Genomic DNA, 57,671 nt, shown 5'->3' on the forward strand with positions numbered 1-57,671 from the left:
GATGCGGCGTGGCAACCATCGCCAACGGGGAGCCGCTTGCAAACCCGCGGCTGAGTGACGACGCCGTTTCGTGCGCGCGCTTGCCTGATCCTAGCCATGCTTCGGCTGCGCTTTTCTCCTCTTAAGGCCTTCATTGCGCGGGGGTTCCCGCGGGATTCTACCAGACCAGGCAGCGGCTGGGCCTTGTAGCCCCTTTCGATTGTAGCCCCTTGAGATTGTAGCCCCTTGGGATTGTAGCGCCTTGGGATTGCAGCGCCTTGCCGGCGCCAAGGCGATAAATATGAGTTCTCCGCTCTTGTTTTGGTCCGTCCATTCGGATTATAGGACATCCGGGCCGAACAGGCCGTTGATACGCCACGCATCCAACCGAGGACCTCTCCCCGTGATTGCAATGAAGTCTTTTCTGGCCGCAGCGTGCTTTGCGGCCCTGTCGGCATTCCCATTCGATCTTGCTGCGGCGGCTTCGACGCATTATCCGCTGGTGCTTGAGAATTGCGGTAGCAAAGTTCGCTTTGACGCGGCGCCGCAACGGGCGATCGGGCTTGGACAAAACAGCGCCGAGATCCTGCTTCTGCTTGGTCTTGAGGACCGGATGGCAGCCACCGCATTCTGGCCGAGCAAGGTTCTGCCCGAGCTTGCGGATGCCAATGCGAAAGTCAAGCTGCTCACCGTCGAGTTCCCGACCTTTGAATCCCTGCTTGCGCAGGACCCTGATTTTGTTGCCGCAGCCCTGCCTAGCCTGGTGGGTCCGAACAGCAAAGTCGCCAAACGCGAGGATTTCGACAAGGTTGGCGTCCCCAGCTATCTGTCGCCGAGCACCTGTTTGAGCACCATGCAGGTCAAGGATGAATATGGCAGCCGCGATCAGCTATGGACCATGGATCTGCTTTATCAGGAGATTGACGAGCTTTCGCAGATTTTTGATGTGGCCGATCGCGGCCAGACGCTGATCGCTGCTCTCAAATCGCGCGAGAACGCGCTGCGGAACCGTGTTGCAACCGGTGGCAAGAAGCTTGGTTACGTGTTCTGGTTCTCCAGCCAGTCGCCTTCCGCTGACGCCTATCTGGGTGGTGGCAATGGCGCCTCCAGTTACATTGCCGATATTCTGGGTGGTGAAAATGCCATCAAGGCCAAAGCGGAATGGCCAACGCTTGGTTGGGAGAGCATCATTGCCGCCAATCCCGATGTCATCGTCGTCGCCAATCTGGACCGCAATCGCTGGGACCTCGACAAGCCGGAAGCCAAGATCGCATTCTTGAATTCTGATCCGGCGGTCAGGGAAATGCCTGCGGTCAAGAACCGTGCCATTGTGGTCATGGACGGACAGGCGATGAACCCGACCATCCGTACCCTTTATGGCGCGGAGCAGGTCGCCCGCCAGCTCCAAGCGCTTGGTCTGCTTCAGTGATCGCGTGCCGCCGGCCTATCGGGACGGGCGCGATGGGTGCGGCCGTGCTCTTGCTGTCCCTGTTGGCAATTCTACTCGTCGTGGGCATCAGCACGGGAATTGGCGATCTGCCGATCCCGCTGTCCACCACGTTTTTTGCTGTCACCAACCGGCTTGGCTGGAGTGGGGTTGAACTCAATCGCATTCATGAAACCGTCATCTGGGACTATCGCCTGAGCCGTGCGTTGGTCGCAGCGTTGTGCGGTGCAGGGCTCGCCTTGTCGGGTGCGATCATGCAGTCGCTGTTGCGCAATCCCCTGGCCGAACCCTATGTGCTTGGCATTTCGGCGGGGGCCTCCACTGGCGCGGTTGCCGTGGTCATCCTGGGTTTGGGGGCGGGTGCGCTGTCGCTGTCAGCGGGCGCGTTTGCGGGTGCGTTTCTTGCGTTCTTGTTTGTTGCCCTTCTCTCCAATGGAACCCGCGGTGGCGCCGATCGCACCATTCTAGCCGGGGTCGCAGCCTCGCAGCTCTTCAACGCTGCAACCTCCTATATCGTCACCACCTCCGGCAATGCCCAGCAGGCACGCGACGTCATGTTCTGGCTGCTTGGCAGCTTTGGCGGCGTGCGCTGGCCAGAATTCATGCTGGTGGGCGTGGTGATCGGCCTGGGGCTGCTGATCTGTCTTTTTTATGCGCAGGTGCTGGACGCATTTGCCTTTGGCGATGAGGCCGCCGCATCGCTGGGTGTGCATGTTGGCCGCGCGCGCATTGCGTTGTTTGCGCTGACTGCGATGATGACAGCGACCATTGTCAGCATGGTGGGCTCCATTGGCTTTGTCGGACTGGTTGTCCCGCATGCGGCGCGTTTTCTGGTTGGGCCGCTGCATATCCGATTGCTGCCGGCCTGCGCGATCGGTGGCGCGATTTTCATGGTCCTGGCCGACATTGCCTCCCGCGCCCTGGTCCCCCAGCAGGTTCTTCCGATCGGGGTGGTGACTGCCCTGGTGGGCGTGCCGTTCTTTTCGATCATTCTTTACCGGTTTCAGCGCGCATCATGACGATCAAGGCGGACAATATCACCTGGACAATTGGCGGCAAGACCGTGCTGGATGGCGTGTCATTTGCGGCAAAGCCCGGCCAGATGCTCGGGCTTTTGGGACCCAATGGATGCGGCAAGACATCCTTGTTGCGGCTGCTTGCCGGGCTGAAGCGCCCGACACAAGGCCGTGTGCTGTTGGATAAGGCGGATCTCGCCACCGTATCACGGCGCAAGCTCGCGCAGCGCGTGGCCTTTGTCGAGCAACATGCCACCACCAATGCCAATCTGACGGTGCTCGACGTGGTCAGGCTTGGCCGCTTTCCGCACAGATCCATGTTTTCCGGCTGGACGGGCAGCGATGAAAGCGCGGTCGAGGATGCGCTTGAACGCACCGGCATGCAAGCCAAGCGACAGGATCGCTGGCAGAGCCTGTCGGGGGGCGAAAAACAGCGCGCGCATATCGCTCGGGCTTTGGCGCAGATGCCGCAGGAACTTATTCTTGACGAGCCGACCAATCATCTTGATATCCAGCACCAGATGAGCCTCCTGAAACTGATTTCCAGTCTGCCGATCACCAGCATCATCGCCTTGCACGACTTAAACCATGCAGCGATGTTCTGTGATCGGTTGATGGTGATGCAGGCAGGCAAGATCGTGGCCTCTGGCACACCCGATGAGGTCATCCATCAACAGCTTTTAAAAGACGTGTTTCATGTCGATGCGCGGGTGGAGATCTCAGCGCATTCGCTGCGGCCGCATATTCATTTTCTCAAGGATTGAGCGCGACAGCGCAGGCTGCGATCGGATCCATGCGAAGCAGCAAAAGCGAGACGTGATGAGACGCACCGCGCGAAAACTGCTAGGATGGTGTGGTCAATGCCCCAAACCGAAGCCAGGAGACAACAATGAAACTCGCTTTCTTGACGACCGCAGCGCTCGTTTTGTCCGTGACATTTGCAATGGCGGACTGCCCAGGCCATAGCCCGCAATCATCCAAGATGGAAAAGCCGCAGACAACGGCGAGCCTTGAGACCACGGTAGCGACGCAAAAATGAAACGGCAGATGATGCGCCTGCAGCCAGAAAGCACGCTTGTCTTCTGGCTGCATTGCCGGGTGTGGCGATTGTGAACCGCAATTACGATCAAGCCCTGGTGGCGGGAACCGGTTTGATTTGACGACCAGCATCTGAGGCCACCTGGTGCCCGATTTTCATCCGCTTAGAAAAAAGCAGCATGTTACAGCGTGTTATGCCGGGCAGCCTGTTTCGATTGAATTACCGATCGCTCTTGCGCTTTTGATAGTCGTTGTCATGGACCTCCGAGGCCATGCGTCTGAGCGCCCGACCGATAGCGGCATATTCATACTCATTGAGATTGGCCAGGGAAGCGCGTCCTGCCGGCTGCAGGGTGCCGAAGCCGGTTCCCGGCAACAAGACAATGCCGGTTTCATCTGCAATCCGAAACAGCAGTTCCGTCGGCGAGATATTGTTTTTTACCCAGGCCGCGAAATCATCACCATAAAGCCGCTTTGCGATATCTTCGAGGTCGAGCAGCGTATAATAGTCAACCGCGTTCTCATCGGACTGCGGTGGCAGGCCCAACTCACGATAGAGAGCGGCCTCGCGGTTGCGGATGAGTTGCTTCAACTGGGCTTTATAGGCATCTTTCTCATCCATCAGGCCGAAGAGGGAAAACAGCACCATCTGCACCTGCTGTGGTGTTGAGAGCCCAGCGGTGTGGTTGAGCGCGACGGTGCGGCTGTCGGCGACCAGGCGGTCGATGAATTTCAGCGTGGAGACATCAGGAACCAGCGATGCGTAGCGATCGCGCAGTTCCGCCTGCGCATCGGACGGAAGCGCTTTGAGCTGCGCGTCAAGCACATTTTCCTTGTGCATCGCGATCGCCCCCAACCGCCAGCCCGTCGCCCCGAAATATTTGGAGAACGAATAGACAAGCATGGTGTTATGGGGACAGACTGCGAATATCGACTTGAAATCATCGGCGAAGGTCCCGTAAACATCGTCGGTCAAAATGATCAGGTCAGGACGTTTTTCCTTAACGATACGAGCGATCTGTTCAAGTCCGTGCTGATCGACCTTGACCGAAGGCGGATTGCTTGGATTGATGAGGAAGAACACTTTGATGGCCGGATCGAGTAGCTTGTCGAGTTCGGCTTGCGGATATTGCCAACCCTTGTTGGGGTCGGCATTGATATGCACTTCCTTCAAGCGATAAGTGTTGAGCTGTGGAATTTCGATATAGGGCGTGAAAGTCGGCATTCCGATTGCCACCGTGTCGCCTTCCTCGAGAATTCTATTTTGTTTGAGTGTGTCGAAAATATAGGTCATTGCGGCGGTTCCCCCTTCCACCGCAAACAGATCGATCGTTTCAGAGCTCATATAGCCGCCGATCATTTCGCGGACCAGATAGTGTTTCACAATCTCTTCGCTGACTTTGAGCATCCGGGGTGGCACTGGATAATTACAGCCGAGGATCGCTTCGACCATTTCATGCAGGAATTCAGAGGCCGACAAGCCGAGCTGATCGCGCACATAAGACAGGGTGCGCCCGAGGAATTTCACCCCTTCCTGGTCGCTATGTTCGGAAATGAAGCGTTGAAATCTGCCTTCAATGCCTTCAATTTTCGGCAGTCCACCAATGCCGTTTGACAGATAGGAATAGGAAAGCTCCGCTTCGGCGACGGCAAAAAGGCCCAGCCGCAAGAAGGCGCGCCGTGGCACGGTTGCCAGAAAGTTTGGGTTGCCGCGTCCGGCGTTGAGCATGGCGTGGTTTTCCTTACCCGACGCGACCGCGATAAGCGCGTCTTTCAGCTCAAACGGACTGAGTTTGGCAAATTTGCTGTAATCGGTCTTCACCATGTTCTGTTCCTCAAGAAAAAGCCACAACCAGCGGTCCGAGCAATGTCAGGAAGACATTGGCCAGCGCATAGGTGATTGCGAACGGGGTGGTGGGAATGGAATTGCCTGCCTTGTCGAGCACTTCGCCAAAGGCTGGATTTGCACTGCGCGATCCGGAAAGTGCCCCGGCAAATATCGCCACATTGTCGTATTTGAGCACATAGAGCCCAAAAAACAGCGTGATGATCAAGGGGAGAATGGTCACAACCATGCCGACGAGAAAGATCGTCAATCCACTGCTCATGATGGTCTGCACCGCCTGCAGGCCCGATTGCAGGCCGACAACCGCGACAAAGCCGGCAAGACCAAGATCACGGAGCAGGGTCGATGCGCCACTTGGCATATTGCCAATGGTCATATTGCGACTGCGATACCAGCCAAACAGCAATCCCGACAGCAGCGCACCGCCACCACTTCCCAAAGTCAGGGGAATTGAGCCGATGCGAACAACTGCAAGCCCGATCAACAGTCCGAAGGCAATACCAAGGCCATGAAAAACGAAGTCGGTCTTATCGCTTGCGACCAGAACGGGGCCGATGGATCGTGCGGCACGCTGCAGATCCTGTTGTGTGCCATAAAGTGAGACAACGTCGCCGGCCTGTATCACGGTTTCCGGACGGAGCGGCAAAGGCTTGTCCGCGCGTTTAACACCCACGACATAGACGCCGTGGCGCAGATCGGGACTGATCCCTTCCCTGATGGCTGCGACGGTTTTACCAATATAGTCCGTGGAGGTGATCGTCACGTCATGAAGCGCCACGACCACATCCATGCCATCGGAGGATTGTAACTCCGTTCCGATTTTCTCACCGGAGGAAACCACGCCCTTACGACGTCCGACCACCAGGATGACATCGGCCTCTTCAAGGCTGAGATCCGGTGTTACCCCGATGATCTTTCCTGCCCGCTTCACGCGTTCAATCGTAATGGGACTATCGCCCCCGGCGAGTGCCTCGCTCTGGGCAACCGTCTTCCCGGCTGCGGCTGTGACACGGTAGATACGACCAACCAGGTCGGGCGCGGCATCGCTTTCACCCTGTCCCAAAACCCGAAGGCCGGCAAGCAGCGCCGCTTGCGCCTTGATCGCATCATCGCGGATGGTGCGACCCATGATCTTCGGCAGCACGTTCACGCAGATGATAATGGCGCCGAAAGACCCGAAAATGTAAGTCACAGCATAGCCCACGGCAACATTTGCCTGGAGCCGCTGCGCTTCCTCGGCGGCCACCCCCAATTTCGAAATGGCGGCACTCGCGGTGCCAATGATTGCCGACTGGGTAAGGCCGCCGGCAGCAATGCCGGCAGCAATGCCTTTGTCGAGACCGAAGATCCGTGCCATGATGACCACGGTCGCAAGCCCGCTGATTGCCAGCACTGCAGCCATTGCGATTTCGCGGATGGATTGGCGTCCCAGCGAACGAAAAAACTGCGGCCCGCTTTCAAAGCCGACAGCATAAATGAACAATGCGAAGAGAATGGCTTTCACACCATCATCAATCTCCACCCCGACCTGGCTGATGAGCACCGCGACAAGCAATGACCCAGCAACCCCACCAAGCTGGAACTTTCCGAAATTAATCTTGCCGATAGCGTAGCCGCCTGCCAGTGACAGGAAGAGCGCTATTTCCGGAGCCTGCTGAAATATCGAATGAAGCCAATGCATGCCTGCCTCCGAGCCTCGATTTCTACTGAAATTATCTATAGGTTATTTTCTTTTATCAAGGCCATATCGCGTGGTTATTGAAAATATATTCGATAATACTCTTTGACGATTGGAACTATTCTATTTTGAAACTATAAGAAATGCATCTGCGACCGTTGAATGTTCGATATGGTCTGGCCAGCAACCCAAGCAAGCGTTGAAGTTCGGTGGGGATGGCCGCATCGCGAACTGCCCTCAAAGGCGCAGCGCTTAAGATCGGGCAGCGCTTAATGCTGCACAACTGCGCGCGGCGGCGCAAGGTCTGCCTTGGCGCGTGCGGTGGCAGGCTTGCACCCTGCTCTTGGCTATCCCCAGCAATGGGGGTGACCCGGATTTGGGTGGTTCCAGATTTTCCGGGTCCCAATCAATTGGGGTACCGGTCATTTCCGGGACCGGAGACAGCCCGGCTGAGCGCCCCATTACGGATTGTCCGATTTTTGCGCGGGATCGGCCTTGGTGACGGCCTCGCTCAGGCGCTGCACCATGAAATAGATGCCCGGCGTCAGCAGCAGGCCGATGGTGGTTGCGGCGACCATGCCCCCGAAAATCGTGACGCCGACAGCTTGCCGCGCACCAGCACCTGCCCCTGATGACAGAATGAGGGGCAGAATACCCAGGATGAAAGACACCGCTGTCATCATCACCGCACGAAAGCGCTGCTCGGCACCCTGTCGCGCGGCATCGCGGGCACTCAGACCGGCCTCACGCTTTTCCTTGGCAAATTCCACGATCAGGATGGCATTCTTAGCGGCAAGACCGATCAACAACACCAGCGCGATCTGAACATAGAGGCTGTTTTGCAGCCCGAACAGGCTGAGGGCGACAACAGCGCCCAGCAGAGCTGCTCCCAATGACACAATGACCACCAGGGGCAGGCTCCAGCTTTCATATTGCGCCACCAGAAACAGATAGGCGAACAGGAAGGCCAGGGCAAAGACCAAAACCTCCTGGCCACTGCTGCGGTTTTCCTGAAACGACAAGCCGGACCATTCATAGCCGTAACCGTCGGGAAGCGCTGTTGCCGCAGCCGTGGCCATCGCGCTCATCGCTTCGCCACTGCTGGCTGCGGGCGCAGGCACGGCATTGATCTGGGCGGAGACGGAGAGATTGTATCGTGTGATGACAAAGGGGGCCAGCACGGTGGTCAGCGAAACCACGCCGCGCAACGGGACAAGCGTTCCGGTGCGATTTCTGACATGGAGTTTGAGGATATCTTCCACATGGGCACGAAACTCGGAATCCGCCTGCAGATTGACCTGGAACACCCGGCCATTGAGTGTGAAATCATTGACGTAGCGGGAGCCGAAATTGGCACCAATGACAGCATAGATGTCGGACACGCTCAGGCCCAAGGCCTCGGCGCGGGCCCGGTCCACATCGACATAGATTTGTGGCACATTGGCGTTGAAGGTGGTCGCCGCCCCACCGATCTCCGCTTGCCGGTTGATATAGCCGAGCAGAGCGCTTGTGACCTGTGCGATATCTTCGGGTGCCTGGCCTTGCAGGGCCTGCAGGCGGAAGTCCAAACCGCCCACAGAACCGATCCCCGCAATGGCGGGCGGCGCGAACACCGCGACATTGGCGCCCGGGATCTGCATGAACTGGCGACGCAGCCCGTCAATGATGCTGTTGAGCTGGAGAGCCCGGCTCTCGCGATCTTCCCAGGGGGCAAGGGCTGCAACAGCCATGGCGCCATTGGGAGTGCTGGTGGATTGCAGGATGCTGAAGCCTGAGACGGTAATAACGTCTTGAACACCCGCAGTCTCGCTCAGCACACTGCGCACATCCTCCACAATGCGCTTGGTGCGTTCGAGCGAGGCGGCACTGGGCAGCTGAATATCGACGAACAGCGCGCCCTGATCCTCGTCCGGCAAGAACGTTGCCGGCAGATTGGCAAACAGCAGATAGGCGCCGGCAAAGCAGGCGATAATAGCCGCAAGCGGGATATACCAATGTCTGACGGTCAGCCCGACCAGATGACCATAACCGTCGCGGCTGCGTTCCATGAAACGGGTGAACCAGGCGAGCGGACCGCGTTTAAAACTGCTCTGATCGCGTCGGAGCAGCAGCGCCGCCAGTGCAGGACTGAGTGTAAGACCGACAAAGGACGAGATGATCAGGGCCGATGAGATCGTGACCGCAAACTGGCGGTAAAGTTGCCCGCCAATTCCCTCCAGAAAAGCTGTCGGAGTGACGACAGCGAGCAGCACGAGCGTTGTGGAAATAATGGGACCGGTGATCTGGCGCATGGCTGTGCGGGTGGCGTCGACGACGCTGATTTCGGGCGCGTCGTCCAGCACATGTTTGACATTCTCGACCACCAGAATAGCGTCATCCACCACCAGTCCGATCGCCAGGACCAGAGCGAGCAGCGAGATCATGTTGAGCGAGTAGCCGAGCGCCAGAAGCACTGCGATGGCCCCGAGCATGGAAACGGGGATGGCAAGGGCAGAAATCAGCGTGGCGCGCCAATCCTGCAGAAACACGAATGTGACGGCGAGAACAATCAGAAAGGCTTCCAGAAGGGTTCGGGTGGTGAGCGCAATGCTGGCCTTGACGAAGCGGGTTGCATCATAGACCACGTGATAATGCAGGCCTGGTGGAAAGCGCGCCGACAGACGCTCAAGTTCTGCCTCAACGGCCCGAGCGGTGTCGATCGCGTTGGCTCCCGGCGCCTGATTGATCTGGAGCATGGCCGATTGATGGCCGGCAAAACTCGCGGTGGATGCGTAATTGCGGGCGCCCAGTTCCAGCCGCGCGACATCGCGCAGGAAGACTTTCGCCCCGTCCGCGCCGGTGCGGATGACGATGGCGCCGAATTCCTCGGCATCGCGCAGGCGACCTTCAGCGACCAGCGTATATTGCAGTTCGGTCGCCGTGCGCATGGGCGGCGCCCCAGCCTGGCCGAGGGTCGCCTGGATATTCTGGCGTTGAATGGCGGCTGCCACCTCATCGACCGATATGGCGAGTGCCTCCATTCTTTGTGGGTTGAGCCACACCCGCATGGAATATTCGGAAGCCCCCACCACGCTTGCCTCACCGACGCCAGCGACCCGTGAAATCGCATCCACGATGGTTGTGGTGGTGAAATTGGTGATCTCCAGCGCGCTCAGGCTGTCGTCTGGCGAATAGAACGCGATGCCGAGCACAAAATCCGGTGAGCGGGCGCGCACCGACACCCCTTGTTGGGCGACGGCGGCGGGCAGACGCGAGATTGCCAGCTGCGCGCGATTTTGCACATTGATCTGGGCGAGTTCGGGATCGGTGCCCACTTCGAAGGTGACCGAAAGCGCATATTGCCCGGCATTGGAACTGGTCGATGACATATACATCATGTCATCGACCCCATTGATGGCGGTTTCAAGCGGGCCGCCCACCACATCGGCGATGACTTCGGCACTGGCGCCGGGATAGAAGGCGGAGACGGTGACGGTCGGCGGCGATATCTGCGGATATTGCTGGATCGGCAGGGCAAAGATGGCGATTGCACCGGCAATGGAGATCAGGATTGAAATAACGATGGCAAGGCGGCTACGGCGGATGAAGGTCTCGGAAATCATTGGTCCGCCCCTCCGTCCTCGATGGCTTCGCGCGGTGCGACCAGTTGCTGATCGGCAATGCGTTGCAGCCCCTGGGTAACGATCTGTTCGCCTTGCGTGACGCCACTTGTGACGGCCCATCGATTGCCGATGCGGGCACCGGTGACGATTGGGCGTCGCGACACCTTGTTGTCTGTCCCGAGCACGAAGACATATTTACCCTGGCGATCCTGCAACACCGACGACATCGGAACCACGGGCAGCGTACCGATCGCTTCATCGACGAGTTGAACAGCGACCACCTGACCTGGCACGAGAATCTGATCGGGATTGGCAAACAGCGCACGCACGGCTACGGTTCCGGTCTGGGCACTGACTTCATTATCAATGAACTGGAGGGTGCCGCGCTGCGAATAGGTGGTGCCATTGGCGAGAACCAGGTTGAGCGAAAACTGGTGCGGATTGATCGCCTGTCCGGCCGCTTCCTGCTGGCGCAGACTGACCAGTGCGCGGTCGGTGATGGAAAACACCACCCGCACCGGATCGAGCTGCACAATGCGCGCGAGCGGTCCACTGCCTGGGCCGACGAGGTTGCCGAGGGTCACCAGCGAGCGGCCGATGGTTCCATTGATCGGTGACCGGATCTTTGTATAGGAGAGGTTGAGACGGGCGATGTTGAGATTGGCCTCAGCGCCCTGCACATCGGCGCTAGCAATATCGAAGGCGGCCTGTGCGTCATCCAGCGCCGCCTGCGAGGCGGTATTGCGACTGGCGAGGGTTCTGGTTCGCGACAGCGTCTGTCGTGTGGCATTCTGGTTGGCGGTTGCGCGCGCGAGTTGCGCTTGCGCCAGCGTGAGGGCCGCCTGCAAGGCATCGGGTTCAATCTCAAAAAGCAGATCTCCGGCCTTGATGCGCGCGCCCTGCTCAAAAGCCTTGCCTTTAAGAAACCCGGTGATGCGCGCCTGAATATCGACGGCCTCGATTGCTTCGATTTGTCCGTTGAAGCGTTGCGGCGCTGCGGCAGAGGCGACAGCGACGGTCTCGACAACAACTGCGGGCACAGGCGCGGCGGGCGGCTGTTGCGCCTTGCCTGCGCTCGCCGAGGCGATGATGAGAACGGCCAGAAGCAAGGCCCCCTTCAGATTTTGATGAACCAGAGCCCTTGTCACCGCCGTATCTCCCTCAAGATGGTGGGTATTCAGTCACGCATTTCTGGTCGTAAAGGCAATTCCCACATAGGCAATCCCGGCGATCAGCAGGGCAATGCCGGCGATCGATCCCGAAGGCAGCTCACGGATCAGCGGCCATTTGAGAACCAGCGCTGCACTGGCCATCCAGGCGATGATGCCCGACAGGGTAAACCACCACCATCCGCCTTCGGGTCGGATTTTCAACGACATGGCGATCTGCAGAAAGCCATGAACAAAAACCACAATCGCGATCAAAAGGGTGATCGCCAGCGCGCCCTTGAGCGGATTAAGACAGATCATGATCCCCCCGACCAGTTCAACAGCGCCGGACAATTCCTGCCACACAAAACCGGCCCAGCTTTTCACCCATAATGACTGGATGATCTTGATGACGCCAATGCCCACCAGCACCAGTCCAAACACCGTACTGGCAGCGAATTCGGAAAAGACCGGCAATAATAGGCAGAGCACCCCGCCCAGCAACAGCAGCATGCCCAGCAGCAGGAAGCCGCGCCATTTGCGCTGCTCAACGGTCCTTCGTTGCATTTTCAGCAGCTGGGGAACATTCATCCCTCAATCCTCACAGGGTTGAAAACGGACTCTTTGACTGCTTGCTTGTAAGATATGGTGGTCTGCTGATATGAGCACGTTTGTATAGGATAGTACAGAGCCTAATATTGGCAAAGTTAATGCTCGTGCGGCCAGTCACTTTCCTCAAGTTTTACCCAGCTGGTCGAAATTATGCTTGAGCGCAGACTTAACTGGGCAACAAGCGCCTCGACCGCGCCATCCTCTTCTTTACCGGTAAACAGGGTTGCCTCGACTTCCATGTCATCACTGCCTTCCAGGCGATGGCTGCGAATGGCATGGAAGCGCAGTTTTTTTAGATCCAGCGCCTGGATCAGCAGGGCGCGCACCGCGATTTCGCTTTCGGGCGGACAGCGGAAACGCACCCGGTAATAATGTTCGCTCTGCGGCGTGATAAAGGAATAGCGGTCCACCAGCGTGGCGATCTTGGGCAGCGAGAGATTGAGGCAGACAATGAAGAACGCGGTCTCAATGGCCAGAAACCAGAAACCATAGCCGGTGAGCACACCGACGGCCCCAGTACTCCACACGGTTGCGGCGGTGCTCAGGCCCTTGACGCTGGCCCCGTCCTTGATGATGAGGCCGGCGCCCAGAAAGCCGATACCGGTGACCACCTGGGCGCCCATGCGGGGATCGGCCACCATCCCGAGCGCATGGGGGAGAGAGGCATAAGCCGCAGCGCCCAGGGCCACCAGGCCGTGGGTGACAAGGCCGGAATGGCGTTGCCGCAGCTGCCGTTCCAGTCCGATGGCCGATCCGAGCAGCAGTGCCAGACAAAGATTGAGCATGATTGATTGCAGCGCGAGAAGTTCCGTCATCAAAACCCTGCTTCCCTTTGAGCATTGCGCGCCCCTTGAATTGTTCGATGTGTCGTGCGGTGCGAACAAGACAGCAAAGCCATAGGCACGGCTGCGACGGCAGGTGGCCTGCGGCGGGAGAATTCGACGCTTTGCGGCAACCCGCCTGTTTGTAGCAGGCCGACGGTTTGCGGCAGCAAAAAAGGATCCATGGTTGCTCCGACTGCACGAATGGCTGCGATGACTTCAGACGGCACAGTTGATTGTGATTTTTTCGAGCATAACATCGGTATCACAAATATCGTTTCATTATGATGCTTGTATTCTTCAAATTAAAGTTGTTTTATGAAGGAAATTTCGCAGGCATTCTTACCAATATCGACTGAGGGGTCAGATAATATGGGTTTGCTCGGAATATTACTCGGCCTCGTTCTTCTTATGTGGTTTGCCTATCGCGGTTGGAGCGTGCTGATGCTTGCGCCGGCTGCAGCCCTGTTGGCGGCGCTGATTTCCGGTGAGCCGCTGCTGGCCAACTGGACCACCACCTTCATGTCCGGGACGGCGAATTTCGTGGCCCGCTGGTTTCCGTTGTTTTTACTGGGCGGCATTTTTGGCAAGCTGATGGATGACAGCGGATCGATCACCGCGATTGCCCATTCGCTGACCGAGCGGCTTGGTGTGAAGCGGACAATGCTCTCGGTGGTGCTGGCTTCGGCGGTGGTGACCTATGGCGGGGTCAGTGTGTTTGTCGCGTTTTTCGTGTTGGTTCCGATGGCGCGCGAGATGTTCAAGGCGGCCAATATACCGGCGCGGCTGATGCCGGCGGCGATTGGCCTTGGTGCATTCACCTTCACCATGTCGGCGATGCCGGGCACCCCCTCGACCAACAACGCCATCCCGATGCCCTATTTCGGCACCACGACCTTTGCCGCCCCTGGCTTGGGGATCATCGCCTCCATCATCACACTGGCCTTTGGGATGTGGTGGTTGCAGCGCGCGGAGGCGCGGGCGCGACTGGCGGGCGAAAATTATGTCGATGTGCCAGAGGGGGTGGAGATCACCGAGAAGCTCCGGGAGCAATCCACCCTGACCGGGGACTTCGATCCCGCCGAGCTAGATCATGGCGTCCGCGCCACCGACAAGCCATCCTTCTTCGTGGCGTTGCTGCCGCTTCTGGTGGTGATCGTCGTCAATTTCCTGATGGCGCTGATCATTCTCCCCCGGCTGGATTTTTCCTTTCTGAGCCAACCGCCCTGGGGAATTGATGTGTCTTCGACGATCGGGCTCTGGGCGGTGCTGATTGCGCTGGCGGTCGCCATTCTGACGCTGATCGTCGCCAATTTTACCCGCTTGAAGGCCATTCGCGAAAGCCTGGATGCCGGTGCCAATTCCTCGGTCCTGCCGATTCTGACCATCGCCAGTCTCGTTGGCTTCGGGGCAGTGGTTGCGGCCATGCCGGCTTTCATGCTGGTGCGGGATGCGGTGCTGCAGGTCCCTGGCGGCCCACTGGTTTCCCTGGTGGTTGCCATGAACGCGCTGGCAGCTCTGACCGGCACGGCCTCAGGCGGCATGGCGATCGCGCTCAATGCGCTGGGCGAACAATATATGCAACTCGCCAATCAATATGGCATAGACCCCGCATTGATGCATCGCCTCACGGTGATCAGTGCCGGCACGCTGGATGCATTGCCGCATAATGGCACCGTACTGCTGCTTTTGCAGATCAGCAAGCAGACCCATGCCTCGAGCTATTTCGACATGGTGATGACGGTGATTGTCGGGGTGATCATTTCGCTGGCTGCCGTCTTCATCCTGGGATCGATGTTTGGTTCGTTCTAACCTGTGCTCTTTTGTCGAAAGGACGCGACAATGAAAAGATCTTCGATTCCTGCAACTCTTGTGCTCATGGTGACAAGCAGTCCTGCATTTGCGCATTTGAACCCTGCAGAACACGGCTCGTTTGCTGCGGGCTTCACCCATCCGCTGACCGGCGCTGACCATATTCTGGCCATGGTGGCGGTCGGTCTCTGGGCGGCCATGCTGGGTGGACGCGCGCTCTATGCGGTGCCCCTCAGTTTTGTCGGCGTGATGGTTGTGGGCTTTGTGGCAGCGCTTTGGGGATTGCCGTTGCCTTATGTGGAACCGGTCATTCTCGCCTCGGTCATTGTGATCGGACTTCTGGTGGCGCTGGCCTTTCATGCCTCAACGCGCAATGCGGCGCTGATTGTCGGCTTTTTCGCATTTTTTCATGGTTATGCCCATGGCGGCGAAATCGGCAGCGCCAGCTTCCTGTCCTATGCAACCGGCTTCGCGCTTGCCACCGCCCTGCTGCATGTTTCAGGCATTGCGGTCGGTCTCGCTCTTGGCAGTCTTGCGAAGGGGCGGTCCGGGCAACTGGCGGTGCGCGTTGCCGGTTCACTGGCCGCGTTGAGCGGGGTTTATCTGGCAATTGGATAAAGTGCGCCCGATTTCCCCGGCGTTTATGCGGCAGCCGGTCGCCGATACCGGCCTTGAGGCCCGCGCGGGCCCTGAGCGTTTGCGCGCCTCGCCGCTGCATCTGCTGCGGCTTGTAAGCCCCAACCAGCCAGTGGGGGGCTTCTCCTATTCGCGTGGCTTGGAATGGGCTGTTCACGCACAGATCGTCACCGATGCCGCAAGCTGCGCGGACTGGATCATCGGGCTAATCCAACACAGCTATGCGACGCTTGATGGCGCCCTTTTCTGGCGGATGATGCAGGCCTTGCAGCGACAGGACGATGCCGAATTCGAGCGGTTGAATGACTGGCTCAGCGCCAGCCGCGAAAGCCATGAACTGGAACTGGAAGACCGGCGGATGGCGGAATCCTTGATGTCATTGCTGCGCAGTCTGAATGGAGACGGCATGGAGCGGTTCCGCTTCAGTGGCCATGCGAGCTATCCGGCAGTCTTTGCCATTGCCGCGCATCAGTGGGGCATCGCGGCATTTGATGCGTTGCGAGGTCTGATGTGGGCGGTGGTGGAAAGTCAGGTGACGGCTGCGATCCGCCTGGTGCCGCTTGGTCACACGGCGGGTCAGAGGATTCTCATTTCCGCCGTTGATGCTATTGAGACTGCGGCGCAGACGGCCGCAACGCTGAGCGAAGAGGATATTGGCAATATGGCGCCGGCACTGGCGATGGCCAGTGCCTGGCACGAAACCCAATATAGCCGGCTATTCCGCTCCTGAGCGCTCGGTATTGCGCAAGGCTGCGCGATTTTGCTCTGGCGTGGTTGCCGCGGCCGGCAGCACCGGTATCAGCGCCTTGAAGGCATATTGGCCCAACAACATGATCCAGGTGACGATGACGAATGTCGATGTGAGCACCGGCATTCCAATCGGCTTGAGAAAGATTGCAACCGATGCCCACAGCCAGGTGGCGATGACGGCACCGAAGATTGCATAAAGGAAGCTGCTCCAGTTCAGCACGAGAAAGAACCCGCCCAGCGCCATGGCGGTGAGCGCGGCATTATAGCCGAAGAGCCCATCGCGAATGGCGCCTTCCGGTCCGCCGAAGAGAGCGGCCACCACAGCACCGGTGCCGGCGCCCAGCAGGCCCATCATCGCGGAAATGCGGGAATTGACGGCGATGGCGCACAGGATGATGTAGCCGGTAATCCAGTTATCCTGGAAGAAAATCTGCCCGATAGCCGTGCCGATCCCCATATACCAGGTCGGCAGCAGATAGGGGGCCGCGTAGGAGAATTGTTCCGGGGAGACCGGTTTCGCCATCGGACCGGCATCGATGGCGTCAAATTTCAGGATGGCAAACAACAACAGCCAGCCAACCAGCACGAAGGGCATGGTCAGGGGAGCGACCTTATAGGGTGCCATCAGCGTTGCGATGGCTGCAAAGGCCATGGTGGAAAAGGCTGCGCCGCAGACCAGATAGACAGCCATGGCCGGGGACGGCAAGGCGCCAGTTTGAAAATCCGCGCTGGTGAAGGCGACCAGCGCCAGCGCGACCAGACAGCCATTAAAGCCATAGAGCCCGTCGCGCACAAGCGCTCTGTCGGCTTTGAGCAGCAGGGCGGTCAGCGTGCTGGCGACAACGCCTGTCAGGCAGATCACGGCATAGATCCAGGAGTTGAACAGGATTGCGAGCACAATGATCAGGCCTGTCAGCGGATTGTTCTGAAACACAACCTGGGAAATGCCGCGCAAGGTCCAGTCAACAAATCGCAGGGACGGATGGTCGCTCAAACTTGAGGTCGGCATATGGTGATCCCCTCTTTTTCAGCCTGTCCCGCTGTTGTTAGAACAGGAAATAGCGCTGCGCCATCGGCAAGACATCGGCCGGTTCGCAGCTTATGAGTTCCCCGTCCACCCGCACCTGATAGTTTTGCGGGTCGACCTCGAGTTTCGGCGTCAAGCCATTGTGGATCATATCCTTCTTGCGGATTGTGCGAATTCCCTTGACCGCGACCAGCTGCTTTTGCAGCTTGAGCTGTTCCCCAATCCCGTCATTGAGCGCCGCCTGGGACACGAAGGTGACGCCGGTCGAGCCGATTGCCCGACCCATGATCCCATACATGGGTCGGTAGTGAACCGGTTGCGGCGTGGAGATGGAGGCATTGGGATCGCCCATCGGCGCCATTGCAATCATGCCGCCCAGCATCACCAGGCTCGGCTTGACCCCGAAGAATTCGGGTTTCCACAAGACAAGGTCGGCTCTTTTTCCGACCTCCACGGAACCGATTTCATGGGCGAAGCCATGAGTGATGGCCGGGTTGATGGTGTATTTCGCGATATAGCGTTTGGCGCGAAAATTGTCGTTGCGGCTGCTGTCGGGATTGAGAGGGCCGCGCTGGACCTTCATTTTATGGGCGGTCTGCCAGCAGCGCAGGGTGGTTTCGCCAATGCGGCCCATGGCCTGGGAATCCGATGACATCATCGAGAAGACCCCAAGATCATGGAGGATATCTTCGGCGGCGATGGTCTCGCGTCTGATGCGCGATTCCGCAAAGGCCACATCCTCGGGAATTTTGGGACTGAGGTGATGGCAGACCATCAGCATGTCGAGATGTTCGTCAACCGTATTGATTGTGTAGGGGCGGGTTGGATTGGTGGAGGAGGGCAAAATGTTCTCTTCCCCCGCAGCGGTAATGATGTCGGGGGCATGACCGCCACCGGCACCTTCGGTATGAAAACTATGGATGGTGCGGCCTTTCATGGCCGCGAAAGTATCCTTGACAAAGCCGCTCTCATTGAGCGTATCGCTGTGCAGAGCGACCTGGATATCCTCCTCCTCGGCGACGGTGAGACAGGTGTCGATCGCGGCGGGTGTGGTGCCCCAATCCTCATGCAGCTTGAGACCCACCGCGCCGGCCCGGATCTGTTCGCGCAACGGCTCGGGCATGCTCGCATTGCCTTTGCCGAGCAGGCCGACATTGATCGGCAGGGCTTCGATTGCTTCGAGCATGCGGTGGATCGCCCAGGGGCCGGCGGTAACGGTAGTGGCGAGTGTTCCCACGGTGGGACCGGCACCACCTCCCACCAGAGTGGTGGTGCCGCTGGCCAATGCTTCCTCTGCCTGTTGTGGCGCGATGAAATGAATATGGGTGTCGATGGCACCGGCGGTGAGGATCTTGCCTTCACCGGCAATCACATCGGTGCCGGGACCGAGAACAATATCAACACCGGGCTGGATGTCGGGATTGCCGGCCTTGCCGATCCCGGTAATGCGACCGCTCTTGATACCCACATCAGCCTTGATGATCCCCCAATAGTCCAGAATGATCACATTGGTAATGACGAGATCGGCTGTTTGCGCTGCGGGACGCTGTCCCTGGCCCATACCGTCGCGGATGACCTTGCCGCCACCGAACGTGACTTCCTCGCCATAAATGCAGCGGTCTTCCTCAATCTCGATGATCAGCTCGGTATCCGCCAGCCGCAGTCGATCGCCGGTGGTGGGACCATAAAGTTCGGCATAGGCCTGTCTGGAAATGCTTCCCATCTGTCCCTCCTAGAGTTTGCCGTTGATTTTGGCGTTAAAGCCGTAGACCTCGCGCGCACCGTCAAGCGCCACCAGTTCGACCTCGCGATCCTGTCCCGGTTCAAAACGCACGGCGGTCCCAGCGGGGATATTGAGCCGGAATCCGCGTGTGGTTTCACGGTCGAAGATCAGCGCTTCATTGGTTTCATAGAAGTGATAGTGGGAGCCGACCTGGATTGGTCTGTCACCGCTATTCTCAACGATCAGGCTGCGGGTTTCGCGGCCCTCATTGAGCGTAATCGACCCCTCTTCGATGAAATATTCTCCGGGTATCATGCGACCCTCCTAAGGAATGGGGTTATGGACAGTGACGAGTTTGGTTCCATCCGGGAAGGTGGCTTCGACCTGGATGTCGTGGATCATCTCGGCAACGCCCTCCATCACGTCATCGCGGGTGAGAAGCGTCGCGCCGAAAGACATCAGGTCCGCAACGGTTCTGCCGTCTCTGGCCCCCTCCAGGATTTCGGCCGAAATATAGGCCACGACTTCCGGGTAGTTGAGCTTGAGTCCCCTGGCCTTGCGGCGTTCGGCAACCAGTGCTGCGGTGAAGATCAGCAGTTTATCTTTTTCGCGTGGCAGTAGTTCCATCGGCTTACCCTCTCCAAACTGATTTATGTGGCCCAGATTCTCGGTGGGGCCGCCACCTTGCCGAGGCCCGCCTCCCGCAGGACTTCCCATGCCTGTCGCAACATTTGCTTGGCCTCGGACATGCGTCCCCCCAGGTAGCGACAGACGATCACCCGATCGAGCCGGCTGACCGAGAACAGGCTTGCGCAACGCCCCGATTGTGCCGCCCGAATGCGATCAACGGCGTCCTCATTGGCCTCTCCGGCATAGACCATCGTCGCAAGGATGGGTTTGGCGTTGAATGCGAAGGCGGCGTCACGGGCAGCGTCGGAGCCTTTCAGACAGAATTGCTCGAACCAGATCGGCTTGTGATCGCGAAAGATTTCAAGTCGTTGACGGATTTCGCCGCGCTCGAAACGCTCGCCGCAGGCCGGTCGCCCCAGACAGACAATATCCCATCCCAGGTAACGCGCATCGCCTGTCAATGTGACCTTGGTGCTGATCGCGGCGCGGGCGCCGTTGAAGACAATGGTTTCTTGCGGGAGATATTCGCATATGCCGCCCGCCCCGACCGCGATACGGGTGACCTGCGTGCTTTTTTGGAGGTCCGAGCGATAGAACTTGGTGGCGCCTGGCGTCGTCAACACGGTCCTGGAGCGATCGCCAAGATGACAATCGATTGAGAGGATATCGCCGGCTGCGACCCCACCGGGCGGATGCAGGAGATAAACATGCGCGCTGCCGTCGGCCTCCGGGTAGAACGGGCGTTGCACTGCAAGCGGGCCCACATGCCGCCGCCGAACGAGCCGGGTGGAGGAAGTGTTGTGCTCGAACCACAGTTCGAGCTCGGCATGCCACCCTTTGCTCATCAACGACTGCTACTCCCATGGAGCTTAAGAACTTCGATGCGATTGGGATATCCGGCAAGAAAATGCTAAAAAAGCGAAAGTTGAAAGACAATAACTCGACAATTTGTCTTGTACAAGCTTAATTGTAATGGGGTCTGAGCCTGTATCCGGAATCAGGCGAACCTGATTAAGTCTTGTCTTGTTCTCGTAACACTTTGAAGTTAGTGGAGGACCTATGCGCAAAGTGACAGCGATCCGACCCTGTTCCGACGTCAGTCGGGATGAGAGCATGGCGGTAACCGGCAGGCTGTTGCTTGCCCATGATGCGCGGCATCTGCGTCGCAAGGCGGTTGAACTTACGGATGGAACCCGGATTTTCTTTGATCTGCCGCAAGCGGTTGTTCTGAAAAGCGGCGACGCGCTCATTCTCGAGGATGGCGCGATGGTGTTGATCGAGGCTGTGGATGAACCGCTTTATGCGATCACCGCATCCGGTCCGAATGGGCTTGCTGAACTCGCCTGGCACATCGGCAACAGGCACCTGGCGGCAGAGATCTCGCTTTCGCGGATCCTGATCCTGCGCGATCCTGTCATCAAGACCATGCTGGAGGGACTGGGCGCGCAAGTCAGCGAAATTCTGGCACCGTTCAATCCCCTGCGCGGCGCCTATTCCGGCCACGCCAGTCAGCACAGTCACAGGCAAGCTCACAGCCAGGGGCATAGTCATGAGCATGAGCATGAGCATGAGCATGAGCATGAGCATGAGCATGAGCATGACCGACCGCGCTAAGGCTTGTCAATTTGTCGAGGAAGGAGAGCTTTCATGGCTTCGAAAAATGGACCATTGCGCATTGGAATTGGTGGACCGGTTGGCTCTGGCAAGACGACGTTGACCGAACATCTGTGCAAGGCACTGCGTGCGCATTATTCGATCGCGGTGATCACAAACGACATCTACACCAAGGAAGACGCCTTGATTCTGGCAAAACGCCAGGCTTTGTCGGAGGACCGCATTTTAGGCGTGGAAACCGGTGGTTGTCCGCATACGGCCATCAGGGAGGATGCATCGATCAACCTGCAGGCTATTGCCGAGATGAACCGAAAATTTCCCGATCTCGATATGGTGTTTATCGAGTCGGGCGGTGACAATCTTGCAGCCACTTTCTCGCCGGACCTTGCCGATCTCACCCTTTATGTGATTTCGGTCTGCCAAGGCGAGGAAATCCCGAGAAAGGGCGGGCCCGGCATCACACGATCGGATTTTCTCATCATCAACAAGAGCGACCTTGCGCCCTATGTGCATGTGGATCTCGATGTGATGCGCTCTGACGCGGAACGGATGCGCGCCGGCAGACCCTTTGGCTTCACCGATCTCACCCGCGGGGCCGGACTGGATCGGGTCATCGACTTCCTTGTCGAGGATGGCGGCCTGTCGCGCTAACGGTTCTGCAGGCGATCGATGACACGCACGGGCAGATGCAGGGCGAGCGACGCCTGTTCGAAAGCCCCCTGCCCGGCGGCAACGAAACTTTCGTCCAAACCCGCATATTCGTCGGTGATGAGGCGCCGCAGCAAATGGCCCGATCCCAGCAGTTTGATCAGTGTGTTGGAACTGGCAAACAGGCTGTGGCCGCCGCGGTCGACCTGAGAAATGTCGAGCACCTGAATATTCTTGTTTTGCAGGAAGGCGATATCAAAGCCGCTGCCAATGCGCGGCGCGCCACCGGCCAGTCGACGGGATATATCGAGTGCGCGGTCGCGGCGCGACACCACGATGGTGAAGGGTTGCGGCAGGGCATCAATGTCCTCGACCTGGCTGCGAAACAGATCAGGGTCGAGATCGGCTGCCGCCAGCAGCACCCCGTTCATTCGCCGGAGCACGTCATGGCGTTTGCCGATCGCCAATGTCCGCAACGCCTCCATCACCACCACCGCCCCCATTGAGTGCCCGACAATCACGATGCCGCTCGCCTTGGTGCCGGCTGCGATTTCCAGGGTTTCGACCAAGCCGCTGCGCGCGATGATGGCACTGTCGCGGTCATAGAGATAGCGGGTGAAGGAAGCGGCCGAGGCCCAGGCGAAATGGATCGGAACCGAGTTGACGCCGTAATCCTGCACGATCTGGGCGTTGCGGAACAGGCCCTCGGCAAAGTTGTTATTATAGCCGTGTACGAATATGAAGATCTCGCGCTGTGCTGGCGCACGCTCGGACAATTGCTGATTGAGCGCGCGTATCATTGCCGCCCGGTCGGCAACAGGTTGATAATCGGAGGCGCGGAAATGGCGTTGGGGATCGGGACGGACCGAAGAAGTTTCAACATTTCCGGGGCGATGATCGGGGGGAATATGCACGCGGATGGTCGACAGATTGAGCGCCGGTGCCCGTGACCGCGAATAGGCGATCGACGGCCGGTCATCGCGTTGCCGCAGACTTGCCACATTCAGGGCCACCACGGCGGCGCCGTCGCGATGTGGCGGTGCATTATCAAGCCCGGTGACCGCCCGGTTGCCCGCGCATCCGGTGACGATCAGCAGCAACAAGGCAATCAGGCGCTGGTTCAAACGCGCCCCCGTCTTTCAAGCGTTGCGGCTGCGCGCGCGATGCCCTTAAAACGCAATCGCCGCGAAAGGGATCTGCGACCGCCCGGGGGTAAGGGCCAATCAAGCGCAAGCACCCATTGATCCTGCGTCGATGACCGGATCACGCCTTTTTCACACCCTGTCCACCTGCGGCCAAGCAGGTGCATCAGCGGCGCGATCCGAACAGCCGTGAATGGGTGATGCGTCCATCACGCGCCCTGATCGTGATATCATAGCTCCGTCCCAACCGGGTCGCCCGATACAGGAAATGGCTGCCACGACAGTCAAGGGTGCGGACGGTGTGAAACCCGCGCATGCGCAACAGTCTGCTGCCCTGTGAACAACCGATGCGATGACCATTATTGAGGGTGGTTCCGACCTGCACGGAACGGCCCTGAGCGAAGGCCGGTGCGGTGGCGATCACCGCATCCGAGCAAACAAAGACCATCATCAGCAGGGTGATAAAAAAAGCGCGCCACATCATTCTGTCCTTCGTGTGGGAACGGAGATTTTATGCAGCTCGATCAAAGTCCATCCACCAGCGGATTGTCCTCGAGGCTGGCGAAAGACCATGTCAGAGAGGGTTTGGCGGCCTAGCGGCAGCGGGCTTCAAACACGCGGCCGTTATGATCACGATAGCGGCAATACTGCACGCCATTGCGGGTCTGGGCGACACCAACCAATGTTCCGGCAGCAGCGCCGATCGCCGCGCCGGTGAGTGCGCCGCGGGCATTGCCGCCGATCGCGCCGCCGGCCAGTGCGCCGACCGCAGCGCCGCCGACGCCATAGCCGGCCGTTCGCCTTTCATCGGTGGTGCACGCGGTCAAGGAAAGGGCGATGACAGACGTCATCAATGCGCCTAAGATAGCCGTTCTCATCTCGATCTCCTCCAAATGTCGATGCCGAGCCTGCAACAGATAGCATAAAACGTGGCTTTTGACATCCACGGATTTGTGGCTGCGCGATTTGGGTCGGGCTTGCGGGAAGCCATCCCGCATCGCATTGGCCTGCGGCTTGCTTGTGGCGTTTTTCCCGACTTGTCAGAACGGACTTTGGCGCCGCAAGCCGGCTGCGGCGTTGTCGCCGGCACCGCTCTCGATGCTGAGCGGGCAGGATACACGGCCTTTAAAAAGCACGGTGAGGCGATCAGGTCTTGAATAAGGCCTTCAGGGTCGCGGGCTGACTGCGCAGATATTGCGGGGCTGCTGATACCGTTGCACCGAGTGCGGCGGCGGCGTGCCATGGCCATCGTGGATCAAACAGAATGGTTCGGGCCAAACCGATCAGGTCGGCATCGCCGGTGGCAATGATCGCCTCGGCCTGCGCGGGTTCGGTGATCAGTCCAACCGCGACAACCGGCATGTTGACGGCATCTTTTATCCGGCGTGCGAACGGCACCTGGTAACTCGGGGCGAGTGGAATATCCTGCGTGATATGCAGGCCACCGGTGGAAACGTTGAGCGCATCGCAGCCACGCCGTTCGAGCGCTTGAGCGAAGGCAATGGTGTCATCAAGCGTCCAGCCGCCTTGCGTCCAGTCGGTCGCCGACACGCGGACAGAAACGGCCTGCTCCTGCGGAAAAGCCGCGCGCACCGCATCGAAGACTTCCAGCGGAAACCGCATTCGGTTTTCAAGGCTGCCGCCATAATCATCATCGCGACGGTTGGAGAGCGGCGAGAGGAATGAATGCAGCAGATAGCCATGCGCGGCGTGAAGCTGGACCGCGTCGATGCCAAGCCGCGCGGCGCGCAGCGCAGCGTGAACGAAAGCATCGCGGATTTTATCCATCCGCGCGCGGCACAAGGCGGTCGGCGCCGGGTCGTTGGGATTGAAGGCGATGGCGGAAGGGGCCTCTGGCTGCCAGCCATGGGGGTGATCCGCTGCGATTTGCCCGCCGCCCAGCCAGGGAAGATCGGTCGATGCCTTTCGTCCGGCATGGGCGAGCTGGATTGCGATCGGCATTGTCGTCCAGCGGCGAAGCCCGTCCAGGACGCGCTTCATGGCGGCTTCGCTGGCATCGTCATAGAGCCCGACATCGGCATAGCTGATCCGGCCTTCCGGGACCACGGCGGTGGCTTCAATGGTCAGCAGCGCCGCTCCGGACAGGGCCAATTGACCGAGATGAATCAGGTGCCAGTCGGTCATGCAGCCCTCGACGGCCGAATAGGTGCACATGGGCGCGATGGTGATGCGGTTTTCTAGCTCGAGATTGCGGATCCTGAGGGGCTTGAACAGCTGTGATTGCGGCATTTCACTCACTTCTTGACCGGAGAAAAAGGATGGACAGGCGGGGCGTTGCACCCCATGGGCTGAGCGCGCTTGCGTTGAACGCAAGGCGTTGGGTCCTGGGACTGCTATGGCTCAAGCCATCCCTAAGAGGGTCCGAAGGATGCGTCAACACATCGCGATAATGCAACCGCCCCCTCACAGAGAACGCCATGCCGGATTGCGTGCCCGACCGTGGCGCGCTGAAATCGAGCGCGGTTCGGGTTCTTCAGCGCTGGCGGATGCGCGGCGCCAAAGGGCAGCCACCCTTCGGCCACCCTGCCCGACGCGGTCGAGCGCACTTGCGCGTGCTTCGACTTGGCGGTTGCAAAGGCCTCTCGCACCCATCCTGTCAGGACATTGCGGGAAGCGGGATCGATCAGTCAGACCGGGCGGTGCGGTTTCTCGGACTGTCGAAGGAACCTAGCGGCGTCGCCTGCATTGTTAGGGAATGCTGCAAAGGAGCTGTTGATGCCATTCATTCAAACCGCCGATCAGACCAATCTTCATGTCAAGGATATCGGACATGGCAGAGCCGTGGTCCTCATTCACGGCTGGCCGCTGACCGGCGACATGTTCGAGTTTCAGACAATGGCGCTGCTTGAGGCAGGCTATCGGGTGATTACCTATGACCGTCGCGGCTTCGGGCAGTCGTCGCATCCGGCGGAGGGCTACACTTACGATGTCTTTGCCGACGATCTTGCGGCGGTTCTGGAAAAACTTCAGCTCAACGACGTCATTCTGGTCGGGTTTTCGATGGGCGGCGGTGAGATTGCCCGTTACCTTTCAAGACATGGCAGCGAGCGGGTGGCCAAGGTGGCGCTTGTCGCCGCCGTCGTTCCCTATCTGTTGAAGGATGACAGCAATCCTGACGGTGTGGCAGCCGATATTTTTGAGGATATGAAAGCTGAGCTCAGAAAGGACCGATTTGCCTTTCTGCAGTCATTCGCGAAAGCCTTTTACGGGGTCGGATTTGTCACCAGCCCGGTCAGCCAGGCGCTGCTGGACTGGAGCTTCGCCCTGGCCATCATGGCGAGCCCGAAAGCCACCCATGACTGTATCGACGCATTTGGCAAAACCGATTTCCGCAACGATCTCGCGGCCTTTACCATGCCGACACTGATCATCCACGGCACCGAGGACAATACGGTTCCGATCGAAGCCTCGGCCAGGGCTGCAGCCCGGGCGATCCCCGGCTCGCGACTGATTGAATATAGCGGCGAGCCCCACGGTTTGTTTGCCACAGCAGCAGAACGTCTCAACAAGGATATTCTTGAATTTATTCAAGAATAAAGGATGCTCCAGCGTAATACTGACATTATACTGACGTAATAAATAAAAATATTTTCCTCCCAATGTCCACAAGTATACATTGGGAGGAATTTCCATATTTTTATTCATCTATATCCATGGGAATGACAATTCGCTACAATGTTCGCACTATGTTCACGCACCGGTACAAGTTTTGATGGATCAGATGAAGCGACATGATCGGAACAGGGAAGCGCTGCGGCTGGCGGCGCTTCAGAGCTATGACATTCTCGACACGCCCCGTGAAAAGGAATTCGATGACATTGCCGCGCTGGCTGCAAGGATCTGCGGCACGCCGATTGGCGTGCTGAATTTTATCGCCCGCGAGCGGCAGTTTTTCAAAGCCGAGGTCGGACTGGGGCTGCGTGAGACACCCTTGGCCAGTTCCTTCTGCGCCAAGGCTATTTTGGAAGAGGATTTCCTGCTGGTTGCCGACGCGACAATCGACGCGCGGTTTCACTGCAATCCGCTGGTCACCGGAGAGCCCTTTATCCGCTTTTATGCCGGCGCGCTGCTGAAAACCGAAGATGGTTATCCGATTGGAACGCTCTGTGTGCTCGGACATCAGCCCAAGACCCTGACCGAAGAGCAGCAATTCGCATTGCAGGTGCTGGCGGGTCAGGCGATCTCCCAGCTCGAGTTGCGACGACGGATTGCGGATCTCAGTTATGATTTGGCGGTGGAACGCCGCCTGGCCTCCAAAAGACAGGTCCGCGTCGCCAGCACCGACGCCAAGCTCGAACAGCTCACGCAAGACGACCAGCGCAACGCGGCCGCGCAGGCCGCGGGTGGCGTGGGGATTTTTGAGGTCGACACAAAGGCCAACAGCATGACGGTTTCAAGCGAATTCTGCCGTATCTATGGCCTCGCCGAAGCCAGGAGCTATCCCGCGTGCGTCTTTGAGGATCTGATCCTGCCTGAAGACCGACATCATGCCTCCACAAGCGAAAGCCGGAAAAGCGCATCGGCTGTTCTTAACGTGGAATATCGGATTCGGCGGGCCTCGGATCAGCGCATTCGATGGATCGCGCGGCGGGCCCAGTTTCTCGAGGACGATCACGGCAGGCCGCTGAAAATGGTGGGGGTGGCGATTGATGTCACCGATGCCAAGCGAAAGGATGCCCGGGTGGCCGCCTTGCTGACACTGGGCGATCGTCTGAGTCTCGCCAGCTCGCTGCACGATATTACAAGGATTGCGTCCGAGATACTGAGTGAGGGTCTGGGGGTGGATCGGGCCGGCTATGCCAGCATGGATCCGGGCGGGCCATCCATCAGAATCGAATATGAGCATGTTCGGGCGGGGATGCCGCGGCAGGTGGAAAGCCACGACAGCGCTGATTACCCGCAAACCATTGCCCGCCTCGGCGAAGGCCGGCTGGTGGCAGTCGCGAACACGCACGGGGAAGCTTTTCTAAAAGGCGAAGCGGCGATCTATCGTGATCTCCATATCCGCTCATTCATCAAGATACCGTTGATCAAGGACAACAGGCTCGCCGGCGTGTTGTTTGCCCATGACGAGCAGCCGCATTTCTGGAGCAAGGCCGAGCTCGATTTCGCGGCTGGTGTTGCGGATCGCACCTATGCGGCGATCGCCAAGTTTCATGCCGAGGCCGAACAGCGCATTCTCAATCATGAACTCAGCCATCGAATGAAGAACACTCTGGCGATTGTGCACGCTCTGATCGGCCAAACCCTGAAAGGCGTCACGCAAAGAGATGCAGTGGAGGCCCTGTCGGGTCGGATTCAGGCGCTGGGCAGCGCCCATGAACTTCTGCTGCAGCAGTCCTGGTCCTGCGCGCAATTGCGTCAGGTCATTGAGCAGGCGATGTATCTACATGCGGACAGACGGCGGGTGTTTTTAAACGGCCCCGCAACCATTCTGGGCCCAAAGGCAGGACTGTCGATCGCCTTGCTGCTGCATGAGCTGGGGACCAATGCCCTCAAATATGGCGCCCTTTCCAACGACCTGGGAGAGGTTCATATCTCCTGGGCTTTGCGGGATCGCGACAAAAGCGATCCGCATCTGGAGCTTGTCTGGGAGGAACGGCTCGGTCCCGCGATCTCCCAACCCGACCAGACCGGATTTGGGTCGCGATTGATCCGGATGGGACTTGTCGGCACCGGCCAGGCGGAGCTCAATTACCGGCCAACCGGGCTGCTGGCAACGTTTCGTGCACCTTTGGCGATGATAATGCATCATCCAACGCAAGCGTAGGAATTTGAGATGAGCACTGACACGCCGAGGCCAAAGACAATTCTGGTCGTTGAAGACGAGCCTGTGCTGCGGCTGGTCGCGGTGGGGGATATTGAGGATGCTGGCATGATCGCGCTTGAAGCGAGCAATGGCAGCCAGGCGCTCGAAATCCTTGCGACGCAACCCTCCATCGATTTCCTGTTTACCGATATCGACATGCCAGGGGCGATTGACGGGGTTACGCTTGCAAGCATCGTCCAGCGCCACTATCCTTGCATCAGGGTCATCCTTGTTTCCGGCCTGTGCACGACGCCGCAATTGATGCTGGAAACGCCCGTTCCCTTTTATGCAAAGCCCTATGATATGGTTCATATTCTGCAGCATATGCAGCTGTCGTCGTAAATGCGCAGCAGAGCGCGCGCCGGCACCGAGCAGGCTTTGGAGGCCGCAACGCAAGCGGGAAAGCAAGCGGGCATGCAACGCCGTGAGCAGTTGAGCGATGTCGGCGGCTTTCGGCTGCGCAGCGTGGTGATTGCCGGCAAAGACCCGAAAGTGACCGTGGTGTTCCTCCATGGTGCCAGTTGCAGCCTGCTTGATCCGCTTTTCACCTTTGCGGCGCTGTGTCCACCAGACATGCAAATGGTTTTCGTCGACCGGCCCGGCCATGGCCAGTCGGAATTTGGTCCCGCCTCAATGCTGCGTCCGGACGCACAGGCTGATGCACTGGCGCTTTTGCTGCAACAGCGCGGGATTGAGCAAGCGATCATTGTCGGCCATTCCTATGGCGGCGCGGTGGCTGCCGCCTTCGCGGTCCGGCATCGGCACCGGATTTGCGGACTGCTCTTGCTGTCGCCTGCGGCCTATCCGTGGGTTGGGGGAGTTTCGTGGTTCAACAGCGTGGCGCGTCTGCCGGTTGTGGGGGCCTTGTTCAGTTTTTTCATCGCCCCGCCCTTTGGCGCCTTGCTGCTTCGCCAGGCCATCCGGTCGGTGTTTGCACCCAATGCGCTGCCGGAAGCCTATCTTCAAAAGAGCAAGGCCTGGCAGGCGCTGCGGCCACGCCATTTCAGGCACAATGCCCGCGAACTGGGCGCGCTGAGCGCCTGGGCTGCAGGCGCGTCGCGGCATTATTGTGAGATCAAGGCGCCGACCATCATCGTCAGCGGTGATGCGGTTGAGATTGTTTCCATCGACGTGCACGCCATTCCCTTGGCCCGCACAATTGATGGTGCGGCGCTTCATGTCATCGCTGGGATGGGGCACAAGTCCGATCATGTGGCCCGCCATCTGGTGATGGCTGCGATTGGCAAACTGTGTGGCAAGCCCGTCGATCTCACAGCATTGGCAAGGAAAATTGAGGCGGAGATCGCGCGGGACACTGCCGACTGATCGCCGGCTATTGCGGGAAAGCCTGGTGTGATAACGCTTGTGTAATGCGCGGCCCGGGTTGCATCGCTGGCCGTTGATTGATGGAAACCGGACCTGGCGCAACCGGTTGCGGATGGATGGCCCCCCTCGCAGCCGCGCCTTCAACGAGACCGAAACGGTGCGGGACTGGCCAAACGCCGAGTGGACCGGCGGAGCGCTACGGCAGCAGGGCCCCTGTTGCATCCAGTGTCTCGATCTGCGCGATCTGATCGAGCGGCACAACCTTGAACTTTGCCGCCGCAAAGATGCGCTTGAGGTCAAATCGGCTGTAATTCAAGGCCTGATAGGTGCGCACATAGAACGCATCATTGCCGAGATCGGCCAGCACAGTCCATGAGGTATATTCGGTCTTGTAGGCTTGGCCGGGCGCTGCGGAAATTCCTTCAATATCAAGGCCACCCGACTGGGGCGGGTCAATGGTGATGCCACGCGGACGATCGAAATTATTCATGACATGGGCGAGACTGCGAATAGCCTGCGCCGGCTCGGTCTTTTCCGCAAATGTTGCATAATAGGCTGCGCGTACGAAGCGACCGACCGAGGTATTGGAGGCAGGCAGGCCTGCGGTCGCAATGCCGGAATCGGGCTGGGTCACGGTCAGCGCACCAAATTTTCCGGTCGACTGATCGCGATTGCTCAGAAAGGTGTAATTGTTGAGATTGGTGAGATGCCAGGGGAATGCAGGGCCATTGGTCATCACACCAACCGGATTGTCGTAGACATTCTGCTGGTGATCGGAGAATTCGATGACCAGCGATTGTCCGGCGCGATCATGCACGACAAAATGAAACGGCGTTGTCGCCCCGTGCAGCGGTGCCAGTGCGGTCAGCAGGACCGTGTTCTCGGCAAGTTTCGTCTTGACCTCCCCTGTCGTGGCGCATTGTCCGAGCACAAAGGCACCCAGATCGATTGCCGCCAACAGGGCTTTGGTCTTTTCGGCATTGTCTGCGGGACCTGAGGCACCGGCATAGGCGAGCACACTGAAGCTCAATCCCTGCTCATTGACGCCTTCGACGATCTTGAGATCATCCACACTGCCATTGGGCACAGCGATCGCGAAGATCGCGTAATCGGTCGCAAAGCGCAGGGGTTGGTGATCATCGGCGGTTGAGGCGAAGGCGTGGCCCTTGGGAATGGAGGCAATCACATAGGGGAGTTCCATCGACAGTTCCATCGTCCGACCGGCATAGGCACCGGCATTGGCATCGCGCAGCAAAAGAGCGGTGCATGCCACAACGAGATCATGCGGCGCCTGCAGAGGCGAGAGGTCGGAAACCAATGGTAGAAGACTTGACAGCAAAGACATTTTTCATCCCCTTTGAAACATCAGACGCGTCACAGCATGGCCATTGGCTCAACAGGTATCAGCTGATCACAACCTGTTCAAGAGAGCCGAATCCCTGTTTTGTGTCGGATACTTAAGCCATTACTGAAACGAAACTGGTGGCTTGCGGCGCGACCCGGCATTGCGTAATCATGGTCTTGGGCAGGAAGCTGTCGCGCATGGTGCGCGCAGCAGGGACAATGGAGACCTCAATCAGTGTCAGGTCCGTCATTTTCTTTATTCGGGGCTTATTTCCCATCCTGGATGATGTGTCTTGCGATCGCGATTATCGTCACGGTGGTGCTGCGGGCGATTTTCATCCGCACCGGCCTTGACGACATTCTGGTCTTTCGCCTGATCACCTATACGGGAATGGTGATTGCGATCGCCTGTGGTCTCGCTCTTTTTGTCTATGGTCGGTGAGTATGGAAACCAACGCTTACAGTCAGAAGCCCCTAAGCCTTGCCGGTTTTGTGATCCTGATCGTCATTGTGATCATCGCCGCTGTGATGGCCTGGCTCTATCTGCGCAAGGCCCATGACAATCCGCTCTCCAATGATGCGGTGATCGGCGCGACAATTGTCAATATTGCTGCAAGCGTGCCGGGTCGGATTCTATCGATCGATGTTGCCGAGAACCAGGCGGTCAAACAGGGGGCGTTGCTGTTCACCCTTGATCCTGAACCCTTGCGCCTGCTGGTGGAGCAGACGACCGCTGATCTCGAAATTGCGCAGGCGGCACTGGAGACGCAGCGCCGCGCCACCAAGGCCGAGGCCCAAAATGCCCTGATCGCCGATCAGCAGGTCAAGCGCGCGCGGACCAATCTTGATCTTGCGGAGGTCACGCTGAAGCGTTTGACGGCGCTCAGCCCCAAGGGCTATGTCACCCGCCAGCAGGTCGATGACGCGACCACGCTGCGCAATGATGCCCAGATCAGCCTGGCCCAAGCCATCAAACAGGCGGAGGCTGCCAATACACTGGTCGGATCACTTGACAGCGCCGAGGCTCTGGTGCGGGCACGGCGCGCTGCCCAGGCACTGGCACAGCATAATCTGGACAATGCAGTGGTGCGTGCGCCGCATGCAGGACGCGTGGTCGGGATCACCAATGGGACGGGACAGATCATCGCGCCGGGCCAGTCGGTATTCACACTGATCGATACCGCCAGCTGGTATGCGACGGCGACATTTCCGGAGACGGAATTGCGCGGCATCAAAGTCGGCGCCTGCGCGCACGTTCGCATTCTCGCCGATAGTGCGGTTGTGATCAAGGGACGGGTGGAAGGCATTGGCTGGGGCGTGACCTCGGAAGAACTAATCAACATTCCGCGCAATCTTCCCTATGTGCCAAAGAATCTGAACTGGGTGCGGATCGCGCAGCGTTTTCCGGTGCGGGTGAAACTGATCGATCCGCCTGCTGATCTGACGCGTGCGGGCGCCTCGGCTGTGGTGACAGTGCATGATGGCAGCACCTGCTAGACGCGGCCTGAGCGCCGCGCTTCTCGAGACAGTGAGTGACCTTGCGCCCTTCCCGGGCCGCATGGCCACGGCCTGGCGGGTGGCTGCGGTCTGTGCGCTCGTCGCGGGGATCGCGATGATGTTCAACATCCCTGAATCGGCGATCAGCTGCTATCTGGTGATTTTTTTGATGAAGGCCGATGGCGCGGAAAACATGGTGGTGGCCATCGCCGCGACCCTTGCCATCACCCTGCTGATCGCTCTTATGATTCCGATCATCCAGTGGACGGTGGAATCGGCCTCACTGCGCATTGTGATTATGATCGCGGTGTCATTTGCCTTCATATTCCTGGGCGCGGCAAGCAAGCTTGGGGAGGGCGGCAGCATTGTGGCGCTGATCATCGCCTTCATTCTGACGCTGGTCAACGAGGTGCCGGTCAATGGCGTGATTTCGATGGCCCTGCGCTATGCCTGGGAGATGGCGATCCTGCCGATGCTGGTGATTGCGGTCTTCAGCCTGTATTTTGGACGCTGGAGTGTCTCGCTGTTGCGCCAGGAATTGCGGGAAAGATTGCTGCTGGCGCGACAAGCCCTGCTGAATGGCCCTGCGCCCCTTGTTGCCGAGAAGCTTGCGGCGGGCAATGACGATGAGAGCAAGCGGGCAATGCTTGTGAGGATCCTGCATCAGACCTCGCAGAAGAATGCCGCGCGGATCAAGGCGGATATTCCCGCCTCCTATCAGTTGTTGTTTGCCGTCAGCGCCCTTCCCGAAGCTGCGAGCGTTGAGAGCCGGCACTCCTATGCCAGCGAGATTGACGCAATGGTGGATGCGCTCGACCGGGGCGCGCCGCCGCCCCCGCCGCCGCTTGCCGAGGACAAGCTGCCTTGCGCACAGGCCAGGGCCATCCGGCAGGCGCTGAACACGCTGGCAGGACAGCAAGAGCCCCGCTATAGAAAGGGGGCGGGCGAGCGCTTCTTCGCCGCCGATGCCTTCACAAACCCCGCTTATCAACGCTTTGCGCTGAAGACCACGCTGGCGGCCATTCTGTGCTATATGTTTTATGCAGCGATCAATTGGCAGGGCATCCACACGGCGATGGTGACCTGCTATGTCGCCTCGTTGGGCACTGCCGGCGACACGCTGCACAAGCTTGTGCTGCGCATTGCCGGCTGTCTGATCGGTGCGGTGATTGGCGTCGCCTCGATCATTCTCCTGATGCCGCAGATGGAAACCGTTGGCAGCTTGATGGTGCTGGTATTCTTCGTCGCCTTGCTGGCGGCCTGGGTTGCCGGGGGAAGCGAAAAACTGTCCTATGCGGGGGTTCAAATCGGCCTCGCCTTCACCCTGACGGTCCTGCAAGGATTTGGTCCCACCACCGATATGGATACCGCGCGTGACCGCATCCTCGGGGTGCTGGTCGGAAATCTTGCGGTCTACCTGGTCTCAACCCTGATCTGGCCGGCACCGGTGGTCACCGTGATACGGCAGCATCTGGCACAGGCCGCGAGAAAAATCGCACAGATTGCCGCCTGCCCTGCCGCTAGCCGCATGGAGATGATCAACACCGCAGCCGAAGTGGAGCTGCTTTTGGGCGAAGTGCGCTATTGTTTTTATCTGCTACCATTCGAGCCGTTGCAATTGCGCCCCTCGGAGGCCCTGGAAAAAACCTTTGAGAGCCTCACCGATCAACTTGCCTCGCTGAACAAGGACGTCTATTTCTGTGAGGGAGTGGCTGATAGCAGTGCCGTACGGCTCGAAGCCCTGGCGCTGCGCATTGAACAGGCGGCTTTCAACGAGATTGGTCTTTTTAATACATCGCAGGCTGCTGAAGGCCTGACGAGGGATCCGGGGGAAAATCAAATCGGCACGCGTCTCGCACGTCTGGAAGCACTGTTGGCGGGTGGACCGGCATGAGAGGCAGCAACAGGCTCTTGTTTGTTGGATGGGCTGTTTGCGCGAGCCTTGCTGTTGCGGGATGCGCTGTGGATGCCCTCAAGCTCGCGCCATCGGCAGCCGATCAGCCCTGGCAGGCCGCAAAGGAGCCGGGCCGGCAAACCGCCGCAGCGCAGTCCTCGGTCGAGCGCAAGGATTTCAGGGTGCCGGCCAATCCCGAGCTGGCACTGATTGCAAGTCCGGTTGCGGTAGACACCCGGCCCTCCTATGATCTCGCGCAGCTGATTGATCTGGCGCAGCGCAGCAATCCTATGACGCGCAACGCCTGGGAAAAGGCACGTCAGGCAGCGCTTGGGGTCGGGATGGCGGAAGCCACGCTGTTGCCTGTTCTCACAGCCAATGTGATTGGTGGCGTCCAGAAGACCACCACGCCAGTCGACGTTCCGCTGATTGGCCGCCGGGATGTGGATACGACGCTGAAAGGGGTTACCCCGGCGCTGGCGCTGCAATGGCTGGTGTTTGATTTTGGTCAGCGCAAAGCGCTGGTCGAGGTCGCCAGGCAGGGCTCGTTCGCGGCCAATGTGACCTTCAATGCGATGCATCAAAAACTTATCTTTGATGTCACACGCACCTATTACGAATATGGCGCGTCGGTGGCCGGTCACCGGATAGCCGAACAGACCTTGCGCAACGCCAAGTCGGTGCTTTCTGCAGTCCAGGCGCGGCTGAATGAAGGACGCGCAACCACGATCGAGCTGGCGCTTGCCCGCCAGCAGGTTGCGCAATCTGAACTGCGACTGGTGAAGGCGCAGGGACAGCAGGATAACACCTATCAGGCGCTGCTGGCTGCGATGGGCGTGAATGCCATGCTGAAAATCAACATCGACGGCTCCACACGCCGGGCACTGCCCTCCACATTTGACGGCGTCACGCAAAGGATGCTGGAAAGCGCTTTGTCACGGCGTCCGGATGTGATTGCGAGCTATGCGGCGTTGCAGGCCAGCAAGGCGGGTATCAAGGCGGCGCAGGCGGAATTCATGCCGAAGGTTTTTGTATCGGCTGCGCTGTCGTCAAGTTCGAACCGCTTTGATGCCGGAAGCCTGCCGTCGATCGGCAATCAGGCATCGGGGGCCGGTATTCTGGTCGGCGCCACCATGCCGCTTTATGACGGCGGCTTGCGGGCAGCGCAGCTCAAACAGGCGCAATCCACGCAGAATGCTGCGGGTGAGACATTTCGCAAGATCCAGCTGGATGCGGTTGCCGAAATCGTGCTGGCTTCCAATGCTCTGAAGACGGCGCTTGCCGCCAACAAGGCGGCGCTGGTGCTGGTTTCGACCTCGGCCACTGCCTTTGATGCGGCGCTGGATTCCTATCGCAACGGGCTTGGGACCATCACGACGGTCAATGAGACCAATAATGGGCTTTTGGATGCACGGCTGGCGCAGACGGATGCGCACACGGCGGCATTGATTGCGGCCGCAAATCTGGCGTTCTTCTCCGGTGCCTTAACGTCGACGCAGAGCCTGCCCGGCATGGCGCAGAGCGAGTAGCCCGGTGTCGCCGCGTTCCCCGCGATAAGCCACCGCTACAACTTTTGCCTGCGGGCTTGCAGGCAAGCTTGCGTACAGCTGCTCAGCTGAGGGCCGGCAGTACGTCGCTCGCAAAGGGCCGCTTGGGCTGCATGGGACAGAGGCCAACAGCCTGGTTGAGCCCACAGGGATGTTTTACAAAGTCAAATACACCCCGCTCATTTGAGGGGGTGGTGTTGCCCTGTTGCTACAGACATTCCTGTGCCGTGCACTATCTTGAAGTGAGTGATTAATTTGGGCTCTTAAGGGAGCTGGGAGATTAGAAATGAATATGAAGTCCATTCTTCTTGCCTCGACCGTTATTCTCGCTGGTGCATTTGGCGCCCAGGCTGCCGATGCCATTCAGTATGAAGAGCCAGTGCCAGTGGTTGCTGCTCCGGTGTTTTCCTGGACCGGCGGTTATCTCGGTGGTCAGATCGGTTATGGCTGGGGTAAGTCGCGCTTCAGCAACGAATTTACCGCGATCAACGTGAAGCCCGATGGTTTCCTCGGCGGCCTTTATGCCGGCTACAATTTTGATCTCGGCAACAGCTTCGTGCTGGGTATCGACGGTGATGTGACCTACAACAACCTCAAGGACAGCTATTCGGAAACTGATTTTGGTGTGACCGACAGCCTTGAGAGCAAGCTGCGCTGGTCGGGTGCCGTTCGCGCCCGTGCCGGTGTTGCAATGGATCGCTTCCTGCCATACATCGCAGGTGGTGTTGCATTTGGTAGCGTGAAGAACACCTTGTCTTCGACCGATGGCATTGACGAAGTCAGCGTGTCGCAGAGCAAGACACTGACCGGCTGGACGGCTGGCGCAGGTGTTGATTACGCGGCAACCGACAATGTCATCGTGCGTCTCGAATATCGTTATACCGACTACGGTCACAAGGATTTCGACTTTGGCGTTCCGGATGCCGGCGTCCGCGACAAGTTCAAGACCAACGAAATTCGTCTTGGTGTTGCCTACAAGTTCTAAGCAGCACGGTGATAGCGTTTGAAGGCCGTCCGGAGCAATCCGGGCGGCTTTTTCTATTCAGGCGACGGGAAATCATCGCGTTGTTTTCGCCACTTGGCTTTATCGCAGCATGATCGATCCCCGACATCTTGCTGCCGTGAGGTTCAGGTCAAATGGTTTGAAGAACGCAATGAATGGCGCATTTCCAGACGGCGATAGGCGGTGGAAAATCCATTGCGGCGCCTGCACTATTTAACATGGGGTGAGAGCGAGGGTCGGTTTCATGGCTTTTTACTGAGGCGCCGCGATGGTGAAATCACGCGGTGATTGTGAGTTGTCACGCATGGCATGCCTCTAAGTTACCCCAATTGTTTGCTTGCTATTTTAGCCTCACACGATAAGCCTGAAGAGCCAGCCTTACATTTTTCTTGGGCGCGCTGGCGGGGATTAATTATCCCGACCCGCAATCTGAAAGGAGGACATTATGTCTTCCACGACACATCGCATCGATTTGCACTCTAGCAACCGCATTCTCAACCAAATGATGGCGAGGGCTGGCTATATTACGTCAAGGCTGAAGCCCCTGCCGGGGCCGCTTTCTCACCCGTCGAAATTGGTTTTGCAGAATTTCATGACGGGTTTGATGCGTGACCATCGCGCTGATATCGCTCCATTCCCGGAACCCACCCAGGCATTGGGTGCGGTTTGAGGCTCTGTCAGCGGTGAGCGCCCTTGCATGGCCTCGCCCGATAAAGTTGCCCGAAATACTGATGTGAATATGTATGGACGTGAATTAATCTCTAAAATCTGGCGTCAATCAAATATAATTTGACAAATTCCAGTTCGTACATTATGTATTGACTATCGATATTTTCTTGTTGAGTTTTGCTTATTGCGCGTTTAGCACCGCGTCTTGAACGAACCCCCCTTTTAAAAATCGTTTTCACCTAGCGTCATCTTGGCGCGTGCTGTTTTTTATATTGCTACGGAAGGGTTCATCATGACCACTGGCACAGTTAAATGGTTTAATTCAACAAAAGGCTTCGGCTTCATTCAGCCTGACAATGGCGGCGCTGACGCCTTTGTTCATATCTCCGCAGTTGAGCGTGCAGGAATGCGCGAAATTGTCGAAGGTCAGAAGATCGGCTACGATCTGGAGCGCGACATGAAATCAGGCAAGATGTCGGCCTGCAATCTGCAAGCTGCTTAAGTAGGTTCTCTTCTTTCCTTTGACCACGGATGTACTGGCACTGCCGAAAGAAGTTTACTTTTAAAGGGTCGAGTGCACGCTCGGCCCTTTTTTTAACCTGCTGATCGAACGCAGTGGATGATTTGAACTGCTGTCATCCTGGGATCGACCACACCATTTACAGTTTTAAAAACTCCGTTGCTGTGGGCGGTTAAGAGCACAGCCCGCTCGCTGCTGGTTTTATTTTCACATGGAGGGTTATGCTGTGAGAAGAGAATACACGAAAGATACGCTTTTCAAGCCGCTTACTATGCGCCCCGAAATGCTGAAGTCACGAACAGATCGCACAGCCAAGGCCATTGTGAATGAAGAAAAGACAGCGGTCTCGGTAAAAACCGATCGTTTAAGAGCGGCCAGGGTCGCTCGAGATTCATTATTGTAAGCCACAACCTAGGAGCTATTGTGCAAGTTCTTGTCCGAGATAACAACATCGATCAGGCCTTACGCGTTCTGAAAAAGAAGCTGCAGCGTGAAGGTGTTTTCCGTGAAATGAAAGCCCGCCGTGCATTTGAAAAGCCTTCCGAAAAACGCATACGCGAAAAGGAAGCTGCTATAGCCCGGGCTCGAAAAGAAGCGAAGAAGAAAGCGCAACGTGAAGGCTTGCTGCCGAAGCCGAAGCGAAAGCCTTTTGCAGGGAACACGCGATCACCGGATCATACTGGTTCTCCAGCTGCCGCTTAAGCTAAATTCACACAGCCTTTCCATTGTTCTTCTGGATGGCCACCCTTGCCTGGCGTCTGACCTGGTCACGCTGTTGAACTGGGTCACATCGGGCCAATGCTTTGTGTATAGCCTGCGATCGCAACCCGATTTCCGGTTTCCATCCCTCGACTATTCCCAGCTGTTTGGCGAAACCTGGTTCTATCGATCATCGGCATCCCTATCGGAGGCTCGACAGGTATCGGTGAATGAATGGGCACCAAAGGGCGGCCCCCGACAGCCCTTTGCGTTATTCATCGAGGGTCGATCTGCGGATCCCCGATCTTCGTCGGGCAAGCCGGCTTAAGTGATCCTTTGGTTCCGTCCCTACCAATAAATGGTGGTATCGCTTTTGCGGCTGTCCTTTTGATCCAGGGCATTCTAGCGGTGTTGGCTCGCTTTTATCACCACCTGCATTCGCATGGCTTTGCGGGTGAGCCGTATGACGGGCCACGCGGCATCGGTCCGGTTTTTGGCGATATCATCGCCAGGAATTCGGCCACATTGTTGCAAATTTTGACAAACTGAAGTCGCGCCGAGGGTTGCAATGGCTGCTGAACTCAAGCAGGCGTCAACGGTCTTGTCTCACCGCCTTCTTGGCGTCTGTACCGTCAAGATAGGTGGAAAGCAGCAAACGGCGGTGTTCGCAAGGCAAGGCTTCGCGTTTTCAGCCTGCTTCAATCAACCACCAGACATCGTTCTGATCTGTTCAGACAGTTTCCTCGATACCAGGATTGTGAATGGTCTGATTTTTTTCCTGGGATTTCCCTTAAGACGGACTTGTCGATAGCGATCACCAGGGCCATGAACGAGCGATCTTCCCCAGAGTAAGGAAATCTATACAATGCTCATCAGATGGTCCGGCTTCGGGATGCTCTCGGTTTTTGTGCTGATTGCAGGCATGCTCGGTGGAACTTTCCTGTTGCGACCGGTCCTTATGCAAAGCATGGCTCTTCATCCCGCCGCCTACAGCGCAAATGGAATAGGGCTTATCGTCGGTGCTGGCGCGAATGTGGCACTGGCGTCTGTTTTCAAAAGGATTTCGTATGAGACCCATCACAGCTTTATGGGGATTAGCATGGTGGGCTGGTCAGTGATTGGTGCGGTGGGTGGTGCCGCATTGGCGCTCTATGGCTGGACGATGTAGTCGTTAACCCGCACATGGACCCACTCGATTGTCTTTGCCTGCGGTTGTGAGATCTGAGCGGGCGCGAGGATGATCTGCCAAATACTGCCAAGCGCAAGGTCCCGATCTGATCCCACTTGTCGGGGCTTATCCCGTTGGGAGGCCGAAGCATCTGTTATGATGTCTTTTGGTTGGCGCCAGGAAGACGCACGGCCAGTCCCCTCTGATTCAAAGGGAGAAATATGGAGGCCGCACAAAGCTTTGGGGTCGAGCACGCTGGGCGCTTACATTCTTCACAGTTCATCCAATGACGTGTCGATCATCTCACGCCAAATCCTGCAATTCTGTGCATTTCATCGGCGTGCGATTTTGATGAAATCAGATCTTGAAACTGTAAAACTCATCACTAAATCGATACCGTCATTCCGACACAATGCGTTCGATCAAATGGAGGTTTCGATGAGCGACCGTTTGTTTGACAGTCCTGTCTTCGTGAAGGACGGCCCTTTCCTTATCCGCGAGATTGCCAGCATCGCAGATGCCTTTGATTTTCTGTACGAATGGCCCGAATATGACCGCGACTTCATTTACGAGACAGCTTGGAAAGCGTGCTGCGATGCGCACGACGGGATCAAACCAGTCGAGGCAGCGGAGAGCGCCATTCGTGGTTTCGCCAAGAAGCGCGGGATACTGGAAAAGCCAGAAGTCGCGATCCCCTGGATGAGCGGAAAAAAATCCGGCGGCGGAAGAGTTCAAGCCTAGGAGGGGGGCATGCTCTATTTTCTGTTCATTGAAGGAACAATCATCACGGCTCTGAGCTATGTCGTGACAATGCTCACTTGGAAAGAGATGAAATATCAAAGAAACCACAACAGGGGCCGTCAGTAACCACCACCAATGAAAGCCTCGGGCCGAACGGGGCTTTCATTGGCTGCATCAATGCAACTCTCGTATCGGTGGTAAGCGCAGCAACCTGCCGTTGCCATGCGAAAAACGCTTATTACGCGGGAACGATGGCGTCGCAAACATTTGAAGCTGTTAATAAAGCCTCTGATATGCTGTAAGAAGCTCCTCACGACAAACTGCAGGCGGAGACTGTTGCGATGGATTGGTTCATCATAGTTTTTGTTACGTTCAAGCTCGTCGTTCTAGGGACGGGCATGTTCCTCGCTATCAAGTGGCACCATGATCAGGGCAAGAAGGGGAACTGACGGTCGCGGACGCCTTTATTTGCAATGAGTTGCTCGGGTGCAAAAGGCTGTTTGGCGAGACCTTCACCATAGGTCCGGGACCGCCGCCGTGATTGGGTCGTTCCCCGTCCAGGCTGTGTCATCTTATAATGCGCGTGCTTTACGCATCCTGTAGGATGAAACATATGAGCGACCGTTCATCTTTTCTTGGACCAAGCCTATCTTCGACATCAACCGGGCGCATCGGTGCGCGGTGTTGGGATTGCAGCAACGCGGTGTTGAGGTGCAAAAACCGAGCTGTGACCCTTTCGACATATTGGCTGGTCGCAGGCGCCGATTGTTCCCTTTTGCTCTGCAAGCTCGCAGCGTAGGAATAAGGCGGCGCGACGATGAACGTGAGCACGACCCCCACCGCTGACACGAATAGCACAACAGACTTTCGCATCCAATTCTCCATAAAAGATGAAAGGTCCCCGGACGCACCCTGTTGCATCGCCTCGGCTGTCGCCTGATAGGTGAACGCGGTGAAAAGCTCTATCCAGAGTCATGGCGACCCATTTCTATCTGTTGAGCCCCCCACAACTTGAAGGGGTTTCGATCACGAAAGGAGCATACCCATGCCGCATCATGGTCTCACACAAGAATAAGTGCGGAGGTTTCCGGGTCATGCGGGTGGATACGAGGTCCTTGTGAAACAAAAGAGCATAGTCTGAGCATCGGACGCATTGCCGAGGCCGGAGCGATGTCTGGGGGGCGCCTCCATACTATTGAGGGACAGCCATTGCCCTATGCGGAAATGGATTGGCAGAAACCATGATCAATTTCCAGGGTGGCGTCATGCGGGACATGGTATATTCACCTCAACTGGCCAGACCCGCAGCTTAAGAATCAGCAACGCTGCGGTCTTCAAACTGTTCGCTGTTGCAATGCACAAGCGCGTCCGCGAAATGACAGGTTACCTTTTTTCGTTGAGCGTGGTGGGGTTTTTGCGGTTTATCTCCCCGCCGGCCCTGCAAGCATTTGATCGAGACGCGAGTGGGTTTTCGCCCGTGGGTTTCGCCAGTGGGTTTCGCCAGTGGGTTTCAATGCGACCTTCTCGCGTTTTATCAGCTATTTCAAACAGTCTACTGGAGGCACAGATGAAAAGAATTATGCGGCGATGGGATGACGTCGAAAGATACATTTCAGAAGATTACGTTATTGCATTCCAGGAGGTTCTCAAGACCGCTCTTAAAGACAATGAAATGTCCCAATCCGATCTGGCCGATGTTCTCGGTGTATCGAGATCCCGCGTCAGTCAGCTTTTCATGGAAGGTACAAATCCTTCAATCCGCTATGTCGGTTTGGTGCTGTTTCGGCTGGGATACACAATGGAGTTTAAGAAGCAGCAGAACTGCCCAAGGGACAGGTGAGCATTGCGATAAAAGCATCGGCTTTGAGGATCATTCGACAATTGCAGCCCTATCTGTTGGAGCATCACCAGCAAACCACGCAGTGACGCTGCGACCACTGCTCGACCCACTCGAGGCGACTGACGATGCTCTGACCTTTGCGCGTGACCTCGTCTCATTTGCGGTCACTCTGTGATCCCCCAACAATTAGCGATTTGCACTTAAATTTCTCTAAGTGCAGGTTGCCAACAGCCCAGCATTTCTCCGGAGTTCATCCTGGCTTTTGCGTCTTCCTGGAAAGATGAGTCAGCCATGAACTGCTCGAATGCTGCCTCTTGTGGCGATGCGGAGGCGCATAGGTCCCGGTGCTTAATGGGAGCATCGGGGCCAATTCCGGCCACGCAATCAATCTGCGCAGACCCTGGCGTCTTTCAATCCAAGGCTGCCCCTTAAGCAACAGATGGTTTCGTGCAATCGCAGGCCGCAGTTAGACCTAATATTCCTCCCACACTCTTACGATTGTTGGTTAAGAGTGAATATGGTTTAAGCATTCAACGCTTGCTTTTATTCATTTTGTAAGCGCTGCACTCTGGTGAGCCCTGCCTCCAAGCAATGACAGCTTGCCAGAGTGCCCCCTTTTTTCTTCTCAATCACCAGAACTTCAATCAGCTGCGCAAGCCGCTTGTTTGTTGCTTTCCACCTTCGCGAGCTGCGCGCAAATGATAACTATGCGCGCCGAATTCAGCCCGTCTTACCTTTGCATTTGAACCAGATTAAGCAATGATGCAGCCCAAAGATAGAGAGTGCCAAGGATGCAGCTCGAACCGCCCTTAGAGGTTGAGGGAGCGGCACCCACCGTGATGTTTGTTGAAGCTTACACCGATTTCATGAGCGCGACCTAGATCGCTGATCTTGTCGGTAAATGACACCAACCACCGGGGGGGCGTGGCTCGCGAGACAGTCGTGACCGGCATTGATTCATGGTGCATGAAAAAACCGATCTCAGAGCGAAAGTCGAGCGCGCTGTTGAACCGTACCCGCCCCACCCTGCCCAAACCCGCCCGGGGCACCGGCTGTTTCGTAACGCGACGGCACAATATTTCCGGTGAATGGGATGAGGCTTATATGTCGATAAGCCCTACGTTTGGTAGGAATGCCCCACGACGATTTGTCGTGGAGCAATGTGTCATCGCAGCAGCGCTTAGCTATAGGGTGAGTTGCAGACGGCACGACGACCGACGCTTGGGACATAGGTATTATCGGACGCACGATACGTGCGGTAGCGCGAAGAACACCACTGATAATGACGGTTGTTGTAACCGCGAACCGCTGGCCGCTGATTGTTCAACGCGCCTCCAACGACTGCACCCGCTCCAAAAGCCGCCAGGGGATACCACCAGCCATCGGAATGTCGCTTATAGCCACGACGATGATCGCGATATCCACGATGACCATTGTGCCATCCGTCGCGATGCGAGCGTTTCCAATTGTTACCGCGTTGATCGATAATTCTTTTGTGCTGAACCTGCTGAATCTGTTTAGAATTGAAAGCTGCATCCGAGGTTGGATGAAGGGGCGAGGCGACGACCGGCGTGAATGAGGTTGCCGCAACAGCAAAACTTAAAGCCGCAATCCAGGATTTTTTAAACATCGGAGCTCCTTATGTTGTCTCAATATGGTAACTGAACACGCTCCATATTGTTCCAGAGTGCTCACACCTCCGCCAATGACCATCAAGGTTTGTAAATGGTTTTGAATGCAAGAAAGCTGTGACAGATATGCATTGTCGAGACGATGCAGGCTATTTCAGCGTCAGATCCTCAGACCAAGCTGCTGGCAACAAAAGCTGCGACGATGTAAAACAAACCCTGGAGGGCAGCGCGCGACCCGACCCGGGATCGCGCGATAATGATCTGCGATGCGTGTCGCAGAAGAGCGCTACGGGGAATAGAGGTGACACAGAACGCTCCTGGCGCTTTTGGTAGGACCGAAACTGCACTTAGAAATCGCGACCGATTTTAGCGCCTGTGGTTTTTGCCAGTGGCAATCAGGGCTCTTCAGACAAGGAGATATAAAAGGTTCCGTCGAGCTCTACCGCGAGGAAACGCTTGTTGATCTCAGCCAGGGTCTTGTCCGGATCAATGCCTGCAAAGAGTTCGGGGTGAATCCATTTGGCGAAACACTCGAAAATCACCACATTCAACGCGGAGATCGACATTTGATGGGAGATCCCATAGACGCGCTTTTCCGCGACTGCATTCAGATCCCGCCGGATTGTGGTATCGACAATCGTTTTGAGCGCACTGCGCGCCGCATCTTTTGAGACACCGCCGCCAATTACCAGACTGGCTTGCGACGATATTTGCGGCACGCCGGTCGCTATGTAAACTGCGGGATCCGCTTCCAACACATATTCCGGGTTCAATCTGCCTTCATAGCCGGGAACGGCACTGGCTCCAATGCTGATCCCGCCGGCAAGGGCGATGTTTTGCGTCATGCGATTATCGCGGCCCGGCGTGGAACAGCAGTTCGAACTGGCAAATCCATCCACCAAAACCCTGGGTCGTGTGGTGGCATTTTGTAATGGCCCGGTAATCGCTTCATAGTGATCGCGCACGAATTTTGCGTAGTCCGCCGCCGGAGCATCACGACCAATCGCCTTGCCCAGCAGTTCGATGGAAAACGCTGTGGCGTCCTGTGGTAAGCGTTTGTCATTCACAGGACCATCAAGGAAGATGACGGGAATAGCTGCGGATGTAAGCAGATCGACGATCTCCTGCCAGCCCGGTTGCCACTGATGGATAACCAACAGATCCGGCCTGGCGCTCAGAATGCTCTCGACAGATGTCTGCGCGGGCTGCAGCGCGCCGACCGTCGGGATGGCGTCAATGGCGGGGAACTTTGCGCGAAACGCCGCAAACATGCCTGGGTCGATCCGTTGCGGGTTGGCCCAGCCGGCGATCCGCGAGACGGGATCGGGATCGATCAGCGCCAGTGAGAGCAGCAGCAGGCTTTCATTGGTGACGATGCGTTTTGCCGGGGCTTCCAGCCGCACGTGGCGGCCAGCAGCATCGGTGAGGATTATCTCAGCGAAAGCAGGCCCAGACAGAAGCAAAGCGAAGCTTGCGAAGGCCAGCCCCAGCTTGGTGAAGAGCCGGCGGCATGCCTCCAGGGCACAGAGCGTCTTCACCAGCTATATTTCAGGCTGGCATTGATCGCCCGGCCTGCTCCATAGTTACAGCTTCCACCCGTGTCGTTGAGACAATGGGACACATATTTTCTGTCAAACAGATTGGTGGCGTTTACCCGCAGCGTCATGCCGTCGAGCCCCTGCCTGACGGCGCCAAAATCAACTTCGGCGCCAAGATCGACCAGAGTTTGTCCGGGTATGCGGAGTTTTTCAAGATACTTGCTATCGGTTTGATAGGAAGACCAGCCGCGAATGCCGGCATTAAGCGAGAGGCCGGGAATAAAGACCGGCCTGTAGCGGACCCAGATGCTTGCCTGATGTTCTGGCAGTCGCAGGATTTCGCGCCCTCGTTCGACGGCCAGGTTGGATTCGCGTATTTCGGAATGCGAATAGGCATAGGAACCCAGAAGGTCGATTTGCTGGCTCAGTTCCATCTTCCCTTCAAGTTCCACGCCGCGGACCCGTTGCCGCCCGGACTGGATATAGCCTGTCTGAATCCCGCTCGTCAGATAGGGCGTCAGCGCATTTTTGATATCAAGATTAAACAGCGATATTGACACCATGGCGTTGCGCGCAACCGGTTCATACTTGATCCCCACTTCGAATTGCCCTGCCTGTTGGGCCTTATAGGGCGTTTCGAACGCATCCACTCCCAGTAAAGGCGTGAAGGTGGTGGAATAGCTCAGATAGGGCGCAAGACCATTGTCCAAGAGATAGCTGAGGCCCGCCCGGCCCGAGACCTGGCCTTCCTCATTCTCGACAAAGGCCTGTTCGGGTTTTGCACGCCTGTTATAGGTGGAAATGTCCGACCGATCATAACGCAAGCCCAAAGTGGCAATCAGCCGATCGTAGCGGATCTGATCCTGTAGATACACACCGAGCTGACGCTGCTTCTGCAAGGCAGACGCTGTGTAGGCGGGATAGGCAATGGAAACGCCGCCATAATGCGGATCAAGATAATCGAGCGGCGGTACGCCTGCCGTTGCATTGCCGAAATTGCGATCAGAGCTGGCATTGATATATTCCAAACCGAACAGCAAAGTATGGTCCAGGCGCCCCGTCTCAAACCGAGCCTCCGCCTGTGTATCAACGCTAAATGAGCTGAGTGTATCTTCAGAGGCACCTGAAGCGCGATTGAGCGTGTGACCGTCGGGCTGGTAGGCAAAAGCGGGATTGACGAGCACAAGAAACATGTCCTGGCTCGATCGACTGTAGCGCAGGTTCTGTCGGATGCTCCAGCTGTCGTTGAACTGATGCGAGAATTCATAGCCGAGCGTATAGAAATCGCGGTTGAATTGATTGGCTTCTGGATCACCAAGATAAAGATCGCGAGGGATTTGTCCGTTGGGGTTGTTGAGCAATGTCCCGATCGCTGGGTAAAAGCGAGGATTGAAAATTGCGCGATCACGCTGGTAATAGCCGCTCAGGGTGAGCGAGGTATCGGTTGAAGGGCTCCATGTCAAACTCGGCGCCAGCATGAATGATCGATCCCGTTCCTGATCGATCTGGGTGTGCATGTTGCGCCACTGGCCGACAAAGCGATAAAGAAAGTCGCCGTCTTTGGTGACTGGCCCGGTTGAATCAACCGATGTCTGCACACCGCCAAAGGCTGATGTCCCGATCACGACTTCATTTCTGGCTGTTTGCTGAGGGCGTTTGCTGACATAGTTGACAAGTCCACCGGGCATCGTCCGTCCATATAGAACAGATGCCGGTCCTTTGATAACCTCGATCCGTTCGAGCGCATAGGGATTGACGCTGGGCGTCGCGTAGCTGCTTGGGTCACCCGGAAGCGCCAGCCCATCCATCCAGATGGTGCCATAGGTGCTGAAGCCGCGAATATTGAGCCAGTCGTAGCGGATGTCATAGCCATTGGCTTCCGAAAGGATGCCGGGCGTATAGCGGAGCGCCTGAGGCACGCTGTCCGCGCTCTGTGCATCCATCTGCTGCCGGGTTACGACATTTACAGCTTGCGGTGTTTCCAGCAGAGAGGTGCTGGTTTTCGATGCGGCGCGGCTTTTCTTGGCGACGATTGAATGATCGGGGCCTGTCGGACTGTCGGCTTGCGCGTCAACGGTGATCGTTCCGAGCACCGTCGGAGTTTCCTCCTGATGTTGCGAGAGGGCGGGATGAGTTGCCATCATTGCGACGGCTGTCGAGAGCATCAGAAGCGGCGACAGTCCGGCGCGATGCCATTTCGGGGCCTTTTTGACGGTATGATAGGCAGCAATCCACTGTGTCACGAAAACCTCATCCTGATGCTTGGTCAAGGCCGCACATAGCTCGGTTGAAAACACAACCGATTAAACTTGACCTTTAAAATCATATTAAGCTACGAATAGAGAAAGCACACGGCTGCGCGCAAGTTGCCAAGCTTTGGCAAAGGCAGAAAAACCTTTGTCAGCCGCAAAAAACGTGAGGCTGCGTTCGAACAAGGCGCCGTGGACGGTTACGACAGCGTCAGGCTGGTTGCATCATCGGGTGGGGCAATGGCATTGAAGGGTTTTTTCTGATGACATCGCCGCAACACGCACGTCCGGCACCATCCGTTGACGTCAGCCATAAAAAGCTGCTGGTTCGTGATTTTCTGCAGCGAGATGGCGTGACATTGGAAAGTCCGGACGACCGGCTTTCACCGGAAGACACATTGATCGAGGGAAAATTCATTCACGAAGAATTGCGACCGGGTCTTTTCTTGCATGTGAGCGACGCATCGGAGGAACGGGCATTTACGGCCTCCTCGCATTTGCCGGCCGGTCTGTCCTGCATCTTTTTTCTCGACGGCGCAGTCGATATGAAAATGGGCGAAAGGCCTTTCCATTTTGAAGGAAACGCTCAGGCTCTCAAGGGCACGGCGATCATGAATGCCCGCGCAGAGAGTTTTCAGCGCAGGTCGCCTGGCGGCCAGCGCTTGCGGCATCTGGTGGTTTCGGCAACACCGGAATGGCTCGATATCGACGGATTTCAAACCGCCTCTGAAACCGGGACGCCCGATCTATTGCGTGATCATCTTGCCAGTCATCGCTGGGCAGTAACCCCGCGGACGCTGGAACTGTTGCAGCAGATTGTCATGCCGCCGCAATTCACGCCGGCGCTGCGCAAGCTGTTTTTTGAGAGCCGTGCGGTTGAAATTGTGGCAGAGGCACTTTGCGCGATTACCCGGACTGCACCACAGGTGCCGCCGACAGCTGATTTGAACCGGCTTGACCGGTTACGACTTGTGCGCGCAAAAGACTTCATTGCCGAGAACCTTGCAGAACCGCTCAATCTGCCGGCAATCGCGCGCGCAGCCGGCATCAATTCAAGCGGCCTGCAACGGCTGTTTAAACTTTCCGAGGGTGCAAGCGTTTTCGATTATATCCGCAGCTCTCGGCTCGACAACGCCTATCGTGCTCTTGTGTCAGGAGATATGCCGGTTTCGCGCGCAAGTTTGCTGGCGGGCTATACGCGGCCAGAAAATTTCGCCACAGCGTTTCGCCGCCAATTCGGAATGACCCCCCGCGAGGCGCAAAAGAAGGTTCGCGGGAACTGAGCGTGAAGAGGCGCAGTTTTAAGGCACGATTATGCTCTGCTGCTGACAGATCGGATTATTGAAGGGGCGCCCAATGGGGTGCGCTGCTGCTTCCTTAGCCGTTCGATCAGCTCCGACTTTTTTGCCGCTCGCCCAAACAACCAACCCTGCACAATCAAGTCAGGATTGAGATTTGCCAGCGTGCTTGCCTGTGCTGCGGTTTCCACGCCTTCAACGACCAGTTCGACCCCACTTGCATGAGCAAATATCTGTATTGCGCTGATCGCAGCGGCGGCCGCATGCATTTTAAGAAATGATGCATCAAGTTTACAGCCGTCGACCGACAGGTGGCGCAAGCGCGTCATGCTGGAAAAGCCAGCGCCGAAATCGTCGACATAGACTTGGTAACCCTGGTTCCGCAACTCGGAGAGATGGAACGCGATCTCTTCGAGTGGTGCGGACTGCCTTTCGGTTATTTCAAATGCCAGCGCTTGGGCAGGGATGTTTGAAGCAAGCCGTTTCAATCGATCGCAAAGCGTGCCAGTCACAAGATCCGGTGCAGCGATATTGATACTAATTCGAAAATCACGGTCCACTGTCTGAAAAGACGGCCAGTCATCGGCAACGCGCGCAATCACATAATCGGTGAGCGCCGCAATCATGCCGGTTTCCTCAGCCCGCGCGACGAGCCGTTCAATACCGGTTTGGCAGCCTGGCCAGCGCAGCAAAGCCTCTGCGCCCATGATTCTGTGATCACGCAACCTTACAAATGGCTGGTAATGGACTTCAAGTTCACGGTTCTTCAGCGCCGCCGACAATTTGCGTCTGAATGAAACATCATCCGCAAACCACAGCCACGCTGCAGCTGCGCAGGAGAGGGGCAGAATACCCGAAACGATTGCGATTTCCCCGCGCGGTAGCCCTGCCGCAAACAGTAACCCCACCTGCGCCGACACAGTCAAAGCAAGCCCTGTCCCAATGATGATCAGTGTTTTTCTGAACCGGTTCACAAATATGATCCTCAAAAAGGCGTCTCCTTCGCATTTTGCGCGAAGGAGACGATCCCTGCATCCCTTGCGGGGGCGCTGCTGAATGCAGGAATAGGTGGATTTACCACTTCATCTTCAGACCGACACGACCGGCCAGACTGTCGTTCTTGACCCCGTTATGTCCAAGGCTGTGGCTGTAATCGCCGCTGGCAAACAGTGAGACTGTTTCGGTCAATTGACCGGAGAAACCGAGTCCGAATTGCCCCCAGCTGCCTTGCGCATCACTTGCGAGCGAGACGCGGTTTTCAGCTTGGAGATTGGAGAAACTGGTCTTCGCCTCCCCACCCATGGTGTGCCAGAGATTTACCCGTGCCCATGCCGCATAGCGACGCCCGCTTTCGGCCTGCCATTGGCGGCCAATCTTCGCTCCGACCCGGCCATAGACCGTGTCGGTGTCGGAAAATGCGATCCTTCCAAACCGGTCTGAGGTGTTGTCGAGCGAGAGGTGCTGATAAATCAGTTGCGCCTGCGGTTCGACCGTCCAGCCATTGCCCAGCCCATGACGATAGCCGCCTTCGAGCGAAGATATGAAGCCCCAGCCTGCTGTGCGCATGGCAATCTGGTCGGCAGAACTGCTTTCAATCCGGTCATAGCGGGTACCCTGGATGACGGCATCCGTATAAAAACCTGCCTGGTCGAGATGCGTCCAGTAACCACCAAAGCTATAGCCGTTCATCGTCAGTTGACCGGCATTGCCGCCATAGACCCGATCGACATTGGCTTCAGCCCGTCCCGCCCCGATAAACAGGCCCGCCAGATCGCGCGATCCGTTTTCCTGTTCACGGCGAAAAAGGTCAATTCCCGCCTGAAACCCACCCAGGGTGAAGTCATAGGACGGCCCATCCCTATAAAAATCATTGAGATAGCCCTGCGCATTACCGGAGGCTGATCCCGCGTGACCGTGTTCGCCAAAACCGCGCAACCAGAAGGCTGAAAGCTTGGGATCAAGCGTGTCACGCCTGTCGTGATAGGTGCCGAGCATCGCCAGTCCAAAACGGTTCGCCAGAACAGGTGCAACCATATCGAGCGGAACTTCAGGCCGATAATTGGGCAATTCAGGCTCCGGCTTGGGATCGGGGCCAGGATTTGGGTCTGGTTCCGGGTTTGGATCTGGGTCTGGATCCGGATTTGGACCGGGATTGTAGCTCGAGCGAAGATACCATTTACCGTCAAAGTTGCCGGAGCGGTCCTCGGCAAAAAGCGTGTAATCATAAGCGCCGGCTGCGATGCGCCCCTGCTGGACAAAGGCGTCATTGCTGGCCTTTGCGGCATCCACAATCATGATGCCATCGCCGACGGTCAGCGCTCCAAGGCCTCCGGCATTGTTGACACTGACGGAACTTGTGCCGCTGACATTGCCTTCAAAGATCAGCCGATCGGTTTCCGAGCCATCATCGCCAAGCTTGCTGTTGAGCACAAACAGGCTGTCAGTCGAGGTGAAGTCACCCTTGACAGTCAGGGTCTTGAAACCTGCCGAACCGGGGGCGGCAAATGAAATCGTGCCAGCACTTTCGAGATCGTTCAAGGTCGAGGCGCCGGTGATCTCCCAACCACTGGTGCCGTCAATCACCAAACTATCAAGAATACCACCGGTGTCGCTCACCCGTGCTGCGCCTTTGAGCAGGCTCTTATCGCGCAGATTGAAATCGACGATTCCGCTGCCGGCGACAATATCGCCTTCCAGCAACGAGCCTTGCGCATTCACGCTTGCGGTACCGACCGGCATTGGAATGACATTGGTGCCATCATCATAGATATAATCCGCACTCGAAAACAGCAGCGCCTCGTCGCCTGTGCCGCGCACGTGACTGTTATGGAGATTAAACGTGCTTGTGGCACCACCACCCACCCGCAAGGCCGGCCCTTTCGCCGCTGTGATTGCGGAGCCTGCGACGTTCACGCGATTGACGTGCTTGGTGACCGGCGTGACATTTTCAGGTGTGTTGTAACCGACGAGATAGATACCGGCCGCATTCTGACCTGTTGTCTCAATGGTGGTGTCAGAGATATCCATCTGCGAGCCGAAAGTGACAGCAGCGCCATGGGCATAGTCACCTGTGGTCGTTATCGTGGTGCCTTGAGAAAGGGCCACCATGCCCGTACCATGGCTGCGGGCTCCGATCGCACTTTCGCCACTGGTCGAAATGATCAATCCGCGCCCGTCAATTGTCGATTTGGTGGTCGCGACAAGGCCGTAGGCGCTCTCACCTTCGGTGGTAATTCTCGTGCCGGTGAGTGTGACATGCGCAGGTGCCCAAGCGGCAACGCCGCCATTGCTCGAACCCACACCATGACCACCCAGTCCATAGGTGTGGATAGATCCGCCATTGACGACAGAGCGAACATGGATGTTCTCGATCCCGGTCGCGTTGATGCCATGGGTAATGATATCAACATTATCCACCTGCAATCTGACCTGACTTGTATCACTTGAGTCATTGGCTGCAAAGATGCCGTTGCCGTAATCGCCAAAGGTTTCGATCCGACCGTTGTTTAAGATAACATTGCTGTTTGAATTGGCGTTGATTCCATAGGCGCCACGACTGGTGGTCGTTGCGTTGGTGAGCGGGTTGAAGCCTGTGCGTATATCGAAATGATTGGCGATAAGCTGTCCACTCATGGCAGAAATTCCGGCACCATTAAAGCTGGTGATGCTGGTGTTCTCCACCGACGTCGACGCAGCGGTCGACCCGTATTTTCCCTGCATCGAAATGCCGATATCATCTGCAACAATGCTGCTGCCGATCAGCGAAAGCTGGCTTTCGCCCATCGTCAGAATGCCACGGCGGCCAGCACCGGTTCCAATGATTTCGACATTCTCGAGATAAAGCGACGAGCGATCGCCGGACAGATTGATGACATTGCCTGCAAGGCCGGTTGACACCAGCCGTGCGGTCTTGCCGGACGCGCCAACGATCCGCACGACGCTGGGCGCAGAAGAACTGTAGCTTTCCACCCGCAAGGCTTCCGCCGCACGACCTTCACTGAGGAAATCGACATCGGAATTGGTGATGGTGAGTGTTCCATTGGTGACCCAGACCGCTGCGGCATCAAGCTGACCCGCGGCACCGGTTGTATGCGCTCGGGCTTCCCCGTTGTCGATCACGCTTTCCTGACCGGATTCAACTCGGATCTGCTGGGCATTGGCCGGCGCCAGAACGAGGCCTATCGCCAGTGATGAAACGCCCAACAGGCATGCCAGCCGGTGGCGGTTTAAACCGGAAAATTCAATGCAATGCTTTAGAGACAACATAAGGGCCATCCTTGGTGGAAAGCCGCCGTCGCCCACAGAACCTGCCTCAAACACGGCATGTCTGCGATCATGCAGAAGACCAAACAAGACCGCACTCGCTTACAATCAATTGCAGGCGGGCCCCAGTCCTGTCAGATCATTGGCATAAAAAGCGATGCGTGCGGCAATCTGCTTTTTGATTTCTGCCGCTATGTATTCAATCTGGATGCAGGAGAATTGCGTAAAACTTCAGTGGTTTTTATAAAAGACCGCGAATTGAGCAAACATTCTCATTGCGGCAAAATATTAGTGTGACGATCTTTCCAGAGGATAAAGTCCACCCAATGTTTGAACGAAATGGGGAGGATGAATGCTCTGTCTGAATAGATTTGCAACTGCGCCTGACGAGGCGCCGGGCGTGAGAGCCTGACAGCGCAGCAAATGAGAAAATTCCGAAATGGAAAGGCCGCTGAGCGGCCTTCCTGGTTCAGGCAACGCTGCGCCGGAACGAAGCGGGTGTGGTGCCTGCGATCCGCTTGAAAAGCGTCGCGAAATGCGCCTGGTCCGAAAAACCGCAGGCGAAGCCTATTTCAGCAAGCGGCAGGACTGAACTGCCGAGCATCTCTTTGGCTTTTTGAACCCGCACGCGCATGAGGTATTGATGCGGAGTGATATGCATCGCCGCCTTGAAACGTTGATGAAAGCTCGTCCGTCCCATGCCGGACAGCGATGCCAGCTCGCCGATGTGAATATCGCGGCTGAGATGTTCGGTGATATAGTCATCGATCCGCCGCAGCTGTCTTGACGTGAGGCCGCCATATTGCTCGGGCTTGATTGCTGCGGGCGAGACAATCGAATATTTCGCCAGCAGGTCGGCACAGAGCGCACGTGCAAGATAGTCTATCTTCAATTGGGAAAGATTAGCCGGCTCCGCCAGTGATTGCTTGATGGCGCGCAACAACCAGCTCAGACTGGTGCTGGTGCGTCCGAATACCGGAAGCAGCGAGACACGATCAGGCTCTATCTCAAAAAGCTCATAGGCAGTCTCCTGCAGAAGTTCTGGCCTTAGAAAGACATGAACCGCCTCGGTGGGGTTGCCGATCAGGCAATCAACCGCAGTGAGCGGTTCGGCCATGCTGATCGAATAGGCTGGAAGCACGGCGAGCTCGCCACGGCCGCCAATGCTGCGATGGACTTCTGTGTCGCGCAAACCCATGCTCAGCCAGAAAAATGGCACCGAATGATGCAGACATTCATGGGGATGTTCGAGCGTATGGGCTGCAAAAAGATCCTGCCAGCCGTGTCTCTGGCTGCTGCGGATGGTTTTGACTTCCCTGGTAACAAAAAGGGAGGTGTCCTTGCCCAGAATTGGGAATTTTTCCCCGCGATCAGGAAAAGCTGCCGTCTCGACGGCGTTTTCGACTAGATGTTTCATCGATGCACACTTTGCCTTATTTGGCTCTCTTTAAGAACGAGAGGCCAAACGATTGAAATATGCAGCGCCCAGAGAGGATATAAGCGGAATGCCGGCGCCAAACAACTGTGGCTTGAATGAGCCAGTCGGTCGTTCTCAATCGGGTTATCGTCAATGCCACGGCACTATTGGCCATGAGCAGGCTTGTTTTGTAATATAAATTATCAGATCTTGATAACCCTTGATCGAAATCAATGATTTGGATCGTATTCATTTTGGTGCAATCGGGTTATATTTCAAGTGACTACAATATAAGCACTTTTTATGCGATAGATGTTTTATTAAATATAATTAAGGAATCTCAATGGCGGCCTTCTTATCGAAATTATACAGATGAAACTGTCTATACTGATTGTGGATCAGCAACTTTGCTACCATGCTTGGTGATCGCACTCGGATCCAAGTCAAAGTTGCAGCGACAGGCGGAAGGATCACAAGCGCATGAGGGTGGTTGTGTGCAGGCCTGCGCCGGCCTTGCTGCTGCGATCGCGGTTGCGGGCGACCTTATCGGATGCGCGCATGATATTGTATCATCGGCAGAGTTGCAGGTCACGATCCGGGTGCGACCGCGGGAGCGCCAGACTGATTGCTATCGCTGTGATGAACCGGGGCGATCTCTCTGCGACCGATCACAAACAGCGCCAGGGCGAACAGCGCGACCGCACCGTGAACCCAATAGGCGAGACCGTAACCGCCATGATTTGTCAGCCAGCCAGCGACGACATTGCTGGATGAAGCACCAATACCCTGAACCGTCATGACTGCAGCCAGCCCGACATTGAACCGCCCTGTGCCTGCCAGGATCTGTTCGGCTGCGATCGGTGTTGCGATGCCAATCAAGCCCGCGCCAATACCGTCGAGGATCTGCACCGGGAAGATCACCGGATAGGAACTGAACCAGCCAGCAATCGCGCCGCGGATAGGCAAGGCGAGCAGCGCGATGATGAAGACGGTGGCAAGGGAGAAGCGGCGGATGAGAAAGGGCGCAGCAAGAGCCATTGCGATCATGGAAAGCTGGGAAACACCGGTGATAACCGCAGTGGTGCGAAACGGCGTGTCGAGTTGGATAGAGAAATCCTGGGCGATCAGCCGGCTCATTGGTGCATTGCCGAAGTGAAAGATCATCAACACGCCCGCCAGCAGCAGCAGGCCCTTGCGACTGAACAGAACCGTGAGGCCGGACGGACCAGGCGTGCCGTCATCATGGGCAAGACCGCGGGCGACATCATGATCGATATTTTTTGGATCTATCGCGAGCACTGAAACAATGGTTGCGGCAGCGGTCAAAAGCATCAGTCCGATGATGCCTTTGGTTCCAAAGGCGGCTGCCACGAAATAGATCGCCGCAAGCGACACAACATTGCCAGCGTGATTCCAGAATTCGTTGCGCGCGACCTGTCGCGAGAAACGCGCCTCGCCCACTAGCCCCAATGTGAGCCCCATCAGCGCAGGGCCGATGACCGCGCCAACGACAGCGGTCGCGGATTGTCCGCCAAATACCGAAGCATTCCCTGGACTGGCCAGCGTCCACAATGCCGCGAGCGTCACCAGAATGACCGGGATTATGATCAGGCTGCGCTTACGATGTGACGCATCCACCCATGCGCCAAACAGCGGCGTTGCGATCATCCCCAGCACCCCGCCCAAAGTGGCAATGATGCCCAATGTCATCGGGGACCAGCCTTGGGTTGCCAGAAATCCGTCGAGAAATGGACCAAGCCCATCGCGGGCATCGGCGAGAAAGAAGTTGAGAACAGCCAGGGCCACCAGGGACCGGTCTGACAAGCCGTTACCCGAATTGGGTTGCATGCCGTGCTCCTGCTTGCAAGACCATGAATTGGAAATATTGCGCAAAACGAGCGGCTGGCAAAAAGGTTCCAGATCAAGAGGGCCGCATTTTACGCAGGCGCTGTGTTTTTCAATTCGTGCAGGAGCGCGCAGTTGCCTGGTCCATTCAGACCAGAGCGAGAAGGCTATCTCTGATAGAGT

At 57.2% G+C, this 57,671-nt stretch carries 51 protein-coding genes (1 of these 51 only partly in view); 26 read left to right on the forward strand and 25 right to left on the reverse strand.

What is annotated here, in order from left to right:
• Nucleotides 1-391: 391 nt before the first annotated feature.
• The 4 genes from QBD00_RS19745 to QBD00_RS19760 all read left to right on the forward strand — a co-directional run bounded on the left by QBD00_RS19745 (nt 392) and on the right by QBD00_RS19760 (nt 3,481).
• Entirely contained in the window at nt 392-1,408 is a 1,017-nt protein-coding gene (locus tag QBD00_RS19745) for an ABC transporter substrate-binding protein (protein WP_151094380.1), read from the forward strand.
• Between the two features lie 32 nt (nt 1,409-1,440).
• Nucleotides 1,441-2,445 carry a FecCD family ABC transporter permease gene (locus QBD00_RS19750; protein WP_318580333.1) on the forward strand — a complete coding sequence of 335 codons (1,005 nt, stop codon included), beginning with the start codon at nt 1,441-1,443 and terminating at the stop codon, nt 2,443-2,445.
• Complete coding sequence (locus QBD00_RS19755) at nt 2,442-3,206, forward strand: ABC transporter ATP-binding protein (RefSeq protein WP_151094384.1); 765 nt, start codon at nt 2,442-2,444, stop codon at nt 3,204-3,206. The genes QBD00_RS19750 and QBD00_RS19755 overlap by 4 nt, the downstream gene beginning before the upstream one ends.
• 125 nt (nt 3,207-3,331) lie before the next feature.
• Entirely contained in the window at nt 3,332-3,481 is a 150-nt protein-coding gene (locus QBD00_RS19760; RefSeq protein ID WP_191793785.1) for a hypothetical protein, read from the forward strand.
• 219 nt (nt 3,482-3,700) lie between these two features.
• Here QBD00_RS19760 and QBD00_RS19765 read toward each other — a convergent pair whose 3' ends face one another.
• The 6 genes from QBD00_RS19765 to QBD00_RS19790 form a co-directional block, all read right to left on the reverse strand.
• Nucleotides 3,701-5,305, reverse strand: coding sequence for a bifunctional aspartate transaminase/aspartate 4-decarboxylase (locus QBD00_RS19765; protein WP_151094386.1), 1,605 nt, complete (start codon nt 5,303-5,305; stop codon nt 3,701-3,703).
• A 10-nt stretch (nt 5,306-5,315) separates the two neighbouring features.
• Nucleotides 5,316-7,007, reverse strand: a complete 1,692-nt coding sequence (gene aspT / locus QBD00_RS19770; RefSeq protein WP_151094388.1) for an aspartate-alanine antiporter — start codon at nt 7,005-7,007, stop codon at nt 5,316-5,318.
• A 458-nt stretch (nt 7,008-7,465) separates the two neighbouring features.
• On the reverse strand, nt 7,466-10,606 hold the full coding sequence (locus QBD00_RS19775) for an efflux RND transporter permease subunit (protein WP_318580334.1): 3,141 nt from the start codon (nt 10,604-10,606) through the stop codon (nt 7,466-7,468).
• A complete protein-coding gene (locus QBD00_RS19780; protein WP_318580335.1) occupies nt 10,603-11,754 on the reverse strand; it encodes an efflux RND transporter periplasmic adaptor subunit in 1,152 nt (383 codons plus the stop codon). The genes QBD00_RS19775 and QBD00_RS19780 overlap by 4 nt, the downstream gene beginning before the upstream one ends.
• Before the next feature lie 33 nt (nt 11,755-11,787).
• Complete coding sequence (locus QBD00_RS19785) at nt 11,788-12,345, reverse strand: HdeD family acid-resistance protein (RefSeq protein WP_151094394.1); 558 nt, start codon at nt 12,343-12,345, stop codon at nt 11,788-11,790.
• Between the two features lie 116 nt (nt 12,346-12,461).
• Entirely contained in the window at nt 12,462-13,181 is a 720-nt protein-coding gene (locus QBD00_RS19790) for an MgtC/SapB family protein (RefSeq protein WP_151094396.1), read from the reverse strand.
• 378 nt (nt 13,182-13,559) lie between these two features.
• Here QBD00_RS19790 and QBD00_RS19795 point away from each other — a divergent pair, with 378 nt between their 5' ends.
• The 3 genes from QBD00_RS19795 to QBD00_RS19805 are packed head-to-tail and all read left to right on the forward strand — an operon-like array spanning nt 13,560 to nt 16,365.
• Nucleotides 13,560-14,999: a GntP family permease gene (locus QBD00_RS19795; protein WP_151094398.1), complete on the forward strand. Its 1,440-nt coding sequence runs from the start codon at nt 13,560-13,562 to the stop codon at nt 14,997-14,999.
• A gap of 30 nt (nt 15,000-15,029) precedes the next feature.
• Complete coding sequence (locus tag QBD00_RS19800) at nt 15,030-15,617, forward strand: HupE/UreJ family protein (protein ID WP_151094400.1); 588 nt, start codon at nt 15,030-15,032, stop codon at nt 15,615-15,617.
• Between the two features lie 25 nt (nt 15,618-15,642).
• Nucleotides 15,643-16,365 (forward strand): urease accessory protein UreF, encoded by a 723-nt coding sequence (locus QBD00_RS19805; protein WP_318580336.1) that lies wholly within the window; start codon nt 15,643-15,645, stop codon nt 16,363-16,365.
• Here QBD00_RS19805 and QBD00_RS19810 read toward each other — a convergent pair.
• Genes QBD00_RS19810 through QBD00_RS19830 form a run of 5 tightly spaced genes read right to left on the reverse strand, consistent with a single transcriptional unit; the run spans nt 16,351 to nt 20,610 of the window.
• On the reverse strand, nt 16,351-17,394 hold the full coding sequence (locus QBD00_RS19810) for an urea transporter (protein WP_151094405.1): 1,044 nt from the start codon (nt 17,392-17,394) through the stop codon (nt 16,351-16,353). The two genes, QBD00_RS19805 and QBD00_RS19810, sit on opposite strands and share 15 nt — an antisense overlap.
• A gap of 37 nt (nt 17,395-17,431) precedes the next feature.
• A complete protein-coding gene (gene ureC, locus QBD00_RS19815; RefSeq protein ID WP_318580337.1) occupies nt 17,432-19,135 on the reverse strand; it encodes an urease subunit alpha in 1,704 nt (567 codons plus the stop codon).
• Between the two features lie 9 nt (nt 19,136-19,144).
• Nucleotides 19,145-19,450, reverse strand: a complete 306-nt coding sequence (locus QBD00_RS19820; RefSeq protein ID WP_151094411.1) for an urease subunit beta — start codon at nt 19,448-19,450, stop codon at nt 19,145-19,147.
• Nucleotides 19,451-19,459: 9 nt separating this feature from the next.
• A complete protein-coding gene (gene ureA, locus QBD00_RS19825) occupies nt 19,460-19,762 on the reverse strand; it encodes an urease subunit gamma (RefSeq protein WP_151094414.1) in 303 nt (100 codons plus the stop codon).
• A gap of 23 nt (nt 19,763-19,785) precedes the next feature.
• Nucleotides 19,786-20,610: an urease accessory protein UreD gene (locus QBD00_RS19830; protein WP_151094543.1), complete on the reverse strand. Its 825-nt coding sequence runs from the start codon at nt 20,608-20,610 to the stop codon at nt 19,786-19,788.
• Nucleotides 20,611-20,824: 214 nt separating this feature from the next.
• Here QBD00_RS19830 and QBD00_RS19835 point away from each other — a divergent pair, with 214 nt between their 5' ends.
• Both QBD00_RS19835 and ureG read left to right on the forward strand, forming a co-directional pair.
• Entirely contained in the window at nt 20,825-21,379 is a 555-nt protein-coding gene (locus QBD00_RS19835) for an urease accessory protein UreE (RefSeq protein ID WP_318580338.1), read from the forward strand.
• A 33-nt stretch (nt 21,380-21,412) separates the two neighbouring features.
• A complete protein-coding gene (ureG, locus tag QBD00_RS19840) occupies nt 21,413-22,030 on the forward strand; it encodes an urease accessory protein UreG (RefSeq protein ID WP_151094417.1) in 618 nt (205 codons plus the stop codon).
• On the opposite strand, the gene QBD00_RS19845 is transcribed toward ureG, so the two are convergent.
• The 4 genes from QBD00_RS19845 to QBD00_RS19860 all read right to left on the reverse strand — a co-directional run bounded on the left by QBD00_RS19845 (nt 22,027) and on the right by QBD00_RS19860 (nt 25,419).
• Nucleotides 22,027-23,151, reverse strand: coding sequence for an alpha/beta hydrolase (locus QBD00_RS19845; protein WP_318580339.1), 1,125 nt, complete (start codon nt 23,149-23,151; stop codon nt 22,027-22,029). The two genes, ureG and QBD00_RS19845, sit on opposite strands and share 4 nt — an antisense overlap.
• 184 nt (nt 23,152-23,335) lie before the next feature.
• Nucleotides 23,336-23,650, reverse strand: coding sequence for a hypothetical protein (locus QBD00_RS19850; RefSeq protein WP_151094423.1), 315 nt, complete (start codon nt 23,648-23,650; stop codon nt 23,336-23,338).
• A 112-nt stretch (nt 23,651-23,762) separates the two neighbouring features.
• A complete protein-coding gene (locus QBD00_RS19855) occupies nt 23,763-24,047 on the reverse strand; it encodes a glycine zipper domain-containing protein (protein ID WP_151094426.1) in 285 nt (94 codons plus the stop codon).
• 268 nt (nt 24,048-24,315) lie between these two features.
• A complete protein-coding gene (locus tag QBD00_RS19860) occupies nt 24,316-25,419 on the reverse strand; it encodes an NADH:flavin oxidoreductase/NADH oxidase (protein WP_318580340.1) in 1,104 nt (367 codons plus the stop codon).
• 486 nt (nt 25,420-25,905) lie between these two features.
• On the opposite strand from QBD00_RS19860, the gene QBD00_RS19865 reads away from it, so the two are divergent.
• From QBD00_RS19865 to QBD00_RS19880, 4 genes are all read left to right on the forward strand, one after another.
• Nucleotides 25,906-26,727, forward strand: a complete 822-nt coding sequence (locus QBD00_RS19865; RefSeq protein WP_318580341.1) for an alpha/beta hydrolase — start codon at nt 25,906-25,908, stop codon at nt 26,725-26,727.
• Nucleotides 26,728-26,902: 175 nt separating this feature from the next.
• On the forward strand, nt 26,903-28,960 hold the full coding sequence (locus tag QBD00_RS19870; RefSeq protein WP_151094433.1) for an HWE histidine kinase domain-containing protein: 2,058 nt from the start codon (nt 26,903-26,905) through the stop codon (nt 28,958-28,960).
• Nucleotides 28,961-28,969: 9 nt separating this feature from the next.
• Nucleotides 28,970-29,341, forward strand: coding sequence for a response regulator (locus QBD00_RS19875; RefSeq protein ID WP_318580342.1), 372 nt, complete (start codon nt 28,970-28,972; stop codon nt 29,339-29,341).
• Complete coding sequence (locus QBD00_RS19880; RefSeq protein ID WP_318580343.1) at nt 29,342-30,325, forward strand: alpha/beta hydrolase; 984 nt, start codon at nt 29,342-29,344, stop codon at nt 30,323-30,325.
• Between the two features lie 196 nt (nt 30,326-30,521).
• Here the strand turns inward: QBD00_RS19880 and QBD00_RS19885 are convergent, their stop codons facing one another.
• Nucleotides 30,522-31,670 carry a linear amide C-N hydrolase gene (locus QBD00_RS19885; RefSeq protein WP_318580344.1) on the reverse strand — a complete coding sequence of 383 codons (1,149 nt, stop codon included), beginning with the start codon at nt 31,668-31,670 and terminating at the stop codon, nt 30,522-30,524.
• Between the two features lie 112 nt (nt 31,671-31,782).
• A complete protein-coding gene (locus QBD00_RS19890; protein ID WP_191793792.1) occupies nt 31,783-31,920 on the reverse strand; it encodes a hypothetical protein in 138 nt (45 codons plus the stop codon).
• A 35-nt stretch (nt 31,921-31,955) separates the two neighbouring features.
• On the opposite strand from QBD00_RS19890, the gene QBD00_RS19895 reads away from it, so the two are divergent.
• From QBD00_RS19895 to QBD00_RS19950, 11 genes are all read left to right on the forward strand, one after another.
• A complete protein-coding gene (locus QBD00_RS19895; protein WP_318580345.1) occupies nt 31,956-32,111 on the forward strand; it encodes a hypothetical protein in 156 nt (51 codons plus the stop codon).
• A 2-nt stretch (nt 32,112-32,113) separates the two neighbouring features.
• Entirely contained in the window at nt 32,114-33,166 is a 1,053-nt protein-coding gene (gene mdtN, locus QBD00_RS19900) for a multidrug transporter subunit MdtN (protein WP_318580346.1), read from the forward strand.
• Nucleotides 33,147-35,060, forward strand: coding sequence for an FUSC family protein (locus QBD00_RS19905; protein WP_191793795.1), 1,914 nt, complete (start codon nt 33,147-33,149; stop codon nt 35,058-35,060). The genes mdtN and QBD00_RS19905 overlap by 20 nt, the downstream gene beginning before the upstream one ends.
• Nucleotides 35,057-36,589 (forward strand): TolC family protein, encoded by a 1,533-nt coding sequence (locus tag QBD00_RS19910; RefSeq protein ID WP_318580347.1) that lies wholly within the window; start codon nt 35,057-35,059, stop codon nt 36,587-36,589. Before QBD00_RS19905 ends, QBD00_RS19910 begins: the two co-directional genes overlap by 4 nt.
• Nucleotides 36,590-36,893: 304 nt before the next feature.
• On the forward strand, nt 36,894-37,592 hold the full coding sequence (locus tag QBD00_RS19915; protein WP_151094456.1) for an outer membrane protein: 699 nt from the start codon (nt 36,894-36,896) through the stop codon (nt 37,590-37,592).
• Between the two features lie 463 nt (nt 37,593-38,055).
• On the forward strand, nt 38,056-38,280 hold the full coding sequence (locus tag QBD00_RS19920; protein ID WP_151094459.1) for a hypothetical protein: 225 nt from the start codon (nt 38,056-38,058) through the stop codon (nt 38,278-38,280).
• 291 nt (nt 38,281-38,571) lie between these two features.
• Nucleotides 38,572-38,781 carry a cold-shock protein gene (locus tag QBD00_RS19925; RefSeq protein ID WP_095444059.1) on the forward strand — a complete coding sequence of 70 codons (210 nt, stop codon included), beginning with the start codon at nt 38,572-38,574 and terminating at the stop codon, nt 38,779-38,781.
• A 441-nt stretch (nt 38,782-39,222) separates the two neighbouring features.
• Nucleotides 39,223-39,501, forward strand: a complete 279-nt coding sequence (gene rpsU, locus QBD00_RS19935) for a 30S ribosomal protein S21 (RefSeq protein ID WP_151094464.1) — start codon at nt 39,223-39,225, stop codon at nt 39,499-39,501.
• A gap of 862 nt (nt 39,502-40,363) precedes the next feature.
• On the forward strand, nt 40,364-40,666 hold the full coding sequence (locus QBD00_RS19940) for a hypothetical protein (RefSeq protein WP_318285410.1): 303 nt from the start codon (nt 40,364-40,366) through the stop codon (nt 40,664-40,666).
• Between the two features lie 438 nt (nt 40,667-41,104).
• Nucleotides 41,105-41,407, forward strand: coding sequence for a DUF982 domain-containing protein (locus QBD00_RS19945; protein ID WP_151094467.1), 303 nt, complete (start codon nt 41,105-41,107; stop codon nt 41,405-41,407).
• A 1,216-nt stretch (nt 41,408-42,623) separates the two neighbouring features.
• The gene (locus QBD00_RS19950) at nt 42,624-43,247 is read left to right on the forward strand and encodes a helix-turn-helix domain-containing protein (protein WP_318580349.1); all 624 of its coding nucleotides are present in this window, start codon (nt 42,624-42,626) and stop codon (nt 43,245-43,247) included.
• A 1,180-nt stretch (nt 43,248-44,427) separates the two neighbouring features.
• On the opposite strand, the gene QBD00_RS19955 is transcribed toward QBD00_RS19950, so the two are convergent.
• The 3 genes from QBD00_RS19955 to QBD00_RS19965 all read right to left on the reverse strand — a co-directional run bounded on the left by QBD00_RS19955 (nt 44,428) and on the right by QBD00_RS19965 (nt 48,659).
• On the reverse strand, nt 44,428-44,877 hold the full coding sequence (locus tag QBD00_RS19955) for a BA14K family protein (protein WP_191793797.1): 450 nt from the start codon (nt 44,875-44,877) through the stop codon (nt 44,428-44,430).
• 396 nt (nt 44,878-45,273) lie between these two features.
• The gene (locus QBD00_RS19960; protein WP_151094476.1) at nt 45,274-46,416 is read right to left on the reverse strand and encodes an ABC transporter substrate-binding protein; all 1,143 of its coding nucleotides are present in this window, start codon (nt 46,414-46,416) and stop codon (nt 45,274-45,276) included.
• Nucleotides 46,413-48,659: a TonB-dependent siderophore receptor gene (locus QBD00_RS19965; protein ID WP_191793798.1), complete on the reverse strand. Its 2,247-nt coding sequence runs from the start codon at nt 48,657-48,659 to the stop codon at nt 46,413-46,415. Before QBD00_RS19965 ends, QBD00_RS19960 begins: the two co-directional genes overlap by 4 nt.
• A 269-nt stretch (nt 48,660-48,928) precedes the next feature.
• On the opposite strand from QBD00_RS19965, the gene QBD00_RS19970 reads away from it, so the two are divergent.
• Nucleotides 48,929-49,948, forward strand: coding sequence for a helix-turn-helix transcriptional regulator (locus QBD00_RS19970; protein ID WP_191793799.1), 1,020 nt, complete (start codon nt 48,929-48,931; stop codon nt 49,946-49,948).
• A 29-nt stretch (nt 49,949-49,977) separates the two neighbouring features.
• Here the strand turns inward: QBD00_RS19970 and QBD00_RS19975 are convergent, their stop codons facing one another.
• Nucleotides 49,978-50,937, reverse strand: coding sequence for an EAL domain-containing protein (locus tag QBD00_RS19975; protein ID WP_318580350.1), 960 nt, complete (start codon nt 50,935-50,937; stop codon nt 49,978-49,980).
• Between the two features lie 100 nt (nt 50,938-51,037).
• Entirely contained in the window at nt 51,038-54,229 is a 3,192-nt protein-coding gene (locus QBD00_RS19980) for an autotransporter outer membrane beta-barrel domain-containing protein (protein WP_318580351.1), read from the reverse strand.
• A gap of 69 nt (nt 54,230-54,298) precedes the next feature.
• Between QBD00_RS19980 and QBD00_RS19985 the strand changes: the two genes are divergently transcribed.
• On the forward strand, nt 54,299-54,523 hold the full coding sequence (locus tag QBD00_RS19985; protein WP_191793802.1) for a hypothetical protein: 225 nt from the start codon (nt 54,299-54,301) through the stop codon (nt 54,521-54,523).
• Nucleotides 54,524-54,695: 172 nt separating this feature from the next.
• Here the strand turns inward: QBD00_RS19985 and QBD00_RS19990 are convergent, their stop codons facing one another.
• The 3 genes from QBD00_RS19990 to QBD00_RS20000 all read right to left on the reverse strand — a co-directional run.
• A complete protein-coding gene (locus QBD00_RS19990) occupies nt 54,696-55,643 on the reverse strand; it encodes a helix-turn-helix domain-containing protein (RefSeq protein ID WP_151094491.1) in 948 nt (315 codons plus the stop codon).
• Nucleotides 55,644-56,231: 588 nt separating this feature from the next.
• Entirely contained in the window at nt 56,232-57,491 is a 1,260-nt protein-coding gene (locus QBD00_RS19995) for an MFS transporter (RefSeq protein WP_318580352.1), read from the reverse strand.
• A 145-nt stretch (nt 57,492-57,636) separates the two neighbouring features.
• Nucleotides 57,637-57,671: the 3' portion of a transposase gene (locus QBD00_RS20000; protein ID WP_235901910.1), read on the reverse strand. Its footprint extends 388 nt past the window's final position; 35 of the gene's 423 nt are visible here — the last part of the coding sequence; its start codon lies beyond the right edge, outside the window — the gene reads right to left on this strand; it ends in the stop codon at nt 57,637-57,639.

This window comes from Ochrobactrum sp. AN78 (assembly GCF_029909885.1).
Lineage (GTDB): Bacteria > Pseudomonadota > Alphaproteobacteria > Rhizobiales > Rhizobiaceae > Brucella > Brucella quorumnocens.

Bases quoted from the DNA above. Each gene is read 5' to 3' on its own strand.
- QBD00_RS19745 (WP_151094380.1), top strand. From the start codon at position 392: ATGAAGTCTTTTCTGGCCGCAGCGTGCTTTGCGGCCCTGTCGGCATTC.
- QBD00_RS19750 (WP_318580333.1), top strand. From the start codon at position 1,441: ATGGGTGCGGCCGTGCTCTTGCTGTCCCTGTTGGCAATTCTACTCGTC.
- QBD00_RS19755 (WP_151094384.1), top strand. From the start codon at position 2,442: ATGACGATCAAGGCGGACAATATCACCTGGACAATTGGCGGCAAGACC.
- QBD00_RS19760 (WP_191793785.1), top strand. From the start codon at position 3,332: ATGAAACTCGCTTTCTTGACGACCGCAGCGCTCGTTTTGTCCGTGACA.
- QBD00_RS19765 (WP_151094386.1), bottom strand. From the start codon at position 5,305: ATGGTGAAGACCGATTACAGCAAATTTGCCAAACTCAGTCCGTTTGAG.
- aspT (WP_151094388.1), bottom strand. From the start codon at position 7,007: ATGCATTGGCTTCATTCGATATTTCAGCAGGCTCCGGAAATAGCGCTC.
- QBD00_RS19775 (WP_318580334.1), bottom strand. From the start codon at position 10,606: ATGATTTCCGAGACCTTCATCCGCCGTAGCCGCCTTGCCATCGTTATT.
- QBD00_RS19785 (WP_151094394.1), bottom strand. From the start codon at position 12,345: ATGAATGTTCCCCAGCTGCTGAAAATGCAACGAAGGACCGTTGAGCAG.
- QBD00_RS19790 (WP_151094396.1), bottom strand. From the start codon at position 13,181: ATGACGGAACTTCTCGCGCTGCAATCAATCATGCTCAATCTTTGTCTG.
- QBD00_RS19795 (WP_151094398.1), top strand. From the start codon at position 13,560: ATGGGTTTGCTCGGAATATTACTCGGCCTCGTTCTTCTTATGTGGTTT.
- QBD00_RS19800 (WP_151094400.1), top strand. From the start codon at position 15,030: ATGAAAAGATCTTCGATTCCTGCAACTCTTGTGCTCATGGTGACAAGC.
- QBD00_RS19805 (WP_318580336.1), top strand. From the start codon at position 15,643: ATGCGGCAGCCGGTCGCCGATACCGGCCTTGAGGCCCGCGCGGGCCCT.
- QBD00_RS19810 (WP_151094405.1), bottom strand. From the start codon at position 17,394: ATGCCGACCTCAAGTTTGAGCGACCATCCGTCCCTGCGATTTGTTGAC.
- ureC (WP_318580337.1), bottom strand. From the start codon at position 19,135: ATGGGAAGCATTTCCAGACAGGCCTATGCCGAACTTTATGGTCCCACC.
- QBD00_RS19820 (WP_151094411.1), bottom strand. From the start codon at position 19,450: ATGATACCCGGAGAATATTTCATCGAAGAGGGGTCGATTACGCTCAAT.
- ureA (WP_151094414.1), bottom strand. From the start codon at position 19,762: ATGGAACTACTGCCACGCGAAAAAGATAAACTGCTGATCTTCACCGCA.
- QBD00_RS19830 (WP_151094543.1), bottom strand. From the start codon at position 20,610: ATGAGCAAAGGGTGGCATGCCGAGCTCGAACTGTGGTTCGAGCACAAC.
- QBD00_RS19835 (WP_318580338.1), top strand. From the start codon at position 20,825: ATGCGCAAAGTGACAGCGATCCGACCCTGTTCCGACGTCAGTCGGGAT.
- ureG (WP_151094417.1), top strand. From the start codon at position 21,413: ATGGCTTCGAAAAATGGACCATTGCGCATTGGAATTGGTGGACCGGTT.
- QBD00_RS19850 (WP_151094423.1), bottom strand. From the start codon at position 23,650: ATGTGGCGCGCTTTTTTTATCACCCTGCTGATGATGGTCTTTGTTTGC.
- QBD00_RS19855 (WP_151094426.1), bottom strand. From the start codon at position 24,047: ATGAGAACGGCTATCTTAGGCGCATTGATGACGTCTGTCATCGCCCTT.
- QBD00_RS19860 (WP_318580340.1), bottom strand. From the start codon at position 25,419: ATGCCGCAATCACAGCTGTTCAAGCCCCTCAGGATCCGCAATCTCGAG.
- QBD00_RS19865 (WP_318580341.1), top strand. From the start codon at position 25,906: ATGCCATTCATTCAAACCGCCGATCAGACCAATCTTCATGTCAAGGAT.
- QBD00_RS19870 (WP_151094433.1), top strand. From the start codon at position 26,903: ATGGATCAGATGAAGCGACATGATCGGAACAGGGAAGCGCTGCGGCTG.
- QBD00_RS19875 (WP_318580342.1), top strand. From the start codon at position 28,970: ATGAGCACTGACACGCCGAGGCCAAAGACAATTCTGGTCGTTGAAGAC.
- QBD00_RS19880 (WP_318580343.1), top strand. From the start codon at position 29,342: ATGCGCAGCAGAGCGCGCGCCGGCACCGAGCAGGCTTTGGAGGCCGCA.
- QBD00_RS19885 (WP_318580344.1), bottom strand. From the start codon at position 31,670: ATGTCTTTGCTGTCAAGTCTTCTACCATTGGTTTCCGACCTCTCGCCT.
- QBD00_RS19890 (WP_191793792.1), bottom strand. From the start codon at position 31,920: ATGACGGACCTGACACTGATTGAGGTCTCCATTGTCCCTGCTGCGCGC.
- QBD00_RS19895 (WP_318580345.1), top strand. From the start codon at position 31,956: ATGTGTCTTGCGATCGCGATTATCGTCACGGTGGTGCTGCGGGCGATT.
- mdtN (WP_318580346.1), top strand. From the start codon at position 32,114: ATGGAAACCAACGCTTACAGTCAGAAGCCCCTAAGCCTTGCCGGTTTT.
- QBD00_RS19905 (WP_191793795.1), top strand. From the start codon at position 33,147: ATGATGGCAGCACCTGCTAGACGCGGCCTGAGCGCCGCGCTTCTCGAG.
- QBD00_RS19910 (WP_318580347.1), top strand. From the start codon at position 35,057: ATGAGAGGCAGCAACAGGCTCTTGTTTGTTGGATGGGCTGTTTGCGCG.
- QBD00_RS19915 (WP_151094456.1), top strand. From the start codon at position 36,894: ATGAATATGAAGTCCATTCTTCTTGCCTCGACCGTTATTCTCGCTGGT.
- QBD00_RS19920 (WP_151094459.1), top strand. From the start codon at position 38,056: ATGTCTTCCACGACACATCGCATCGATTTGCACTCTAGCAACCGCATT.
- QBD00_RS19925 (WP_095444059.1), top strand. From the start codon at position 38,572: ATGACCACTGGCACAGTTAAATGGTTTAATTCAACAAAAGGCTTCGGC.
- QBD00_RS19940 (WP_318285410.1), top strand. From the start codon at position 40,364: ATGCTCATCAGATGGTCCGGCTTCGGGATGCTCTCGGTTTTTGTGCTG.
- QBD00_RS19945 (WP_151094467.1), top strand. From the start codon at position 41,105: ATGAGCGACCGTTTGTTTGACAGTCCTGTCTTCGTGAAGGACGGCCCT.
- QBD00_RS19950 (WP_318580349.1), top strand. From the start codon at position 42,624: ATGCGGAAATGGATTGGCAGAAACCATGATCAATTTCCAGGGTGGCGT.
- QBD00_RS19955 (WP_191793797.1), bottom strand. From the start codon at position 44,877: ATGTTTAAAAAATCCTGGATTGCGGCTTTAAGTTTTGCTGTTGCGGCA.
- QBD00_RS19970 (WP_191793799.1), top strand. From the start codon at position 48,929: ATGACATCGCCGCAACACGCACGTCCGGCACCATCCGTTGACGTCAGC.
- QBD00_RS19980 (WP_318580351.1), bottom strand. From the start codon at position 54,229: ATGTTGTCTCTAAAGCATTGCATTGAATTTTCCGGTTTAAACCGCCAC.
- QBD00_RS19985 (WP_191793802.1), top strand. From the start codon at position 54,299: ATGCAGAAGACCAAACAAGACCGCACTCGCTTACAATCAATTGCAGGC.
- QBD00_RS19990 (WP_151094491.1), bottom strand. From the start codon at position 55,643: ATGAAACATCTAGTCGAAAACGCCGTCGAGACGGCAGCTTTTCCTGAT.
- QBD00_RS19995 (WP_318580352.1), bottom strand. From the start codon at position 57,491: ATGCAACCCAATTCGGGTAACGGCTTGTCAGACCGGTCCCTGGTGGCC.